The following is a 55,776-nucleotide window of genomic DNA, read 5'->3' on the forward strand; positions in this document are numbered from 1 at the left end:
TACGAGTTTCTTGCCGCGTTCGAGCATCGGTTGCTGCGAATCGTCATGACGCATGTCGAGCCAGGCTGGAGTGCCGTGGCGCCGACCGCGTGGGTCGTGCCCCATGTTCGGTGCGCCGCCGAAACCGGCGAGGCGACCTCGGGTGACGGTGGAGGAATGACCATCGCCATCGACTTGCAGGGTCGCGCCGATGAACAGGTCTACCGCGTACTGCCCGGCCAGTTGGCAGAACATCCGGTTGGAACGCAGCGAGCCGTCACGCCCAGTGAAGAACACATCAGGGCGGGCGGCGATGTAGTTTTCCATGCCCAGTTCGGTGCCGAAGCAATGCACGCTTTCGACCCAACCGCTTTCGATGGCCGGGATCAGCGTCGGGTGCGGGTTGAGCGTCCAGTTGCGGCAGATCTTGCCTTTGAGGCCGAGGGATTCGCCGTAGGTCGGCAGGATCAATTCGATGGCGGCGGTGTTGAAACCGATGCCGTGGTTCAGCGACTGCACGTTGTGTTTTTCGTAGATCCCGCGGATCGCCATCATCGCCATCAACACGTGCACAGGCTTGATGTGGCGCGGGTCGCGTGTGAACAGCGGTTCGATGTAGAACGGCTTGTCCGCCACCACCACGAAATCCACCCACGATGCCGGAATATCCACGCGAGGCAGTTCGCTGACGTCGTCCACCAGTTGATTGACCTGGACGATGACGATGCCGTCGCTGAACGCGGCTGGTTCGATCAGCGCCGGGGTGTCTTCGGTGCTCGGGCCGGTGTAGATGTTGCCGGCACGGTCGGCCATGAACCCGGCCGAGAGCACGACGTTGGGGATCAGGTCCACCACCAGCCGGGCGTAGAGTTCGATGTAGGTGTGGATCGCACCGACTTCCAGCAGACCGTCTTCGAGCAACTGGCTGATGCGCAGGCTCTGGGTGCCGGCGAAGGAGAAATCGAGCTTGCGGGCGATGCCGCGTTCGAACAGGTCCAGATGCTCGGAGCGACCGACGCTGGGCATGATCATGTGCAGGTCGTGGAGCTTTTCAGGATCGGCCTTGGCCAGAGAGCGTGAAAGGAAATCCGCCTGCTTCTGGTTGTTGCCCTCCAGCACCACACGGTCGCCCGGATGGATCAGCGCTTCGAGTGCCGCAACGATTTTGTCGGTGGGCAACACCGCACCGTCGGCCAGCCCGCGCACCTTGTCGAGGCGCCGCTGCTTCTCGTCACGCCGCCGCGTCCAGCGCGAGTCGGGGGAAATGGTTGTTGTCATGCTCACTCCACGGGGTTCGCTGTCGTGGAGCTACCTTAGGAGTGTGTTCGAGGGGCATCAATCAAGCGCGGTGGCGAACCGTTACGGTGAGCGTAATGAATGCTGGCCTCATCGCTGGCAAGCCAGCTCCCACAGTGAGTGTGGTGATCCAAGCTTTTGTGAACGACCTAGAACTTTGTGGGAGCTGGCTTGCCAGCGATGAGGCCAGTGAGATCGCCGCAGACCCTGGTTCAGTGAACCAGTCCGGCATCCACCAACAATTTCTCCAATGCCAACAGATCCGGCACCTTCGCCACCTGCTCCCCCACCTGCACTGCCGCCTGCTCCAGCGCACACAGCGGCACGTCGACATAACTCAACTGGCTGTCGAGCTTGTACGAGCGCGGAATCCCCTGCACCAGCAGCGCGATGAACTTCAACTCCGGCCGCCCGCCGAGGGCATTGAGGATGACGATCCGTGCCCGTTCGCCGATGACGATCTTGTTGCCGCACGCCGACTCGAAACTCAGCAGCGGAATCTGCCGCTCGCGCCAGGTCACCCGACCGAGATACCACGGCGGTGTGTCGAGATCGAAGGCGCTGGACTGGTAGTCGATCAGCTCGGCGACGGCGACGTTGGGCAGGATCAGGTTGCGATCCGCCAGCGGCAGCAGCAGCCCGGTGAGCTGACTGGCGCGTTGATTGTGCTGGCGCTCATGCATGTTTTTTGCTCCACAGGGCGATGCTTTCGAGCAGCACCGATTCCTGGTACGGCTTGCCGAGGTAGTCGTTGACGCCGATGGCCATCGCGCGGTCGCGGTGTTTCTGGCCGGTGCGCGAGGTGATCATGATGATCGGCAGGTGTTGCAGGCGTTCGTCGCGGCGTACCTGGGTCGCCACTTCGAAGCCGTCCATGCGCGGCATTTCGATGTCTAGCAGCATCAGGTCCGGCATGTGTTCTTCCAGCAGCAACATCGCATCGACCCCGTCCTTGGCGGTCAGCACGTTCATGCCGTGGCGTTCGAGCAGACGGCTGGTGACCTTGCGCACCGTGACCGAATCGTCGACCACCATCACCAGCAGCGGCTTCTGCGGTTCGCTCTCGATTTCGTGACTGGCCGGACGCTGCGGCAACCGCGCCTGCATCGCACGGATCGGCGCCAGCAGGTCGAGAATCAGCACCACCCGGCCATCGCCGAGAATTGTCGCCCCGGACACGCCCTGCACCGATGCGAACTGCGGGCCGAGGCTCTTGACTACGATTTCGCGGGTGCCGGCCATCGTGTCGACCTGCACCGCGATGTGCCGGTCGTTGCACTGCACCAGCAAGACCGGCACCGGCAGGCTCTGGCCGGACAGTTTTGGCCGGGGAGCGGTTTTCAGCAGCTCGCCGAGGTAGCACAGTTCATAACGCTGGCCGCCGTACTGATAACTCGGTGGGTCGAGACGGAAATGTCCGTCCAGTTCATTCGGCAGTACGCGGACGATGCCGTCGATGGTGTTCAGCGGAATCGCGTATTGATCTTCACCACACTGCACCATCAGCGCACGGTTGACCGACACGGTGAACGGCAGGCGAATGCGGAAGTGCACGCCCTGCCCCGGCACTGAGTCGATGCTCATGGTGCCACCCAGTTGCCGGACTTCTTCGTGGACCACGTCCATGCCCACGCCGCGCCCGGAAATCTGGGTGATTTTCTCGGCCGTGGAAAAGCCTGGCTGGAGGATGAACTGCAACACTTCGCGGTCGCTGATGTCGGCGTCCGGCGCCAGCAGGCCACGCTTGATCGCCTTGCGCCGCACGGCGTCCAGCGGCACACCGGCGCCATCGTCGCGGATGTCGAACACAATGTCGCCGCCCTCGCGGGACAGGTCGAGGCTGATCTGCCCCTGTGCCGGTTTGCCCGCCGCCAGCCGGACTTCGGCGGACTCCAGACCATGGTCGACGGCATTGCGCAGCATGTGTTCCAGCGGTGCGGCCATGCGTTCGAGGACGTTGCGGTCCATCTCGCCTTCGGCGTTGCCGACGCTGAACGCGACGTCCTTGCCCAACTCTTCGGCGACCTGCCGGACGATGCGTTTCAAACGCGGCAACATGCGCTCGAACGGCACCATGCGCGTGCGCATCAGGCCTTCCTGCAATTCGGTGTTGATCCGTCCCTGCTGCTGCAACAGGTTCTCGGCGTCGTGGGTGCGCCGGTCGAGGGTTTCCTTCAAATCCAGCAAGTCGGAAGCGGATTCGAACAGCGCCCGTGACAACTGCTGCAACTGCGAATGGCGGTCCATTTCCAGCGGGTCGAAATCTTCGTAGCCGAGGCGTTCGGCGTCCACTTGCTGACGGCTGAGGATCCGTCCCTGAGTTTCGGTGTCGAGCCGGCGCAACTGGTCGCGCATCCGCTCGATGGTGGTTTCCATCTCGTGCAGGGCGGTCTGCGCATCGCTGACTTGCTGTTCGATACGCCCACGGAAAATCGAGGTTTCGCCGGCGAGATTGACCAGGTCATCCAGCAACTCGGCGGAGACCTTGACCATGTCCGCCCCGGCCTCGGGCGCCGGGGCGGCAGGCTCGACCTTGACCGCCACCGGCGGCACGGGCGCCGGGGTTTGCACGACCAGCGGATGGCTGAAATTCTGGATCGCGCTGATCAACCGGTCTGCCGGTGGGCACGGCTGGCCGGCGCGCACCGCGTCGAGCATCTGCGCCAAGCGGTCCTGGCCGCGCTGCAACAGCGCGAACAGTTCGGCGCTGCCTTGCAGGGTGCCGGCGGACAAGCTTTCGTAAAGGTTTTCCAGCTCATGAGCGAGGTCGCCAATCGGCCCGATTTCCACCATCCGCGCGCCGCCCTTGAGGGTATGCAGGTCACGCAGCAGGGTTTCCACTTCCTGGCGATTGCCGGGCTCGGCCTGCCAGCGCAGCAGCGCGGCACCGGAGTTTTCGATGATGTCGAAACCTTCCTCGAGGAAGATCTCCAGCAGCTCCGGATCGTGTCCGGGGCCGTCCTGCGTGACAGTGGCTGATGGCGTTTCGGGACTGGCGCTCGGACCCTGGCGAAAGCGGCGGATCGCCTCGATCAGGTCCTGCGCCGGATCCAGCGGCTGGTGCCGGTGCAACTGTTCGAGGAACAGCGCCAGGCGCTCGTGGCTCTGGCGCAACAACCGACCCAGAGCTTCGCTGTGGCTGTAACGCCGATCCACCAGCCCTTGGTAAAGGCCTTCCAGCTCATGGGCCAGATCGCCGACCGCTGCAACCTCGGCCATCCGCGCACCGCCCTTGAGCGTGTGCAGATCCCGTTGCAGCGACGACAGCGGTGCGCCGTTTTCCGGGTCCTTCAGCCAGCGCTGCAAGGCTTGGCCGGCGCTGTCGAGAATGTCCACCGCCTCTTCGAGGAAGATCTCGACGATCTCGTCGTCCGGCCCGCTATCGACGCTGTGTTGTTGCAGTTCGGCGGTGGCGCTGCCCAGTTCGCGGATGCTCAGGGTGCGGCTGCCGTCGCTGCGGATCAGGCCCATGGCCGACGGATCGAGGCTCTCGTCGAGCAGTTCGTGCAAGGCGCGGATGCGTTGCGGTTGCGGGGTGATTTCCTGGCCGGCCGCCAGTTCGTCGAGCATGTTGATCAGCGCTTCGTGGGCCTGCTGCGCTTCATGGAAAAACCGCTCGCTGACCGCCAGGCTGCTCTCTTCGACGGCGCCGTACAGGTCGAGCAAGGCTTCACACAACACATCCACCGGCAGCAGATCTGCGAGGTGCGCGCCTTCGCCCAGGGTGGTCAGCTCATCCAGCAATGCACTGAGTTCCTGACGTTCACCGGGGTGCTGCTGCCAGCGCTGCAAGAGGTTTTCGGCGTCGAGCAGGATGTCCATGCCCTGGGCCAGGAAGTTGTTGATCAGTTGCGGATCGCGCTTGACCCGCAACGCACTGCTCGGGGCATTGAGGATCAATTCCAGACGCTCGCCGAGCAGGGTTTCGGTGCGTTTGATCAGTGACTGCGCACCGACAATCGGCGCCAGTGGATCGTGTTTGAGCTGACGCAGACCGACGCGGAACAGGCCCTCGGCTTCGAGCAGCAGTTCCACTTCGTCCAGATCCAGCGCCAGCTGATGGGCCTTGAATTCCCGGGCCAGCTTATCGAGCGGCGCCGCCAGTTCGGCAATCGGCGACACCCCCGCCATCGAGGCGCTGCCCTTGAGGGTGTGCAGCGCTCGCTGCAATTCGTCGCTGGCCTGTAACGGCACATGCTCGGCAGCCTGATCGAGAAAACGGTTGAGACTGGCGAGGTGGGTTTCGGCTTCGTTGCGGAAAATCTCCAGCAACAGCGGATCGAGGGCCGCGACGTCTTCCACGTCTTCGGCCGGCAGCGGCGTGTCGCCCTTGGCCAGCGCGTGGGCGCGGGCCGCCAGTTGATCGACATCGTGGCGCTGACGCTGGCCGTTGGTGGCGAATTCGGCGATCAGGTCCGGCAACAGCAGCAGCGTGTCGGCCAGCAACTGGCGCACCGCCGGGCCGGGTTCGACGCTGTGTTCCAGCACGCGGTTGAGCAGGTTCTCCACCGCCCACGCCAGCTCGCCGAGGACCAGCGCACGCACCATCCGGCCGCTGCCCTTCAGCGTATGGAAGCCGCGGCGCAGCTCACTGAGGGCGGCGCGGTCATCGGGCTCGGCAGACCAGCGCGGCAGGTATTCGCTCAGCACCTCGAGCACTTCCCCGGTCTCTTCGAGGAACACTTCGCGCAGCTCGTCGTCCACCGGTTCTTCATCGGCCGGTGGCGGCAGCAGGCTGCCCGGCGTGGTCAGCGCCGGCGGGTTGACCGCCGACACCGGGCTGGCCAGCACTTCGGCCAACGACTGCACGATCTGCGGGTCGTCCAGCTCCTGCAAATCCTGCATCACCAGCGCTTCGCTGGGGCTGAGCACGTCGTCGAGCACCGGCACATGCGGCTCGCCGGGCTGTTCGTCAGGAAAGAAGCCGAGACTGGCGAGGCTTTTCTGCGCGATATCCAGCAAGTGTTCGCTGGGTGCCTGCGGGTCGTCGGTCAGGCGTTCGAGGTAGTACTCAAGGCTGGTGATGGCGTCGGCGAGGCTGTCGAGTTGCTGCCAGCCCGGCTCGTGAGGGTCGAGCAACAGATGCTCGCGGATAAATCCGTTGCAGGCTTCGAGCAGACTTGCCGCGCGCGCCAGCGGAATCATCGCCAGCGCGCCCCGAACTTGGGTCAGCAGTGCCGGCAGGCTTTGCAGTTGCTGGCGATCCCAGTCGGCGTCGATGTAGTCGACGATCATGTCCTTGGCCTGTTGCAGGCAGATGCGTGCTTCCTTGATCACGATCTGATGGATCTGCGTCAGGTCGGTGGTCGGCAGGCGCGAGTCTTCCGGGCTCTCCGGCTCGACGGTGCCGACCATCCCGGCCAGGGTCGCTTCGACGTAGAGCAAGGCGCCGGCGACGTCCATCAGCGTGGCGTCGTTCGGTTCGCGCTGGCCCTGCGCGAGGCTGAGCACCACCGCCAGTTGATCGATGATCACCTTGCGCGGCTGGCCGAAACCAAGCACCGCGAGGGTGTCGGCGATCTGCCGCAGCGGCGCCAGCAGGCTGTCCAGATCCGAAGCGTGCTGGCGGTCGCTGCGCACGAACAGGTCGAGGCGTTCCTTGACCCGCACCAGTTCTTCGCACAGCGCCGCGAGCACCGAGCGCATGGCATCGCGATCGGGGCCGGCCAGGCGCGCGCGTTCTTCGTCGACCATCGCGCTGTCGGGCAGCGCGTCGTCCAGGGAGTAGCGATCTTTCATGGTCAGCATCTGCCCGGTGGGATGTTCGGCTTTGGCGATATAAAACAGCAGGCTTTTCAGCAGTTCAGGCGGTGGCGGCTGGTTGAGGCCAGGCATGCCCTGTTCGAGCAGGCGCTTGAGTTCCTTGTCGGCATCCTTGAACAGGCTGCGCAGAGCCGGGCTGTTGGCGATCCGCCCTTCGCGCATGCCCTCGACGAGTGCCGAGGCGACCTGCCACAACGGGCTCAGCGGCGAGTTACCGCTGAGTGCTTCAAGCCGGGTAAAGACTTTGGCGAGATAACCGAGGTGCGTCTGATCGTCCTGTTCGCGGAGCAATCCGACCAACGCCATTTGCAGCATCTGACGCAACTTGCGCAGCACATTCGGCAGCTCCGCCGGTTCCAGCAGCGCCAGGGTTTCCTCGCCCAACGGCGCCAGTTCAGGCAACTGCGGGCTGAACAGGCTGGTTTCCGACAACAGGCTTTCGCCCCGGGCGCTGCGTAAATCGTTGATCAGCGGCAGCACCACCAGCGGCAGGTCACGGCGGGCGCCCTGCACGCGGTCCAGGTAAATCGGCAACTGACCCAGCGCCTGCAACAGCAAGTGCAGCGCTTCGTCGCGGTGGCTGACGCGGTCGTTCTGCAACGCTTCGACCAGGTGTTCCATTTCTTCGGCGAGCAATGCCGCGCCGTAGAACTCGACCATCTGCAGGCTGCCGTGCACCTGATGGATGCAGGCCAGGCATTCGTCCAGCCCGGGCACCGACTGCGGATCGTCGAGCACGGCTTCGATGGCCTGATGCGCCTGCCTCAGCGTCTCGGCGATTTCACCCTTGACCCATTCGAGGGCCACGTAATCGTGCCGGTCACCCATAACCACTCCGCTCGACATTGCCTCGCCCGCAGGCCTCACGCCTTGTCCGCGACGGGCGCAGGCGCCGCCGGCAAGGTGAACCCGGACACCGAGCGACGCAACTGGCTGGCCATTTTCGCCAGGTTGCCGATGCTCTCGGCGGTGGCCGTGGAGCCGGACGAAGTCTGCGAGGTGATCTGCTGGATCACGTTCATCGTCAGGGAAATCTGCCCGGCCGAAGACGTCTGCTGCTGCGCCGCGTTGGAAATGCTCTGGATCAGCGCCGCGAGTGTCTTGGACACGCCTTCGATTTCTTCCAGGGCCACACCGGCATCCTGCGCCAGCCGCGCGCCGCGCACCACTTCGGTGGTGGTCTGCTCCATGGAAATCACGGCTTCGTTGGTGTCGGTCTGGATCGCCCGCACCAGCGTTTCGATCTGTCGGGTCGCGGCGGACGAGCGCTCGGCCAGCCGTTGCACTTCGTCGGCAACCACGGCAAAACCGCGCCCGGCGTCACCGGCCATCGACGCCTGAATTGCCGCGTTGAGGGCGAGGATGTTGGTCTGGTCGGCGATGTCGTCGATCAGGCTGACGATGTCGCCGATTTCCTGGGACGACTCGCCCAGACGCTTGATGCGCTTGGCGGTGTCCTGGATCTGTTCGCGAATGTTGTCCATACCGTGGATGGTGTTGTGCACCACCTCGTTGCCCTTGTTGGCGATCTCCACCGAACGCTCGGCAACCGCCGAGGATTCAGCGGCGTTGGCCGACACCTGATCGATCGACTGGGCCATGTCGCTGATCGCGGTCGAGGCTTCGGAAATCTGCTGGGCCTGATGCTCCGAGGCCTGGGCCAGGTGCATGGCGGTGGCCTGGGTTTCCTGCACCGCAGCGGCCACCTGGCCGGCAGTGAGGTTGATGGTGGCGACCAGATCGCGCAGCTGGTCGACCGAATAGTTGATCGAGTCGGCGATGGTCCCGGTGAAGTCTTCGGTCACCGAGGCGGTCACGGTCAGGTCGCCGTCGGCGAGGTCTTCGATCTCGTCGAGCAGGCGCATGATCGCGTTCTGGTTGCGTTCGTTCTTCTCGGCGGTCTCGCGCAACTGACGGTTGGTTTCCCGGACCATGACCATGCCGATCAGGATGATCGAGGCCAGCGCCAGCAGGCCCAGCACGTAGCCGCCGATGGTGTCGGTATTGCGCCCGCCGGCGAGGTTTTCGAAACCGGTGGCCAAGTGCGAGGCTTCGTCGAGCAGGGTCTGCGACAGGCTGAAGATATTGGTGGCCGATTCACGGACCTTGAACAGCTCCGGCGAGGTTTCGAGGATTTCATCCACCGAACCCGAGACGAACTGGAACAGTTCGGAAATCTCGCTCAAGCGAGCACGGGCGTCGCGGTCTTCGACCTGACTGATCTTCAGCGCCGGGTTGCCCTGCAACATGCCGTTGAGCACCTGGCCGAAGCGCGCGGCATCGCGACCGAAGGCGTCGGCGGCCTGCTGGGAGTTTTCATCGCCCGAGAGCACGGTGTTCACCGCGCCGAGAATCCGTTCGGCCAGCAGCGACTGACGCTGGGCCATCGCCACCTGCGCCGCCGGCGCGCCGCGTTGCAGGAGTATTTCCACGACCTTTTCGTATTCGATCTGCAACTGCGGCACGGTTTCGGCCAGGGTCGCGGCGACCTGATGCAGGGACAGCACGGTCTGTTCGCTGGAGAGAATCGCGTCAGTGTTTTTCAGCAGGCGTTCCCAGTCCAGCTGCACGGCGCGCATTTCCGGGCGCACGACGGACGGCGCCGGCGGCAGGCCGGTGGCCGGGTCGCCCTTCTTGAGGTAACCCCAGCGCTGGGCGAAGTCGTTGCGCGCATCGCTCAACAGCTTGAACGCGGCGGCCTTGCCGGCGGCGGCTTCGGTGGCGTTCTTGGCGATCCGCTGCGACAGCACCCGCAGCTCGCCGGCGTGGCCGATGTACTGCTTGTCGTAGTTGGCCTGGGTGTTGAGGTAAGCGAAGTTGGCGAACAGCAGCATGATGAACACGATCAGTGCGATGAACAGCACGATGATCTGTGAGCGGCTGCGCGAGCCTTCTGCGGGCTTGCCTGTTTTTGCTTTGATCATCGGTCCTCGCCTGTTAAACCGCGACGTGCATGAAACTCGGTGACTGCGCCAGCGCAAACAGGCTGAACACCCGCCAGTTCTGCTCGCGCCGGAAATAGCCCTTGATGAACTCGCCCTTGGAGCCTTGCCGTTTACTGATCGAGACGGATTCGAAGCTGTCCTGCTCGAAGTGCTGCAGGCCGAAGACTTCATCGACCAGCAACCCGGCAAACACGTCCTGATGCTCTACCACCAGTACCCGCCGCTGTTTGCGCATCGGTGACAGCTCATGGCCGAAGAAGCCGCACAGGTCCATGACCGGCAGCAGCCGTCCGCGCAGGTTGGCCACGCCCTTGACCCACGGCTTGACGCCCGGCAACTGGGTGACACGCAGTTCGGGCAGCACTTCGCTGACTTCGCCCATCGGCGTGACGTACCAGTGCTCGCCCAGACGAAAGCCGATGCCGCTCCAGCGATCCTGGCGCGCCGGTTGCGACGGCAGGTCCGCCGCCAGCAGGCGACAGCGCTGGTCGATCTGCCACAACAGCTCGAACGCGGTCAGCGACTCGCTCATGGCGGCGCGATCAACCGGCCAGCACGTTGTTCAGGGTCTTGATCAGCGTGTCTTCGTCGACCGGTTTGGTCAGGTAGTCCTTGGCGCCCTGGCGGGTGCCCCAGACCTTGTCGGTCTCCTGATCCTTGGTAGTAATGATGATCACCGGGATGTGGCTGGTTTCCGCATCCTTGGTCAACTGACGGGTGGCCTGGAAGCCGTTGAGGCCGGGCATGACGATGTCCATCAGTACCGCATCGGGTTTTTCCTGACGGGCCAGGGCCACGCCGTCGGCGCCGTTTTCGGCTTTCAGCACTTCGTGCCCGTGCTTTTCCAGCATGCCGGTGAGTTTGTACATTTCGGTCGGCGAATCATCGACGATCAGGATACGTGCCATGGTCTTCCCCATTTTTCTTGTCGACACCGGGCCCGCTGGCCGAGCGTCTCTGTGCGTGTCTTACTGCGGCAAAGCGGCAGCGAAGCCCGGAACATGGGCCGAAATCGCGTCGAGCAGTTCTTCCTTGCTGAAAGGCTTGGTCAAAAATTGATCGGAACCGACAATCCGCCCCTTGGCCTTGTCGAACAGCCCGTCCCGGGACGACAGCATGATCACCGGCGTGCCCTTGAACGCATTGTTGTTCTTGATTAAAGCGCAGGTCTGATAACCATCCAGACGCGGCATCATGATGTCGACAAAGATGATCCCGGGATGGTGGTCGGCGATCTTCGCCAGGGCGTCAAAACCGTCGATCGCGGTGATGACTTCGCACCCTGCATTTTTCAACAGGGTCTCGGCGGTGCGACGAATCGTTTTCGAGTCGTCGATCACCATGACCTTCAAGGCGCTGGACTGCTGTTCCATAAGGGGGCTCTACCGTCGCCTTTGCGAATCAATTTGTCCGTTTTGCGATGCGTAATGGCTGGAAACCCTTGATGTTCAAGGGCCAGCACGACATGGCAGCCTTTTTAGCACAGTCTCCTGATCCAATCTATCGACGGGTTTTTCCTTGACCGAAAACCCGCCCGGCGCCACTCTGGCGGCACTTTTTTCATACCGATCCGGTAGCCAATTTTCGAGGAAAACCCAATGAGCGTTCGCGTCGGGATTGTCATGGACCCTATCGCCAGCATTTCCTATAAAAAGGATAGCTCGCTGGCCATGCTGCTGGCGGCGCAGAAGCGCGGCTGGGAACTGTTCTATATGGAACAGAAAGACCTTTATCAGGGCGAAGGCCAGGCACGGGCGCGGATGAAGCCGCTGAAAGTCTTCGCCAACCCGGAAAAATGGTTCGAACTGGGCACCGAGCAGGATTCGCCGCTCAGCGACCTGAACGTGATCCTGATGCGCAAGGATCCGCCGTTCGACATGGAGTTCGTCTACTCCACCTACCTGCTCGAACAGGCCGAAGCCGCCGGGGTGCTGGTGGTCAACAAGCCGCAGAGCCTGCGCGACTGCAACGAAAAACTGTTCGCCACCCTGTTCCCGCAGTGCACGCCGCCGACCGTAGTCAGCCGCCGCGCCGACGTGCTGCGTGAATTCGCCGCCAAACATGGCGACGTGATCCTCAAGCCGCTGGACGGCATGGGTGGCACCTCGATCTTCCGTCATCGCGCCGGCGATCCGAACCTGTCGGTGATCCTGGAAACCCTGACCGCCCTCGGCGCCCAGCAGATCATGGGTCAGGCCTACCTGCCGGCGATCAAGGACGGCGACAAGCGCATCCTGATGATCGACGGCGAGCCGGTGGATTACTGCCTGGCGCGGATTCCGGCCCAGGGCGAAACCCGTGGCAACCTCGCGGCCGGTGGTCGTGGCGAAGCTCGTCCGTTGACCGACAAGGATCGCTGGATCGCCGCCCAGGTCGGCCCGACCTTGCGCGAAAAAGGCCTGCTGTTCGTCGGCCTGGACGTGATCGGCGAGCACCTTACCGAAATCAACGTCACCAGCCCGACCTGCATCCGCGAAATCGACAATGCCTTCGGCACCGACATCGGCGGCCTGCTGATGGATGCGATCGAAGGCAAGCTGCAAGCGTCGAGCCGCAAGCCGCAAGCTTAAAGCCAGTGGTGTGCAGCTTGTCGCTTGAGACTTCAAGCTTGCAGCTAAAAACCAACATTGCGTTATCATGCCGAGCCCGTAAAAACGCGATGTTGGTTTTTCTCGAATGACACTTCCGTCCGATCTGCCCGCTGAACTCGCCCATAAAGGCGTGCGCCCGGTCGATCGCCTCGGATTTACCCTGTTTCTCGCGGCGCTGATCCATCTGGCGCTGCTGCTCGGCGTGGGTTTCACCATGGTCGAGCCCAAGCAGATCAGCAAAACCCTGGAAATCACCCTCGCTACCTTCAAGAGCGAAAAGAAGCCGGCGAAGGCCGATTTCCTCGCCCAGGAAAACCAGGAAGGCAGCGGCACCCTCGACAAGAAGGCGATCCCCAAGACCACCGAGGTCGCGCCGTTTCAGGCAAACGAAGTCAAGACAGTCACCCCGCCGCCCGCCGCCAAGCCGGAAGTGCAGGAAGCCGCGCCCAAGGCGGCCGTGACCACCGTCGCGCCGAAACCGAAAAAGGCGCCGACCAAGAAAGAAGAAGCCAGGACCGAGACCAAACCGACGGTCGACGCCCCGACCTTCGACAGTTCGCAGCTCTCCAGCGACATCGCCAGCCTTGAAGCCGAACTGGCCAACGAACAACAGCTGTACGCCAAGCGCCCGCGTATCCACCGCCTCAGCGCCGCCTCGACCATGCGCGACAAGGGCGCCTGGTACAAGGACGAGTGGCGCAAGAAGGTCGAGCGCATCGGCAACCTCAATTACCCCGACGAAGCCCGGCGCAAGCAGATCTACGGCAATCTGCGCCTGATGGTGTCGATCAACCGCGACGGCTCGCTGTATGAAGTGCTGGTGCTGGAGTCTTCCGGCCAGCCACTGCTGGATCAGGCGGCGCAGCGGATCGTGCGTCTGGCGGCACCGTTTGCACCGTTTACCGGGGACCTGTCGGACATCGACCGACTGGAAATCATCCGCACCTGGAAATTCGCCCGGGGCGACCGGTTGTCCAGTAACTGAGTCGATCTTTTGCCCGCTCCAGCTTGTCAGTTCGCCCCCCGAACGCCACACTAGCGCACATGAAAAACGTCAGCCCCAGCTACCTCAAGCATCACTTCCTGATCGCCATGCCACACATGGCCGACCCGAACTTTGCCCACACCTTGACCTACATCGTCGAGCACACGGCCAATGGCGCCATGGGGCTGGTGGTCAACCGACCGCAAGAGCTGAATCTGGCCGACATCCTCGAACAACTGCGCCCGGACATCGATCCGCCGGCGCTGTGCCAGCATGTGCCGATCTTCATCGGCGGCCCGGTGCAGACCGATCGCGGTTTTGTCCTGCACCCGGCGGGCAAGACGTTCCAGGCTACCGTTGAGCTGGAGGGCGATCTGGCCCTGTCCACCTCGCAGGATGTGCTGTTCGCCATCGCCGACGGCGTGGGCCCGGCCAAAAGCGTCATCACCCTCGGTTATGCCGGTTGGGAAGCCGGTCAGCTGGAGGCCGAACTGGCCGACAACGCCTGGCTGACCTGCCCGTACGACGCCGACATCCTGTTCAACACCAGCAGTGAACTGCGCCTGGAAGCGGCGGCCAAGCATCTGGGAATCAACCTCAGCCTGCTGACCAGCCAGGCAGGACACGCCTGATGGCCCTGCGCCTGATCCTCGGCTTCGACTACGGCACCAAACAGATCGGCGTGGCGGTCGGCCAGGTGATTACCGGCCAGGCCCGCGAACTGTGCACCTTGAAGGCGCAAAACGGTGTGCCGGACTGGAATCAGGTCGAAGCCCTGATAAAGGAATGGAAGCCCGACGCCGTGGTGGTCGGCCTGCCGCTGAACATGGACGGTACGCCCAGCGAGATGTGCGCCCGCGCCGAGAAATTCGCCCGCCGCCTCAACGGCCGCTTCAACCTGCCTTTCTATACCCACGACGAACGCCTGACGACCTTCGAAGCCAAGGGCGAGCGACTGGTGCGCGGTGGGCAGAAAGGCAGCTACCGCGACAACCCGGTGGACGCCATCGCCGCCGCCCTGCTGCTGCAAGGCTGGCTCGACGAAAACACCGCACTATTTGAATCCTGACAAGCGCTACGGCGCTTTTCTTTTGGTTACAACCCGAGCCCCGGTTCGCGAGAACCGGCTCGACCCCGAGAAGGAGCAACCATGAGCCTGCCCAATCCCGCCGATCTGATCAGCCAGATGGCGACCCGCCTCAAGGCGCACCTTGCCCAGCGTGATATCAGCGAACCGCGTTACATCGGCATCCGCACCGGCGGCGTCTGGGTCGCCCAGGCCCTGCTCAAAGAGCTGGGCAGCGATGCGCCATTGGGCACGCTGGATGTTTCCTTCTACCGCGACGACTTCAGCCAGAACGGCCTGCACCCGCAGGTGCGCCCGTCCGCCCTGCCCTTCGAAATCGAAGGCCAGCATCTGGTGCTGATCGACGACGTACTGATGAGCGGCCGGACCATCCGCGCCGCCATGAACGAACTGTTCGACTACGGCCGCCCGGCCAGCGTGACGCTGGTCTGCCTGCTGGACCTGGACGCCGGCGAATTGCCGATCCGCCCGAACGTGGTCGGCGCGACCCTGTCGCTGGCCGCCCACGAGCGGGTCAAGCTGTCCGGGCCGGAGCTGGCCCTCGAACTGCAAGACCTTGCCCTTTAATCCGCCCTATTGAGAGTCCCCCTCGCGATGACGCCTCTAGATACCAAGCGCCCGCTGCAGCTCAATGATCAGGGCCAGCTGCGCCACTTCCTCTCGCTCGATGGCCTGCGCCGCGAGTTGCTGACGGAAATCCTCGACACCGCCGACTCGTTCCTCGAAGTCGGCGCCCGGGCCGTGAAGAAGGTCCCGTTGCTGCGCGGCAAGACCGTGTGCAACGTGTTCTTCGAAAACTCGACCCGCACCCGCACCACCTTCGAACTGGCGGCCCAGCGACTGTCGGCGGACGTGATCACCCTGAACGTGTCGACTTCGTCGGCCAGCAAGGGCGAAACCCTGCTCGACACCCTGCGCAACCTGGAAGCCATGGCCGCCGACATGTTCGTCGTGCGCCACGGTGACTCGGGCGCCGCGCACTTCATCGCCGAGCATGTCTGCCCGCAAGTGGCGATCATCAACGGCGGCGACGGCCGGCACGCGCACCCGACCCAAGGCATGCTCGACATGCTGACCATCCGCCGTCACAAGGGCGGTTTCGAGAACCTCTCGGTGGCCATCGTCGGCGACATCCTGCACTCGCGGGTGGCGCGCTCGAACATGCTCGCCCTGAAGACCCTCGGTTGCCCGGACATCCGCGTGATCGCACCGAAAACCCTGCTGCCGATCGGCATCGAGCAATACGGCGTGAAGGTCTACACCGACATGACCGAAGGCCTGAAAGACGTCGACGTGGTGATCATGCTGCGCCTGCAGCGTGAGCGCATGACCGGCGGCCTGCTGCCGAGCGAAGGCGAGTTCTACCGCCTGTTCGGTCTGACCACCGCGCGCCTGGCAGGCGCCAAGCCCGATTGCATCGTCATGCACCCGGGGCCGATCAACCGTGGTGTGGAAATCGAGTCGGCGGTGGCCGACGGCCCGCACTCGGTGATCCTCAATCAAGTCACTTACGGCATCGCGATCCGTATGGCCGTGCTGTCGATGGCCATGAGCGGGCAAACGGCGCAACGTCAATTCGAGCAGGAGAACGCCCAGTGAAGCTCAGCATTCTCGGCGCCCGCGTCATCGATCCGAGCAGCGGCCTGGATCAAATCACCGATATTCACGTTGAAGCCTGCAAGATCGTCGCCCTCGGCGCTGCACCGGCCGGCTTCACCGCCGTCGAAACCATCGACGCCCAAGGTCTTGTCGCCGCTCCAGGCCTCGTAGACCTGAACGTCGCCCTGCGCGAGCCGGGCTACAGCCGCAAAGGCACCATCGCCAGCGAAACCCGCGCGGCTGCAGCCGGCGGCGTGACCAGCCTGTGCTGCCCGCCGAAAACCAAACCGGTGCTCGACACCTCCGCCGTGGCCGAACTGATCCTCGACCGCGCCCGCGAGGCCGGCAACACCAAGGTGTTCCCGATCGGCGCGCTGAGCAAAGGTCTGGATGGTGAACAGCTCGCAGAACTCGTTGCCCTGCGCGACGCCGGTTGCGTGGCGTTCGGCAACGGCCTCGAGAGCTTCCGCAACACCCGTACCCTGTGCCGGGCGCTGGATTACGCGGCGACCTTCGACCTGACGGTGATCTTCAACTCGCAGGATCACGACCTGGCCGACGGCGGCCTGGCCCACGAAGGCGCCACCGCCAGCTTCCTCGGCCTGCCGGGCATCCCGGAAACCGCTGAAACCGTGGCGCTGGCCCGGGATCTGCTGCTGGTCGAGCAGACCGGCGTGCGTGCGCACTTCAGCCAGCTGACCAGCGCTCGCGGCGTGGCCCTGATCGCTCAGGCCCAGGCCCGTGGCTTGAAAGTCACGGCAGATGTCGCCCTGTATCAGCTGATCCTGACGGACGAAGGGCTGATCGACTTCAGCAGCCTGTATCACGTGCAACCGCCGCTGCGCACCCGCGCCGACCGCGATGGTCTGCGCGAGGCGGTGAAGTCCGGCGTGGTCTCGGCGATTTCCAGCCATCACCAGCCCCATGAACGCGATGCCAAACTGGCACCGTTCGGCGCGACCGAGCCCGGCATCAGCAGCGTCGAGCTGTTGCTGCCGCTGGCGATGACCTTGGTCGAGGACGGTCTGCTGGACCTGCCGACCCTGCTGGCCCGTCTGAGCGCCGGTCCGGCCGAGGCCCTGCGGCTGCCGGCAGGCAAACTGGCGGTGGGTGGCGCGGCAGATATCGTGCTGTTCGATCCGAAGGCTTCGACCGTTGCCGGCGAAACCTGGCTGTCGAAGGGCGAGAACTGCCCGTTCCTCGGCCATAGCCTGCCGGGTGTGGTGCGTTACACGCTGGTGGATGGCCGGATCAGCCACCAGGCGTAACAAAAATGGCGAGGGAGCCAGCTCCCTCGCCATCACTTACTGAAAGGCACCCCGCCCTTCGGCGTTACGCACCGACACCTGATCGTTCAGCGTCCAGAAGTCATACAGCACCCCCAGAAAGAACAACCCGCCGGTCAGCAGGTACAGCAAACCTGTGATCCACTTGCCCTGATACATCCGGTGCACGCCGAACGCGCCGAGGAAGGTCAGCAGAATCCACGCCACGTTATATTCAATAGGGCCCGCCACGAAACGCAGGTCGGCTTGTCGATCCATCGCCGGGATCAGGAACACGTCGATCAGCCAGCCGATCCCCAGCAACCCGAAGGTGAAAAACCAGATCGTGCCGGTCACCGGCTTGCCGTAATAGAAGCGGTGTGAGCCTGTGAAACCGAAAATCCACAACAGGTAGCCGATCACCTTGCTATGGGTGTCTTTTTCCTTCACACGGGGCAGCTGATAGCCGTTCATTAAGACCTCGATTCACGCGATAGATAAATATTCTTTAATTCTTTGTGACTTTTTTACAGGTAGCCGACGTATGGCAAATGCTACCGTGTCTCCCGTCAAAGCCTTATAGCACCGGACTTCTGTCCGACAATTGCGTCTTTTTGCCGCTTATTTGGTTCCGTTGGCACCCGATTGAATCGACCAACGGCCTCGGAAGTGACAAAAAAGCTGTTATAAAGTTGCGCGCTAACACACCAAGAGCCCTGCCTAATGCGTCCATTTTTCAAGACATGGCTAACCATTTGCCTATTAATGCCACTGGCCGCCCACGCCACCAATCGTGAGCAACGTCTTCCAAACGTTAACGGTTTCACCCCTAAATCCCATGCCTCTGCTCCTTCGAACAAAGGCAAACAGGTCAAACACACCACGCTGAGCAGCAACGGCCGCAGCAAGCTGGTGCCACCGATGGCGACCAAGGAAAGCAGCAACGTCCTGAGTCGCGCGGTAAACGTCCTCGGTACACCCTACCGTTGGGGCGGCAGCAGCCCGAGTAAAGGCTTCGACTGCAGCGGTCTGGTGAAGTACGCGTTCAACGACGCCACGTTCGACCTGCCACGCACCTCGAACGCCATGGCCAGCGGTCACGGCGAGAAAGTCGAACGCAAGGACCTGAAGCCGGGCGACCTGATTTTCTTCAACATCAAGAGCCGTCGGGTCAATCACGTTGCCATCTATTTGGGCAACGATCGTTTCATCCATGCGCCACGGCGCGGCAAGTCGGTGAGCATCGACACACTGAACAAGCCGTACTGGGAAAAGCATTACGTGGTGGCCAAACGCGTATTGCCGAAAGAACAGGGGCAGATGCGCGTCGTTCAGCGCTGATTGTTCAGGTACAAAAAACGCAGCCCAAGGGCTGCGTTTTTTTTGCCTAAAAGTTATCCGGCGTGCGCGCCTTCTCCCGCGCATGTTCACGGCTGATCAAGCCTTTGGTAACCAGATCCTTCAGGCACATGTCGAGTGTCTGCATCCCCAGTGAGCCGCCGGTCTGGATCGCCGAATACATCTGCGCCACCTTGTCCTCACGGATCAGGTTACGGATCGCCGAGGTACCCAGCATGATTTCGTGCGCCGCCACCCGGCCACCGCCGATCTTCTTGATCAGCGTCTGCGACACCACCGCCAGCAACGACTCCGACAGCATCGAGCGCACCATGGACTTTTCGTCCCCGGGGAACACGTCCACCACCCGGTCGATGGTCTTGGCTGCCGACGTGGTGTGCAAGGTGCCGAACACCAGGTGCCCGGTTTCGGCGGCGGTGAGTGCCAGGCGGATGGTTTCCAGATCACGCATCTCGCCCACCAGGATCACGTCCGGGTCTTCGCGTAGGGCTGAACGCAATGCGGTGGCGAAACTGCAGGTATCGCGATGGACTTCGCGCTGATTGATCAGGCATTTGCGCGATTCGTGGACGAATTCGATCGGATCTTCGATGGTCAGGATGTGGTGATGACGATGGGTGTTGAGGTAATCGATCATTGCCGCCAGGGTCGTGGACTTGCCGGAGCCGGTCGGCCCGGTAACCAGTACCAGCCCGCGCGGCGCATCGGTGATCTTGCGAAAGACGTCACCCATGGCCAGGTCTTCCATGGTCAGCACTTTTGACGGGATGGTCCGGAACACCGCCCCGGCGCCCCGGTTCTGGTTGAAGGCATTGACCCGAAAGCGCGCCACGCCGGGGACTTCGAAGGAAAAGTCGGTCTCCAGATGTTTCTCGAAGTCCACCCGCTGGGTGTCGTTCATGATGTCGTAGATCAGCTCGTGCACCTGTTTGTGATCCAGCGCCGGCAGATTGATCCGCCGCACGTCGCCATCCACGCGGATCATCGGCGGCAGACCGGCCGACAGGTGCAGGTCGGAAGCGCCCTGTTTGGCGCTGAAGGCCAGCAGTTCAGTGATATCCATAGCGTCCCTCAATTCCAGTAGAATGCCGCGAACCTTCAGACCGCTGGCGCCTCTTGATGTCCACGATAGCAGACAACATTCTCCAGGTTAGTTCGCGTATTCATGCCGCCACCGCTGCCGCCGGACGCGATGAAAACAGCGTCCAGCTGCTGGCCGTGAGCAAGACCAAACCGGCCGAAGCCCTGCGCGAAGCGTACGCCGCCGGCCTGCGCGACTTTGGCGAGAACTACCTGCAAGAGGCCTTGGGCAAACAGCTCGAACTGGCCGACCTGCCCTTGATCTGGCACTTCATCGGCCCCATTCAGTCGAACAAGACCCGCTCGATTGCCGAGCATTTCGCCTGGGTGCACTCCGTGGATCGTCTGAAAATCGCCCAACGCCTGTCCGAACAACGCCCGGCGGATCTGCCGCCACTGAACATCTGCATTCAGGTCAACGTCAGCGGTGAGGCCAGCAAGTCCGGCTGCACGCCGCAAGACCTGCCGGCGCTGGCCCAGGCCATCAGCGCCCTGCCACGCCTGAAGCTGCGCGGGTTGATGGCGATTCCCGAACCGACTGAAGATCGCGCCGAGCAGGATGCTGCATTCGCCGCCGTTCAGAAGTTGCAGGCCAGCCTCGATCTGCCGCTCGACACACTTTCCATGGGCATGAGCCACGACCTCGAGTCGGCCATTGCCCAGGGCGCGACCTGGGTCCGTATCGGTACGGCCCTGTTCGGCGCCCGCGACTATTCCCAATCTTGACCATTTCCAGATAAGGACCTGACATGAGCAACACACGTATTGCCTTTATCGGTGCCGGCAACATGGCCGCCAGCCTGATCGGCGGCCTGCGGGCCAAGGGTCTGGAAGCTGCACACATTCGCGCCAGCGATCCGGGTGAAGAAACCCGCGCCAAAGTCAGCGCCGAACACGGCATCGAAACCTTCGCCGACAACGCCCAGGCCATCGACGGCGCCGACGTTGTCGTGCTGGCAGTCAAGCCACAGGCCATGAAAGCCGTGTGCGAAGCGATTCGCCCCAGCCTGAAACCGAATCAACTGGTGGTCTCCATCGCCGCCGGCATCACCTGCGCCAGCATGACCGCATGGCTTGGCGAGCAACCGATCGTGCGCTGCATGCCGAACACCCCGGCGCTGCTGCGTCAGGGCGTTAGCGGTTTGTACGCTACCGACGAAGTGAGTGCCGAACAACGCCAGCAGGCTGAAGAACTGCTGTCCGCCGTGGGCATTGCCCTGTGGCTGAACGAAGAGCAGCAACTGGACGCCGTCACCGCCGTCTCCGGTTCCGGCCCGGCGTACTTCTTCCTGCTGATCGAAGCCATGACCGCCGCCGGCGTCAAACTCGGCCTGCCGAAGGAAACCGCCGAGCAGCTGACCTTGCAGACCGCGCTGGGAGCCGCGCACATGGCCGTGTCCAGCGACGTCGACGCCGCCGAACTGCGCCGCCGCGTGACCTCGCCAGCGGGCACCACGGAAGCTGCGATCAAATCGTTCCAGGCCGGAGGCTTCGAAGCCCTGGTGGAAAAAGCACTCGGCGCCGCCGCGCACCGCTCGGCCGAAATGGCCGAACAACTGGGCAAATAAGGAGCCTTACATGATTGGATTGAACACCGCAGCGGTCTACGTGCTGCAAACCCTTGGCAGCCTGTACCTGCTGATCGTGCTGCTGCGCTTCGTCCTGCAACTGGTGCGGGCGAACTTCTACAACCCGCTGTGCCAGTTTGTGGTCAAGGCCACGCAGCCGCTGCTCAAGCCACTGCGCCGGATCATCCCGAGCCTGTTCGGCCTCGACATGTCGTCGCTGGTATTGGCGATTCTCGTGCAACTGGCGCTGATGGCGCTGACCCTGCTGCTGACCTATGGCACTACCGGTAACCCGCTGCAACTGCTGATCTGGTCGCTGATCGGCGTGACGGCGCTGTTCCTGAAGATTTTCTTCTGGGCCATGATCATCAGCATCATCCTGTCCTGGGTCGCACCGGGCAGCCACAATCCGGGCGCCGAACTGGTGAACCAGATCTGCGAACCGGCCCTGGCGCCGTTCCGCCGCATCCTGCCGAACCTCGGTGGTCTGGACCTGTCGCCGATCTTCGCCTTCCTCGTGCTGAAGCTGATCGACATGCTGGTGATCAACAACCTCGCGGCGATGACGATGATGCCGGAAATCCTGCGCCTGCTGATGTGAGCTGGTTTCGCTGGGACGGTGACGACCTGATTCTGGAATGTCACCTGCAACCGGCCGCCCGCAGCGATGATTTCTGCGGGCTGCACGGTGATCGCCTGAAAATTCGCCTGACCGCGCCGCCGGTCGAGGGCAAGGCCAATGCGTACCTGATGGGGTTTCTGGCCAAGGCTTTTGGGGTTTCCAAAAGCCAGGTCAGTTTGCTCAGCGGCGAGTTGAACCGGCAGAAGCGGGTGAAGATCTGCTCGCCGAAGAAGTTGCCGGATCTGCCCGGACTAGTGCGCTGATCGTTCCCACGTCGAGGCGTCGAACCGTCCGCGTGGGAATGCATCCCGGGACGCTCCGCGTCCCCCGCCGAAGCGGACGCGGAGCGTCCAATGAGGCGTTCCCACGCGGAGCGTGGGAACGAGCGCAAATCAGGCCTGATCGTTGCTTGCCGCTAACCCCACCGGTCTTTAGACTTACGCCTCATTTCAACGAGAGCAGGGTCGATGCCAGCTGCCTTTCCCCCCGATTCTGTTGGTCTGGTGACGCCGCAAACGGCGCACTTCAGCGAACCGCTGGCCCTGGCCTGCGGCCGTTCGCTGGCCGATTATGACCTGATCTACGAAACCTACGGCACGCTGAACGCGCAAGCGAGCAACGCCGTGCTGATCTGCCACGCCTTGTCCGGCCACCACCACGCTGCGGGTTATCACAGCGTCGACGACCGCAAGCCCGGTTGGTGGGACAGCTGCATCGGCCCCGGCAAACCGATCGACACCAACAAGTTCTTCGTGGTCAGCCTGAACAACCTCGGCGGTTGCAACGGCTCCACCGGCCCGAGCAGCCTCAACCCGGAAACCGGCAAGCCGTTCGGCGCCGACTTCCCGGTGCTGACCGTGGAAGACTGGGTGCACAGCCAGGCACGTCTGGCCGACCTGCTCGGCATCGGCCAGTGGGCCGCGGTGATCGGCGGCAGCCTGGGCGGCATGCAGGCGCTGCAATGGACCATCACGTATCCGGATCGCGTGCGTCACTGCCTGGCCATCGCCTCGGCCCCGAAGCTGTCGGCGCAGAACATCGCCTTCAACGAAGTGGCGCGCCAGGCGATCCTCACCGACCCGGAATTCCACGGCGGCTCGTTCCAGGAACAGGGCGTGATCCCCAAACGCGGCCTGATGCTAGCGCGGATGGTCGGACACATCACGTATCTGTCCGACGACTCCATGGGCGAGAAATTCGGCCGTGGCCTGAAGAGCGAAAAGCTCAACTACGACTTCCACAGTGTCGAGTTCCAGGTCGAAAGCTACCTGCGCTATCAGGGCGAAGAGTTCTCCGGGCGCTTCGATGCCAACACTTATCTGTTGATGACCAAGGCGCTGGACTACTTCGATCCGGCAGCGAACTTCAACGATAACCTGGCGAAAACCTTCGAAGGTGCAAAAGCCAGGTTCTGCGTGATGTCGTTTACCACCGACTGGCGTTTCTCCCCGGCCCGCTCGCGGGAACTGGTGGATGCGCTGATGGCTGCGCGCAAGGACGTCAGCTACCTGGAAATCGACGCGCCGCAGGGCCACGACGCCTTCCTGATTCCGATCCCGCGCTATTTGCAGGCGTTCGGCAATTACATGAACCGCATTACGTTGTGAGAAAGCCATGAGAGCTGATCTGGAAATCATCCAGGAATGGATCCCCGCCGGCAGCCGCGTGCTCGACCTCGGCTGCGGTGACGGCGAGTTGCTGACCTGGCTGCGCGACCACAAGCAGGTCACCGGCTATGGCCTGGAAAACGACCCGGACAACATCGCCGAGTGCGTGGCCAAGGGCATCAACGTCATCGAACAGGATCTGGACAAGGGCCTGGGCAACTTCGCCAGCAACAGCTTCGACATCGTGGTGATGACCCAGGCCCTGCAAGCCGTGCATTACCCGGACAAGATCCTCGACGAAATGCTGCGGGTCGGACGCCAGTGCATCATCACCTTCCCCAACTTCGGTCACTGGCGCTGCCGCTGGTATCTGGCGAGCAAGGGCCGGATGCCGGTGTCGGAATTTCTGCCGTACACCTGGTACAACACGCCGAACATCCACTTCTGCACCTTCGAAGACTTTGAAGAACTTTGTCGCGAACGTGAGGCGAAGGTCATTGATCGGCTTGCCGTGGATCAACAGCACCGCCACGGGTGGGCCAGTAAGCTATGGCCTAATCTGTTAGGTGAGATCGGTATCTACCGCGTCAGCAGCCCGGGGCTTGCGGATCACAGAATCGCGGTCTGAACCACGACATTGCGAGGAGAACGAACATGGGACGCTTGATTACCGCGCTATTGGCCGCCTGCCTGAGCCTGTCGGCCGTGGCCGCCGATGCCATCAAGGGCGAACGCAAGGAAGTGTTCGGTGATGTCACCGTGCATTACAACACCTTCAACTCGACCTTCCTGACGCCGGACATCGCCAAGGCTGCCGAGCTGATCCGCAGCAAGAACCAGGGCGTGATCAATGTCTCGGTAATCAAGGACGGCAAACCGCTGATCGCCCAGGTCAGTGGCACCGTCAAGGACCTGACCAGCCAGAGCGTGCCGCTGACCTTCCGCCAGATCACCGAGCAAGGCGCGATCTACTACATCGCCCAGTACCCGGTGGAGCAGCAGGAAACCCGCACCTTTGAAATCAAGGTGCAGACCGGCGACAAGATCAACACCCTCAATTTCAACCAAGAGCTTTTCCCTGGCCAATGATCAATCTCAAGCAACTCGTACTGGCCAGCCATAACGCCGGCAAACTCAAGGAACTCCAGGCCATGCTCGGCGATTCGGTGCAACTGCGCTCGATCGGCGAATTCAGCAGTGTGGAGCCGGAAGAAACCGGTCTGTCGTTCGTCGAGAACGCGATCCTCAAGGCGCGCAATGCCGCTCGCATTTCCGGGCTGCCGGCGCTGGCCGACGATTCGGGCCTGGCGGTCGATTTCCTCGGCGGTGCGCCGGGCATCTACTCGGCGCGCTACGCCGACGGCAAGGGTGACGCGGCGAACAACGCCAAACTGCTCGACGCCTTGAAGGACGTGCCGGAAGCCGAGCGTGGCGCGCAGTTCGTCTGCGTGCTGGCGCTGGTGCGTCATGCCGACGATCCGCTGCCGATCCTCTGCGAAGGTCTGTGGCACGGGCGCATCCTGACCGCCGCCAGCGGTGAGCACGGTTTCGGCTACGACCCGCTGTTCTGGGTACCGGAGCGTAACGTGTCCAGCGCCGAGCTGAGCCCGAGCGACAAGAACCAGATCAGCCACCGCGCCCGTGCAATGGATCTGCTGCGCCAGCGTCTGGGCTTGAAATGACCGATAGCTCCTGCGCGTCGTCGCTGATTATCGGCGGCGCCGCCTCCTCGCCTCGGGCACCGTTACCGACGCTGCCGCCCCTGGCGCTGTACATCCACATCCCGTGGTGTGTGCGCAAATGCCCCTATTGCGACTTCAACTCCCACACCGCCAGCCCGGTGCTGCCGGAGCAGGAGTACGTCGACGCGATGCTGGCAGACCTCGATCAGGATCTGCACGCGGTGTATGGCCGTGAGTTGAGTTCGATCTTCTTTGGCGGCGGCACGCCGAGCCTGTTCAGCGCCGAAGCCCTTGGTCGACTGCTGGAAGGCGTGAAACAACGCATTCCGTTTGCCGACGATATCGAAATCACCCTGGAAGCCAACCCCGGGACCTTCGAGCAAGAAAAGTTCGTCGCCTACCGCAAACTGGGGATCAATCGCCTGTCGATCGGCATCCAGAGCTTCCAGCAGGAAAAGCTCAAGGCTCTCGGCCGTATCCACAATGGCGATGAAGCCGTGCGGGCGGCAGGCATGGCGCGCCAGGCCGGGTTCGATAACTTCAACCTCGACTTGATGCACGGCTTGCCGGACCAGTCGCTGGAAGATGCCCTGAGCGATCTGCGCCAGGCGATCGAGCTGAAGCCAACGCACATTTCCTGGTATCAGCTGACACTGGAGCCGAACACCGTGTTCTGGAACCAGCCGCCGGTGCTGCCGGAAGACGACACGCTGTGGGACATTCAAGAGGCCGGACAGGCGCTGCTGGCCGAGCACGGTTACGCGCAGTACGAAGTTTCGGCCTACGCGCAACCGGGTCGCCCGGCGCGGCACAACCTGAATTACTGGAGCTTCGGCGACTTCATCGGCATCGGCGCCGGCGCCCACGGCAAGCTCAGCCATCCGGACGGGCGCATCGTGCGCACCTGGAAGACGCGCCTGCCGAAGGACTACCTCAACCCGGCCAAAAGCTTCCAGGCCGGCGAGAAAGCCCTGACCAACGACGAGATGCCGTTCGAATTCCTGATGAACGCCCTGCGCCTGACCGCCGGCGTCGAATCGCGCCTGTACCCGGAGCGCACCGGCCTGCCGCTGGAGAGCCTCGACGAACACCGGCGCGAGGCCGAACAAAGCGGTCTGTTGCAGGTCGAACCGTCACGTCTGGCGGCCACCGAGCGCGGACAACTGTTCCTCAACGACTTGCTGCAGAAATTTCTGAGCTGACCGCTCTTAAGGAAACCGCATGGATTTGATACTCGACCTGCTCGCCACCGTGTCCCGCTGGAGTCGCAGCAACCTCTCGGAAATCGCTCTGGCCCTGGTGGGTTGCCTGCTGGTGCTGTTCGGCGCTGACTTCAAAGGCTGGGTCGAGCAACGCCTGGGCAGCATCGCCGGCGCTCTGCGCGTGCCGCTGATGGCCCTGCTGTGCCTGATCGGCAGCGGCGCAGCACTGATCTACGCGACGCCGTGGGTAGTGAAGGGGCTGAGCCAGTTCAACAACTACAGCCTGGCGCCGGTGTTGTTGGTGGTGCTGGTGTTGATTGGCGTGGTCGCGGATCGCCGCTGATTTTCAGCTACTACCCAAAACAGCTGTGGGAGCCATTGGCTCCCACAGTTTTTTATTGCGTAACGTTTAAGCGAGCTTTTCGAACTTCAGATCCCACACGCCATGCCCAAGACGTTCGCCGCGGCGTTCGAACTTGGTGATCGGGCGCTCGGCCGGGCGAGGTACGCACTTGCCGTCTTCGGCGAGGTTGCGATAGCCCGGGGCGACGTTCATCACTTCCAGCATGTATTCGGCGTACGGTTCCCAGTCGGTGGCCATGTGCAGAATGCCGCCAACCTTCAGCTTGCTGCGCACCAGTTCAGCGAAGGACGCCTGAACGATGCGGCGCTTGTGGTGACGGCTCTTGTGCCACGGATCCGGGAAGAACAGCATCAGGCGATCGAGGCTGTTGTCGGCGATGCAGCGGTTGAGCACTTCGATCGCGTCGCAGTCGTAGACCCGCAGGTTGGTCAGGCCCTGAGTCAGCACGCCGTTGAGCAGCGCGCCGACACCCGGACGGTGAACTTCGACACCGATGAAATCCTGTTCCGGCGCAGCGGCGGCCATTTCCAGCAGCGAGTGGCCCATGCCGAAACCGATCTCCAGCGAACGCGGCGCGGAGCGGCCGAACACCTGGTCGTAATCCACCGGCGCATCGGCCAGCGGCAGCACGAACTTCGGCGCGCCCTGATCCAGGCCGCGCTGCTGGCCTTCGGTCATGCGCCCGGCGCGCATCACGAAACTCTTGATGCGGCGGTGTTGGCGCTCGTCGCCTTCTTCCGTCTGGATTGGCGTGTCGTTCGATTCAGTCATCAATAGCTCTTACTTGATCAGACCATCCAGCGGCGAAGAGGCGCTGGCATAGAGTTTTTTCGGCATGCGGCCGGCGAGGTAGGCCAGGCGGCCCGCGACGATCGCGTGTTTCATGGCTTCGGCCATCATGATCGGCTGCTGGGCGTGGGCGATGGCCGAGTTCATCAGCACGGCGTCACAGCCCAGTTCCATCGAGATGGTGGCGTCGGAAGCGGTGCCGACACCGGCATCCACCAGCACCGGGATCTTGGCTTCTTCGAGGATGATCTGCAGGTTGTACGGATTGCAGATCCCCAGGCCCGAACCGATCAGACCGGCCAGCGGCATGACCGCGATGCAGCCGATTTCCGCCAGTTGCCGGGCGATGATCGGGTCATCACTGGTGTAAACCATCACGTCGAAGCCTTCCTTGACCAGCACTTCGGCGGCCTTGAGGGTTTCGATCACGTTGGGGAACAGGGTTTTCTGGTCGGCCAGCACTTCCAGCTTCACCAGATTGTGGCCGTCGAGCAGCTCACGGGCCAGGCGGCAGGTGCGCACGGCTTCGACCGCGTCGTAGCAACCGGCGGTGTTCGGCAGGAAGGTGTAGCGATCCGGCGACAGCACTTCGAGCAGGTTCGGCTCGCCTTCGATCTGGCCCAGATTGGTGCGGCGCACGGCGAAGGTGACGATCTCGGCACCCGAGGCTTCGATGGCCAGGCGGGTTTCTTCCATGTCACGGTACTTGCCGGTACCGACCAGCAAACGCGACTGGTAAGTACGACCGGCCAGAACGAAAGGCTTGTCGCTACGAACGATGCTCATGGGGAATCCTCTGTTGGGGTGAGGGTCTTGCAGAATTCTCGGCCCATGCAGGCCTGGCGATCAGCCGCCGCCGATCGCGTGCACGACTTCGACATTGTCGCCGTCGTTCAAAGTGGTGTCGGCATGCTGGCTGCGCGGGACGATATCCAGATTGAGTTCGACCGCGACGCGGCGTCCGGTCAGATCCAGACGCGTCAGCAGGGCCGCAACGGTTTCACCGTCGGGCAGTTCAAAGGATTCACCGTTCAACTGAATGCGCATGCGCAACGCCGCCATCACTTTTTAGGGGGTGGCATTCTAGCCCGATCATGACCTAAAGGTCAGCACCAAGCGTCAAGCGGTTGGGTGCAGGCGCCAGGCGGTGAGTCCGAGGCACAGCCAGCCGATCAGGAACGCCAGGCCGCCGAACGGGGTGATGATGCCGAGTTTGCCGATGCCGAGGGTGGTCAGCAGGTACAGACTGCCGGAGAACAGCAGAATACCGACGGTGAACGAGATGCCGGCCCAGGCGACCAGACGCCCCTGAAGCTGCGTCGCCAGCAGCGCCACGCCGAACAGCGCCAGCGCGTGCACCAGTTGATAGGTGACGCCGGTGTGGAAGATCGCCAGATACTCCGGGGTCAGGCGGTTTTTCAGGCCATGGGCGGCGAATGCGCCGAGGCCGACACCGGTGAAACCAAAGAAGGCGGCCAGCATCAGAAAGCTACGCAGCATGTAGAACTCCAGTCAGACTCGATCGGCAGGGTCTGTATAATGGCCCGCTCAACCGGTTCGGCCAAGCCATCTCTATGCTGCGTTTATTTCTCCGTCGTTTCACGAAGGCCCTGCTCTGGTTCGCGGGCGGCAGCGTATTGCTGGTGTTGGTGTTTCGCTTTGTGCCGCCACCGTTCACGGCGCTGATGGTCGAGCGCAAGATCGAATCCTGGGTCGACGGCGAGCCGATCGATCTGCAACGCACCTGGAAACCGTGGGACGAGATCTCCGATGACCTGAAGGTCGCGGTGATTGCCGGCGAAGACCAGAAATTCCCCGAGCACTGGGGTTTTGACCTGAGTGCGATCAAGGCCGCACTGGCCCACAACGAACTCGGCGGTTCGATTCGCGGCGCCAGCACCTTGAGCCAGCAAGTGTCGAAGAACCTGTTCTTGTGGTCCGGTCGCAGTTATCTGCGCAAGGGCCTCGAGGCGTGGTTTACTGCACTGATCGAAGTGTTCTGGCCCAAGCAGCGGATTCTTGAGGTGTACCTGAACAGCGTCGAGTGGGATGACGGCGTGTTTGGTGCCGAAGCGGCGGCAAGGCATCACTTTGGCGTAGGCGCCAGGTCGCTGTCCCGGCAACAGGCGAGCTATCTGGCGGCTGTGCTGCCGAATCCGCGGGTCTGGAGCGCCAGTCATCCGACCGCTTATGTGTCGCGTCGGGCCGGCTGGATTCGCCAGCAAATGAGCCAGCTGGGTGGCGACAGCTATTTGTTGACACTCAATGATTCGCGCCGCGCGCCCTGGGCCCAATGACTGCCTGACAGGCAAACAAAAACGCCCCGATCATCACTGATCGGGGCGTTTTTTATTGCCAGACTGCCGGTTATGCGGCAATCGACAACTTGAGCTTGTTCATCGCGCTCTTCTCGAGCTGACGGATCCGCTCGGCCGATACGTTGTACTTCTGCGCCAGGTCGTGCAGCGTCGCTTTCTCTTCTGCCAGCCAGCGCTGGTAGAGGATGTCGCGACTGCGTTCGTCCAGCACTTCCAGCGCTTCGTGCAGGTTGTGATTGGAGTTGTCACTCCAGTCGGCATCTTCCAGTTGACGAGCCGGGTCGTACCGGTGGTCTTCCAGGTAGTTGGCCGGCGACTGGAAAGCACTGTCGTCGTCCGCTTCCGCAGCCGGGTCGAAGGCCATGTCATGGCCGGTCAGGCGACTTTCCATCTCACGCACTTCACGCGGCTCGACGCCGAGGCTTTCCGCCACACGGTGGACTTCCTCGTTGTTCAGCCAGGCCAGACGTTTCTTCTGGCTGCGCAGGTTGAAGAACAGCTTGCGCTGGGCCTTGGTGGTCGCGACCTTCACGATCCGCCAGTTGCGCAGGATGAACTCGTGAATCTCGGCCTTGATCCAGTGCACCGCAAAGGACACCAGACGCACGCCCATTTCCGGGTTGAAACGCTTCACGGCCTTCATCAGGCCGACGTTACCTTCCTGGATCAGGTCAGCCTGAGCCAGACCGTAGCCGGAATAGCTACGGGCGATGTGTACGACAAACCGCAGGTGGGCGAGCACCATCTGCCGAGCCGCCCCCAGATCCTGCTCATAGTAGAGACTCTCGGCCAGTTCACGCTCCTGCTCCGGCGTCAGCAATGGAATGCTGTTGACGGTGTGCACGTAGGCTTCCAGGTTTGCGCCTGGAACCAATGCATACGCAGGTTGCAAAGAATTGGACATACGGAAAAACCTCCGACTTACATACTCATGCTTTTCAGCATTGCGAAAAATTGACCGGAAACTCAAATGAAAGTTTCCTTAACCACTGAAAGGTCAATCACGCGCAAAAAAGATTCTACTTCGGCGCCAGCTCCCTGAGATGACGTGCGACTGCAATCCATGCACCGATATAACCCAACAGCACCGCGCCAAGCAAGAGCGACAGACCATCGGCAACTGGCACGCCGGCCAGTGCGAAATCACTGCCGTACAAGCCGGCCAGCCCGACCACCGCGTCGTTCAGCCAATTCAGGCCGAACGCCAAAACACCCCAGGACAGCAGACCCGCACCGAAGCCATACAGCGCGCCCATATAAAGAAAGGGACGACGCACATAGCTGTCGGTGCCGCCGACGAGTTTAATCACTTCTATCTCGGTGCGGCGGTTTTCAATATGAAGACGAATGGTATTGCCTATCACCAAAAGTAATGCGGAAACCAGCAACACCGTCAGACCGAACACGAAACGGTCGCCGAGCTTGAGGATGGCGGCCAGACGCTCGACCCAGACTAAATCAAGTTGCGCCTGTTGTACCTTGGGCAGCTCGGAAAGTTTTTGTCTTAATGCTTCCAGGGTCGACTTGTCGACCTCGTTCGGCGTCACCAGTACCACGCCCGGCAGCGGGTTTTCCGGCAGCTCGCGCAGGGCTTCGCCCAAGCCGGACTGCTGCTGGAACTCTTCCAGCGCCTGGTCGCGGCCGACATATTCAGCATCAGCTACGCCCGGCATGCCTTTGATCTGATCACGTAACGCTTCGCCCTGAGCCGGACTGGCCTCGAGCTCCAGGTACAGCGAGATCTGCGCCGCGCGCTGCCACGAGCCGCCCAGGCGCTCGACATTGTTCAGCAACAACGAAAGGCCCATCGGCAGACTCAGCGCAACTGCCATCACCATGCAGGTGAAGAAGCTGCCGATCGGCTGCTTGCCGAGACGGCGCAGGCTGTCGATCCAGCTGGCGCGATGGCTTTCGATCCAGGCACGGAACAACGTGGCGAAATCCGGGCCGTCGTCATCGTCGTGCTTTTTCTTCTTTGGCGGTTGCGGATCGGCGGCCTTCGGGGCCACGCGCTCGGAAACCTTCGGACTGCGTGTTGCACTCATACGCCGGCCTCCCCGTCGCCGATCAATCGGCCGCGTTGCAGGGTCAGCATGCGATGGCGCATACGCGCGATCAGCGCCAGGTCGTGACTGGCGATCAGCACGCTGGTGCCCAGACGGTTGATGTCTTCGAACACGCCCATGATCTCGGCCGCCAGACGCGGGTCGAGGTTACCGGTCGGTTCGTCCGCCAGCAGCAGGGCCGGACGGTGAACGATGGCCCGGGCAATGCCGACGCGCTGTTGCTGACCGGTGGACAGGTCGCCCGGATACAGCTCGGCCTTGTCCGTCAGCGCCACGCGCTCCAGCGCCGAGTCGACGCGCTTGGCGATCTCGACCTTGGACAGCCCGAGAATCTGCAACGGCAGCGCGACGTTGTTGAACACCGTGCGATCGAACAGCAGTTGATGGTTCTGGAACACCACCCCGATCTGCCGACGCAGGAACGGAATCTGCGCATTGCTGATGGTGCTCAGGTCCTGCCCGGCCAGCAGCAGTTTGCCGCTGGTCGGACGTTCCATCGCCAGCAACAGGCGCAACAACGTGGATTTACCGGCACCGGAGTGGCCGGTGACAAACAGGAACTCGCCGCGACGGACTCGAAAGCTCAGCTCATGCAAGCCGACGTGACCGTTCGGGTAGCGCTTACCGACCTGTTCGAAACGAATCATGAACGCTCCCGCTCGGCAAACAGTGCCTGGACAAAGGGTTCGGCTTCAAAGGTACGCAGATCGTCGATGCCTTCACCGACGCCGATGTAGCGGATCGGCAGGCCAAACTGCTTGGCCAGGGCGAAAATCACCCCGCCCTTGGCGGTGCCGTCCAGCTTGGTCAGCGCCAGGCCGGTCAGTTCGACGGTCTGGTTGAATTGCTTGGCCTGGTTGATGGCGTTCTGGCCGGTGCCGGCGTCGAGCACCAGCAGCACTTCGTGCGGCGCATCGGCGTCGAGCTTGCCGATCACCCGGCGAACCTTCTTCAGCTCTTCCATCAGGTTATCTTTGGTGTGCAGACGACCGGCGGTGTCGGCGATCAGCACATCGATGCCACGGGCCTTGGCGGCCTGCACGGCGTCGAAGATCACCGAAGCCGAGTCCGCGCCCGTGTGCTGGGCAATCACCGGAATCTTGTTGCGCTCGCCCCAGACCTGCAACTGCTCGACAGCCGCGGCACGGAAGGTGTCACCGGCGGCCAGCATGACTTTCTTGCCTTCCAGTTGCAGTTTCTTCGCCAGTTTGCCGATGGTGGTGGTCTTGCCGGCACCGTTGACGCCGACCACCAGAATTACGAACGGCTTGTTCTGGGAAGCAATCTTCAGCGGCTGCTCGACCGGTTTGAGCATTGCAGCCAGCTCGGCCTGCAGGGATTTGTACAGGGCGTCGGAATCGGCCAGCTCTTTACGTGCGACCTTCTGGGTCAGACGCTGAATGATCACCGAAGTCGCCTCGACACCGACGTCGGCCGTCAGCAGGCGGGTTTCGAGGTCGTCGAGCAGATCGTCATCGATGGCTTTCTTGCCGAGGAACAGGCTGGCCATGCCCTCGCCGATGCTGGCACTGGTCTTGGACAGGCCTTGCTTGAGACGGGCGAAGAAGCCGGCCTTGGTTTCTTCGGTGCGCGGGGCCTCGACCGGGGTTTCAACCTGGATTTCCACAGGTGCGACTGGCGCTACGGCAACCGGTGCAGGTGCAGGTGCAGGTGCAGGTGCAGGTGCAGGTGCAGGCTCGGGCGCTTCGACAATCGGGGCAATCGGGGCAACCACAGGTTCTGGAATGACCGGAGCAGCTTCCACCACCGGCGCCTGAACAGGCTCGGGAGCGAACGCAACCGGCGCAGGAATCGGCGGCGTAACGTGCGGTGCAGCCTCTTCAACCAGCGCCACCGGCTCTTCCGCCACTGGCAAGCTCAGCCACGGTTCGCTGGCCGGGGTCAGCGGCAGTTCGGCGGCAGTCGGCGCTTCAGGCTCGGCCTCGACCATCGGTTGCAGCACCGGCTCGGCGATCGGCAGCACAACCGGTGCCGGCGCTTCTTCTATTGCGGGAGCGGGCGCGGGGGCTGGCTCAGGAATGGCAGTCGGCTGTTCGACGACGGGTTCCTGCGGTTTCTTGCGCAGCCATCCGAACAGGCTTTTCTTCTCGCCAGCCGCAGCTGGGGTCTTCTTGTCGTCGTTGGAACCAAACATGGAGGACGGCTATCTCACGGTAGCGACGCGCCACAGGGGCGCCCCGGCAAATAAATATTCGATGCAGAACAGACTGTGTTTCACCCAGCTTGTTCACGCGCAACATTTTGTCGAGGCGCCAAAAGCACCTCAAAGGTCATTAAATACGAAGGACTGGAACGGCATCGTCGGCGAAAACGCAGAGTTTAGCTGAGAAACTCAAAGCTTCTGCCGGTAACCCGTACAACCTATAGACCGATCAGTGGCCTGATAGGCGTGGCCGCCAGTAAAACGGATCAGTATCCTAGCACCCTCTCGCCCGCCGACGCTAAGACCAAGCGGGCAGCCCAACAGGTTTAAAAACGAATGAATGCTCTAGCCCGCCGCGCCGCAGGCCTGCTGCTCAGCACAGTCTGCCTGCCCCTTTCGGCCCTGGCGGCCGACCCGCAACCGACCCACGAATTCACCCTCGACAACGGCTTGAAGGTCGTCGTGCGCGAAGACCATCGCGCGCCGGTGGTGGTGTCGCAGGTCTGGTACAAGGTCGGTTCCAGCTACGAAACCCCGGGCCAGACCGGTCTGTCCCACGCCCTCGAGCACATGATGTTCAAGGGCAGCGAGAAAGTCGGTCCCGGCGAAGCCTCGCTGATCCTGCGCGACCTCGGCGCCGAAGAGAACGCGTTCACCAGCGACGACTTCACTGCTTATTACCAGGTGCTGGCCCGCGACCGTCTGGGCGTGGCCTTCGAACTGGAAGCCGACCGCATGGCCAACCTGCGCCTGCCGGCTGACGAGTTCGCCAAGGAAATCGAAGTCATCAAGGAAGAGCGCCGTCTGCGCACCGACGACAAGCCGATGTCCAAGGCCTACGAGCGCTACAAGGCCATGGCCTACCCGGCCAGCGGATATCACACGCCGACCATCGGCTGGATGGCAGACCTCGAGCGGATGAAGGTCGAAGAACTGCGTCACTGGTATCAGTCCTGGTACGTGCCGAACAACGCCACGCTGGTGGTGGTCGGCGACGTGACTCCGGACGAGGTGAAGACCCTCGCCCAGCGCTACTTCGGGCCGATCCCGAAACGCGACGTGCCGCCGGCGAAAACGCCGCTGGAACTGGCCGAACCCGGCGAGCGCCAGATCACCCTGCACGTGCAGACCCAACTGCCGAGCCTGATGCTCGGCTTCAACGTCCCGAGTATCGCCACCGCCGAAGACAAACGTTCGGTCAACGCCTTGCGCCTGATTTCGGCATTGCTGGACGGCGGCTACAGCGGTCGCATCCCGACCCAACTGGAGCGCGGTGAAGAGCTGGTATCCGGCGGCTCGTCGAGCTACGACGCCTACACCCGCGGCGACAGCCTGTTCACCCTGTCGGCCACACCGAACACCCAGAAGAAAAAAACCATGGCCCAGGCGGAAGCCGGCTTGTGGAAACTGCTGGAACAGCTGAAAACCACCGCACCGTCCGCCGAAGAACTGGAGCGCGTGCGTGCGCAGGTCATCGCCGGTCTGGTCTTCGAGCGCGACTCGATCACCAGCCAGGCCACTGCCATCGGCCAGCTGGAGACCGTCGGTCTGTCGTGGAAACTGATGGACACCGAACTGGCCGATCTGGAAAGCGTCACCCCGCAAGACATCCAGAACGCCGCCAAGCTGTATTTCACCCGCGAACGTCTCAGCGTCGCCCACGTCCTGCCACTGGAGACGACTCATGAGTGAGCGCAAAACCCCACGCCTGCTGCTCGGCCTGATCGCCGTGGCCATCATCGGCTCCGCCGCGTTCTATCTGGTGCCGAGCGACAACACCAAGGCCAGCGAAGCGCTGGATAACGCCAAGTCCAGCCAGAAGCTGCAATCGCTGGCCGAACTCGACGGCAAGGCCCCGGCCAGTCGCAAGCTCGACGTGCAGACCTGGAACACCGCCGAAGGCGCCAAGGTGCTGTTCGTCGAAGCCCGCGAACTGCCGATGTTCGACATGCGCCTGATCTTCTCCGCCGGCAGCAGCCAGGACGGCAACGCGCCGGGGCTGGCCCTGCTGACCAACGCCATGCTCAACGAAGGTGTGGCGGGCAAGGATGTCGGCGCCATCGCCCAAGGTTTCGAAGGCCTGGGTGCTGATTTCGGCAACGGCGCCTATAAAGACATGGCCATCGCGTCGCTGCGCAGCCTCAGTGCTGCCGACAAACGCGAGCCAGCGCTGAAGCTGTTCTCGGAAGTGGTGGGTAAACCGACCTTCCCGGCCGACTCCTTCGCGCGCATAAAGAACCAGATGCTCGCCGGTTTCGAGTACCAGAAACAGAACCCCGGCAAGCTCGCCAGCCTGGAACTGATGAAGCGCCTGTACGGCGATCACCCGTACGCCCATTCCAGCGACGGCAACGCGCAAAGCGTGCCGAAGATCACGCTGGCGCAACTGCGTGAGTTCCACGCCAAGGCCTATGCGGCCGGCAACGTGGTGATCGCGCTGGTGGGCGATCTGTCCCGCAGTGAAGCCGAGGCGATTGCCAATCAGGTGTCCGCTGCGCTGCCAAAAGGCCCGGCGCTGGCGAAGATCGCCCAGCCGCAGGAACCGAAGGCCAGCGTCGGTCACATCGAGTTCCCGTCCAAGCAGACCAACCTGATGATCGCGCAACTGGGCATCGACCGTGATGACCCGGACTACGCCGCGCTATCGATGGGCAACCAGATCCTCGGCGGTGGCGGTTTCGGCACCCGGCTGATGAGCGAAGTCCGCGAGAAGCGCGGCTTGACCTACGGCGTGTATTCGGCCTTCAGCCCGATGCAGGCTCGCGGCCCGTTCATGATCAACCTGCAGACCCGCGCGGAAATGAGCGAAGGCACCCTGAAACTGGTGCAGGACGTGCTCGCCGACTACCTCAAGACCGGCCCGACCCAGAAAGAACTCGACGACGCCAAGCGCGAACTGGCCGGCAGCTTCCCGCTGTCCACCGCGAGCAATGCCGATATCGTCGGCCAGCTCGGCGCCATGGGTTTCTACAACCTGCCGCTGAGCTATCTCGATGACTTCATGCGTCAGTCCCAGAGCCTGACAGTCGAGCAGGTTCGCGACGTCCTGAACAAACACTTGAGCACGGACAAACTGGTCATCGTCAGCGCTGGCCCGACCGTGCCGCAAAAGCCGTTACCGGCCCCATCTGATAAACCTGCCGAGCAGCCGCTCGGGGTTCCGGAGCATTAATGGCCAGTCCAAAGAAACCTGTACAAAAACTGCACAACGGTGTGAACCAGTTGCGCATCATCGGCGGCGAATGGCGCAGCCGAAAGCTGAGCTTTCCTGATGCGCCGGGTCTGCGCCCGACGCCAGACCGGGTGCGCGAAACCCTATTCAACTGGCTCGCACCCTACGTTGCCGGGGCCAAGGTGCTCGATCCGTTCGCCGGCAGCGGCGCACTGTTTCTGGAAGCGCTGTCCCGTGGCGCGGCAATGGGTCAGGCGCTGGATGCCAGCCATGTCGCGGTCTCCAGCCTGAAAGAACATCTCGGCACCCTGCGCTGCACCAACGGCCACGTGCAAACCGCCGACGCGCTGCGCTATCTGGAAACCCAGACCGCGACCGCGTTCGACCTGGTGTTCCTCGACCCGCCGTTCAACCAGAACCTGCTGCCCGCCGTGTGCACGCTGCTGGAAGAGCGCCAATGGCTGGCCGATGATTCGTGGATCTACACTGAAAGCGAAACCGCGCCATCGACCCTCGGCCTGCCAGGCAACTGGCGCCTGCACCGCGAGCAGAAATCCGGGCGGGTGTATTACGCGTTGTGGCAACGTATGGCAGTGATCGCCGGTTAACCGACGGCCTGAAAAAGCGGCGAGTCTCAGCCGAGGCTCGCTGCGCTGCATCGAGAGCAATCGTGTCCCCTTCGTCAAAACCGTTCATCCCCGCCTTCGGCCTCGGCAATCCTCACCTGCAAACCTTGTGGGGGCCGTTGTGGCGCAAAACAGTGCACCTTGATCGCCAGCGCGAACGACTGTGGCTGGACGACGGTGACTTCCTCGACCTCGACTGGCACGGCCCGCACAGCGCCGAGGCGCCATTGGTGTTGGTACTGCACGGGCTGACCGGTTCTTCCAATTCACCTTACGTGGCCGGGATCCAGGCAGCGCTCGCCGCGCAGGGCTGGGCCAGTGTTGCGCTGAACTGGCGCGGCTGCTCGGGCGAACCGAACCTGTTGCCGCGCAGCTACCATTCCGGCGCCAGCGAAGACCTCGCCGAAACCATTCGCCACCTGAAAGCCAAGCGGCCACTGGCGCCGCTGTATGCGGTTGGTTATTCCCTCGGCGGCAATGTGCTGCTCAAGCATCTGGGGGAAACCGGCAGCGCCAGCGGCGTGCTCGGTGCAGTGGCGGTGTCGGTGCCGTTTCGCCTCGATCAATGTGCCGACCGTATCGGCCAGGGTTTCTCGAAGGTCTATCAGGCGCACTTCATGCGCGAGATGGTCGCCTACATCAAGAACAAGCAGCGCCAGTTCCAGCACGATGGGCGCGAGGACGGTCTCGCCGCACTGGCTGCTCTCGGCTCGCTGGAAAACATGCGCACGTTCTGGGATTTCGATGGCCGGGTGACCGCGCCGCTGCACGGTTTCGCCGATGCCGAGGATTACTATCGCCGCGCATCGAGCCGCTATTTTCTCGGTGAGATCCGCACGCCGACCCTGATCATTCAGGCGGCGGACGACCCGTTCGTATTTCCCCACAGCCTGCCGCAGGCCAGTGAGCTGTCGGCCACGACGCAATTCGAATTGCAGAACAAGGGCGGACACGTCGGTTTCGTTGACGGCACGCTCCGCCAACCGGGTTATTACCTGGAGCGACGGATTCCGCAGTGGCTGGCCGACGCGGGGCGCGGGTGAAGTCATGAGCGATCAGGGCGAGTCGATCCGTTTCTGGCAGGCCGCGCCTCTGGCCGGGGTCGAGCTGTTGACCGCGCGCTACATCGAGCATCGTTTCGCCCCGCACGTCCACGACGGTTATGTGATCGGCATGATCATGGCCGGCGCCCAGCGCTACCGTTATCGCGGCGCCGAACACCTGGCGGGCAGCGGCACGCTGGTGCTGATCAATCCGGACGAAGTGCATAACGGCCACAAAGGCACGGAGGACGGCTGGCTGTACCGGGCGTTTTATCCCGACACAGGGCAGATCGTCGCGCTGCTGAATGAGCTGGAACTGCCGACCGCACCGATGCCGGCTTTCGGCGCGACGCTGTATCGCGATCCGGACCTGGTCAACGGTTTCTGTCAGTTGCATCGCTTGCTGGAAAGCCCCGCCACCGCGCTGCAACAGCAAACGGTGTGGCGCGAAATGATGATGTTGCTGTTACAGCGTCACGCAGCGGTGCAGATCAACGGCAATCCCGGCAAAGAGCACCGCGCGGTGGCGATGGCCAAGGAGTTGCTGCACGCGCAACTGGCGGCGGCGCCCTCGCTGGAAGAACTGGCGGCGGCCGTGAACCTCTCGCCCTTCCACTTTGCCCGGGTGTTCCGTCGCGCCACCGGCATGCCGCCGCACAGCTGGCTGATGCAGCAGCGGATCGCCTGCGCGCGTGGCTTGTTGCAGAGCGGCTGCCTGCCGGTGGAGGTCGCCACGCAGCTGGGATTTGCCGACCAGAGCCATCTGAGCCGGCAATTCAAACAGGTTTACGGCGTGGGGCCGGCGGCCTATCGCAGCGCGCGGCTGGATCGCTGAGCGATTACTCGCCCGTAGCGATACCGCGCGCAGGATCGTTGATCCACTCGCTCCACGATCCGGCATACAGCGAACCCAACGGATAACCCGCCAGGCACAGGGCGAACAGGTTGTGACACGCCGTCACCCCGGAGCCGCAGTAAGCCACCAGATCGTTCGGGGAACGCTCGCCGAGTTTCGCGGCGAAACGCTGCTTGAGCTGATCGGCCGGCAGGAAACGCCCGTCGCTGCCCAGGTTGTCGGTAAACGCCGCGCATTGCGCGCCGGGAATGTGCCCGGCGATCGGGTCGATCGGTTCCACTTCACCCTTGAAGCGCGGCAAGGCGCGGGCATCGAGCAGGGTCAGGGCCGGCTGGCCGAGGCGCTGCTGCAATTGCTCGGCGCTGAGCAGCAGGCTCATGTCCGGCTGGCCGCTGAAATTACCCCGGGCCGCTGACGGTGGATCAAGACTCAACGGCAGCCCCGCCGCATGCCAGGCCTTGAGCCCGCCATCGAGAATGAACACGCCGTCACGCTTGCCCAGCCACGCCAGCAACCACCAGGCCCGCGCCGCATAGGCGCCCGGGCCGTCGTCATACAAAACCACGTCGCTGTCGTTATTGATGCCGAACGCTTGCAGGCGTTCGATCAGCGCCGCCGGCTCCGGCAGCGGATGGCGACCGGTCACACCCTTGGTCACCGGGCCGCTGAGGTCGCGTTCAAGATCGGCGAAATGTGCCCCGGCAATGTGCCCCTCGGCGTAGCTGCGCTGGCCGTAATCCGGGTCTTCGAGGGCAAAACGGCAATCGAGAATCACCAGCCCCGGTTGCGCCTTGCGGGCATCCAGTGCGGTCGGGCTGATCAGTTGCGCAATCGGCATAGCGAACGACTCCAGTGAGGAAATGGAATTACGGTCTTTCTTCGAGGGCCTGGGCCAGCGGCACGTAGAACTCTTCGAACAAGGCGTTGACCTCATCGCGGGCCTGCTCGGTGACGAACCCTGCTTCCAGCACCAGCACCTGATACACGCCACGCTTGATGGCCTGCTCGCTGAGGTGATTGGAATTCTCCCGGGTCGTGCACAGGAAGCGCACCCAAGAGGTGAGGATGATCCACGCGTTGAGGGTGAGGGATTCGATCTGCACGCGGTCCATCTTCAGGATCCCGGCGGCAACGAAGCCTTCGTAGATCGCCGCGCCCTGGATCACGCAGCGCTGGGAGAAGCGCCGATAACGCCCGGCCAGGTCCGGATCGCTGTCGAGCAGGTGCTCGAGATCGCGGTGCAGGAAGCGGTAGCGCCACATCGCTGACAGCAATTCCTTTAGGTAGAAGCGCTTGTCTTCGACCGTCGCGGCACGGCCCTGGGGCGGACGCAGGAAGCTGTCCACCAGGCTTTCGTACTCACTGAACAATACGGCGATGATCGCCTGCTTGTTGGGGAAGTGGTAGTACAGATTGCCCGGAGAAATCTCCATATGGGCGGCGATGTGATTGGTGCTGATGCTGCGCTCGCCCTGCTGATTGAACAGCTCGAGGCTGTTCTGCACGATGCGCTCGCTGGTTTTGATCCGTGGGGCCATGGCTTGAGCTTTAATTCAGAGTGCGTTGGGGGGCATCTTACGACCTATCCGGAGCGGGATAAAACCAGGATGCGCAAGGAAGCCATTTGACTTTCTAGAGCATAGACTCTAAAAAGTTCCTCAAAACAACATCTCCGGAGCTGACAATGACTGCCGATATTGCCTACCTGCAAACGCTGCAACAGCCGCTGGAAGAGCTCAACCGGCTGTTCAACGCGCAGCGTGCCGCCTACGCCGCCAACCCGATGCCACCTGCAGCCCAGCGCCAGCAATGGCTCAAGGCCCTGCGCGATTTGCTGAGCAACGAACGGCAGGCCCTCATCGACGCGATCAGCTCCGATTTCAGCCACCGCAGCGCCGATGAAACCCTGCTCGCCGAACTGATGCCGAGCCTGCACGGCATTCACTACGCCAGCCGGCACATCAGCCAGTGGATGAAACCTTCGCGGCGCAAAGTGGGTGTGGCTTTCCAGCCGGCATCGGCGAAAGTCGTGTATCAGCCGCTGGGCGTTGTCGGCGTCATCGTGCCGTGGAACTACCCGCTGTTCCTGGCCATCGGCCCGTTGACCGGCGCGCTCGCGGCCGGCAACCGGGTGATGCTGAAACTCAGCGAATCGACCCCGGCCACCGGCCTGCTGCTCAAGGAACTGCTGGCGCGGATCTTCCCCGAAGATCTGGTGTGCGTGGTGCTCGGCGAGGCCGATGTCGGCGTGGCGTTTTCCAAGATGCGCTTCGACCACCTGCTGTTCACCGGCTCCACCAGCGTCGGCAAGCATGTGATGCGCGCAGCGGCAGAAAACCTGACACCGGTTACCCTGGAACTGGGCGGCAAATCCCCGGCCATCGTTTCCCACGACGTACCTCTCAAGGACGCCGCCGAACGCATCGCTTTCGGCAAGACCCTCAACGCCGGCCAGACCTGCGTGGCCCCGGACTACGTGCTTGTACCGGAGGAGCGCATCGGCGGTTTCGTCGAAGCCTATCGCCAGGCGGTGCGCGGGTTTTATCCGACGCTTGCCGACAACCCGGACTACACCGCAATCATCAACGAGCGCCAACTGGCGCGGCTCAACAGCTACCTCAGCGACGCCACCAGCAAGGGCGCGCTGCTGATTCCGCTGTTCGACCAGGGCCAGGGCCGGCGCATGCCGCACAGCCTGTTGCTGAATGTCAGCGACGAGATGACGGTGATGCAGGACGAAATCTTCGGCCCGCTGCTGCCGATCGTGCCGTATCAGGATCTGGATCAGGCATTTGCTTACATCAATCAGCGGCCACGTCCTCTGGCTCTTTACTACTTCGGCTACGACAAGCGCGAACAGAAGCGCGTACTCAGCGAAACCCATTCCGGTGGCGTCTGCCTCAACGACACGCTGCTGCACGTGGCGCAGGACGACATGCCGTTCGGCGGCATCGGCCCGTCGGGCATGGGCCATTACCACGGGCACGAAGGTTTCCTGACGTTCAGCAAGGCCAAGGGCGTGCTGGTCAAACAGCGCTTCAACGCGGCGAAGCTGATCTACCCGCCGTACGGCAAATCCATTCAGAAACTGATCCAGAAACTGTTCATTCGCTAACGTCACCGCCGGGTAATAACAACAATGCACCCAAGCCTGACTGAAACACCTGCCCTGTCGCGCCGTGGCCTGCTGAAATTCAGCCTGGGCGCCACGGCTTTTCTCGCCACCGCCGGCCTTGGTGCCAGCCTGAGTGGCTGTTCGTCGAGCGTATCGGCCAACGGATTCACCACGTTGCGCAGCGGTGATCTGCTGTTTCTGCGCGCGCTGATTCCAGTGATGCTGGATGGCGCCGTTGCTGTGGAAAAGCTGCCCGCCGCTGTCGATGGCACCCTGAAGTCGCTGGATTACAGCCTCGATCACCTGTCGCCGGAAATGCTCAAGCTCACCCGGCAACTGTTCGATGTGCTGGGCATGGCGGTGACGCGCGGTCCATTGACCGGAATCTGGGGCAGCTGGGAAAACGCCAGCCCCGAGGCGATCCGTCACTTTCTAGAACGCTGGGAAAACAGCGCGCTGAGCCTGCTGCGCATGGGCCACAGCTCATTGCTGCAAATGGTGATGATGGCCTGGTACACCCGCGCCGAATCCTGGGCCCATTGCGGTTACCCCGGCCCGCCCGCCGTTTGAGCCTGGCGACCCACGCATAACAATAATAAGAGAACCTGATCGATGCCCGTACCCGACCCGTTTCGCGAAGGCCTTGCCCGTGGCTGGAAAACCTACAACGGCGCGCAACTCACCGATGACCTGACTCTGGAAGCCGATGTCGTCATCATCGGCAGCGGCGCCGGTGGCGGCACTACGGCGGAAATCCTCAGCGCCGCCGGCTATAAAGTGCTGCTGATCGAAGAAGGCCCGCTCAAGACCAGCAGCGATTTCAAACTGCTGGAAGACCAGGCCTACAGCAGCCTCTACCAGGAAGGCATCGGCCGCATGAGCAAGGATGGCGCGATCACCATCCTTCAGGGCCGCGCGGTCGGCGGCACCACGCTGATCAACTGGACATCGAGTTTTCGCACGCCCGAGCCGACCCTCGAACACTGGGCCAAAGAACACAACGTCAAAGGCCACAGCCCCGCCGACATGGCGCCGTGGTTCGAAAAAATGGAGCAGCGTCTCGGCGTCGCCCCGTGGATGGTGCCGCCCAACGCCAACAACGACGTGATCCGCAAAGGCTGCGAACAACTTGGCTACAGCTGGCACGTGATCCCGCGCAACGTGCGCGGCTGCTGGAACCTCGGCTACTGCGGCATGGGCTGCCCGACCAACGCCAAGCAATCGATGATGGTCACGACCATTCCGGCAACCCTGGAAAAGGGCGGTGAACTGCTCTATCTGGCCCGGGCCGAAAAGCTGTTGATCAGCGGCGACAAGGTCACCGGCCTGCAATGCGTGGCGATGGACGAACGCTGCGTCGAGCCGACTGGACGTACGATCACCGTCAAGGCGCGGCATTACGTGCTGGCCGGCGGCGGGATCAACAGCCCGGCGCTGCTGATGCGTTCGGATGCACCGGATCCGCACAAACGGCTGGGCAAGCGCACTTTCCTGCATCTGGTGAACATGTCCGCAGGGCGTTTCGACGAGGTGATCAACCCGTTCTACGGTGCGCCGCAGTCGATCTACTCGGACCATTTCCAGTGGAAGGACGGCACTACCGGCCCGATGGCCTACAAACTCGAAGTACCGCCGCTGCACCCGGCGCTGGCCGCCACGTTGCTCGGTGGTTTCGGTCAGGAAAGCGCGCAACACATGGCGAACCTGCCGCATACCCACGCGATGCTCGCCCTGCTGCGCGACGGTTTTCACCCGGATAGCCAGGGCGGCAGCGTCGAATTGCGCGGTGACGGCTCGCCGGTGCTCGACTATCAGGTGTCGCCTTACACCTGGGAGGGTTTGCGCCGGTCTTTCCACAGCATGGCCGAGATCCAGTTCGCCGGCGGCGCCAAAGCGGTGATGCCGATGCACGCCGATGCCCGCTACGTGAACAGCCTGGCCGAGGCCCGCTCGTTGATCGACACCCTGAGTCTGGAGCTGTATCGCACCCGCCTGGGCAGCGCTCACGTCATGGGCGGTTGCGCCATGGGCGAGGACCCGAAAACAGCCGTCACCGACAGCCTCGGCCGCCATCATCAACTGAGCAATCTGTCGATTCATGACGGCTCTTTGTTCCCCACCAGCATCGGCGCCAACCCGCAGTTGTCGGTGTACGGTCTGACGGCGCAACTGGCGACATCCCTCGGCGAACGGTTGAGAAACCCGTGAAAAAGGCGAAAATTCCGATCGTCTATAGTGCTTTCTTACCCAACAGGCGACTTTCCCGACCGGGACGGCTGCGATACCATCCGACTCCCCAACGGATTCCCGCCAGGACGACGCGATGAACCGAGTGTTGTACCCAGGTACCTTCGACCCTATTACCAAGGGCCATGGCGATCTGGTCGAACGCGCCTCGCGCCTGTTCGACCACGTGATCATCGCCGTCGCCGCCAGCCCCAAGAAGAATCCGCTGTTCCCGCTGGAACAACGGGTCGAGCTGGCCCGCGAGGTCACCAAACACCTGCCGAACGTGGAAGTGGTCGGCTTCTCGACGCTGCTGGCGCATTTCGCCAAAGAGCAGAACGCCAACGTGTTCCTGCGTGGCCTGCGCGCGGTGTCGGACTTCGAATACGAATTCCAGCTGGCCAACATGAACCGCCAGTTGGCCCCGGATGTGGAGAGCCTGTTTCTCACCCCGTCCGAGCGTTATTCGTTCATTTCCTCGACCCTGGTGCGGGAAATCGCGGCCCTGGGCGGCGATATCAGCAAGTTCGTCCACCCGGCGGTGGCCGAAGCTCTGACCCTGCGCTTCAAGAAGTAACGACCGTTCAAACGGCGCCCGCGTGCACTACGGGCGCCAATGCGGCACAATTGCGCGCATTGATTCATAGCGCCCGGGCTCCCCGCCCCGGCTGGAGTTAGCATGTCCCTGATCATCACCGACGATTGCATCAACTGCGACGTCTGCGAACCCGAGTGCCCGAACGCCGCCATTTCCCAAGGCGAAGAGATCTACGTGATCGACCCGAACCTGTGCACCCAGTGCGTCGGCCACTACGACGAGCCGCAGTGCCAGCAGGTCTGCCCGGTGGATTGCATTCCACTGGACGAAGCTCATCCGGAGACTGAAGAACAGTTGATGGAGAAGTACCGCAAGATCACCGGCAAGGCTTGAGCCACTGAATACGATCGCAGCTCCCGGCTGCGATCGCGTCATTCGCGCTGCTCGAATCCCTCCCCTGTGCAGCCCAGGCATCGCACGAACGCCGCTTTCGCCGGCGCCACCACCAGCGCATCCCCCGCATCGCCAATCCCGCCACCCAGCGCGGTGAACGGCAACGACACCACGAACGCCCCGGCACCGATCACCGTTGCCACCACCAGCAATGGTCGGGCAATCAGCAGATCGCCGAGCATGGCGTAGGCCGGTGGATTCTGGATGGCGTAACGCGGATCACCGCTGCCGCCTTCCGTGGCCTGAACGGTCAGGCTGAAGCACAGCAGCAGGGCGACGATGAGGGTTTGCAAGGACTTCATGGCACGATCCTTCGAGCTGAACAGTGAGACAACTCACTATAGACCGTAGGACTTTTTCGGAGTCTTTGCTCAGCTCTGGCAGCGCGGGCACCAGACGCTCGCGCGCTGACCGAGCTTCATTTCCCGCAGGCCCGTTCCGCAGACCTTGCAGTGCTCGCCGCCACGACCGTAGACAAACAGTTCCTGCTGGAAATACCCCGGCTGCCCGTCGCCACCGATGAAATCACGCAACGTGGTGCCGCCGCGCTCGATGGCGGCAGCGAGGATGCGTTTGATCTCGATCGCCAGCTTCAGGTAACGCGCCCGGGAAATGCCCTTGGCTTCACGGCGCGGATCGATGCCGGCGGCGAACAGCGCTTCGGTCGCGTAGATATTGCCGACCCCCACCACCACCGCGTTGTCCATGATGAACGGCTTGACCGCCATCGACCGCCCGCGCGACAGCTGATACAACCGCTCGCCATCGAACAGATCGGTCAACGGCTCCGGGCCCAGGCGAATCAGCAATTCGTGATTGAGCGGGTCGGTGCTCCAGAGCATCGCCCCGAAACGCCGCGGATCGGTGTAGCGCAGGGCCAGGCCCGACTCCAGTTCGATATCGACATGCTCATGCTTGGCCGCCGGCATCCCGACCTCAACCAGCCGCAGGTTTCCCGACATGCCCAAGTGGCTGATCAGCGTGCCGACCTCGGCGTTGATCAGCAGATACTTGGCGCGCCGCTCGACCAGCACAATGCGCTGCCCGGACAGCCGCACATCAAGGTCTTCGGGAATCGGCCAGCGCAAACGCCGGTCACGCACGATCACCCGGCTGACACGCTGGCCTTCCAGGTGCGGGGCAATACCGCGGCGGGTGGTTTCGACTTCCGGCAATTCAGGCATGAGTGTCTCGAATCAAGGGTCTTTTTAAATCAGTGCGCGCCAAGTTCGCGGATAGTCTGCTTCAACGTTTCAAAGTCGTAATCCGAGAGGCCGATGTATTCCAGTACCAGCGGCCCGACGGCCTGCCATTCGAAATCTTCGGTCTGGTTGCCCAACACCCGGTAGGACGCGCAGATGTGCTCGGCCATTTTCAGGATCGCCAGCAGGTTTTTCATCTGGCTGTTGCGCGAGGTCTCGTCGTTGAAGATCGCCAAGGCATTGTGATGGTTGGCGATCGCAGCGCTGACGTGTTCCGGGAGGCGCCACGACTTGGCGGTGTAGTAACCGACCACCGAGTGATTGGTGTTGTAGACGTCGTTCTCGGTGTCCACGACCCGGCGCTCGGCACTCGCATTGGCATAGGCCGTCTCCAGCGTGGTCATGTAGTCGGGGAAACGCTGAAGCATCAGCGGCACGCCGCAATCATGGAAAAGACCCAAGGCATAAGCCTCGTCGCTCGCCTCGGTGCCGACGCGTTTGGCCAGGGTCAGGCAGGTCATGGCCACGTCCTGGGCGGTGTCCCAGAAACGGTTGAGAGTGACGATGGTGTCATCGTTCATTTCGCCCTTGATCGACATCGCGTTGATCAGATTGATGATCGAGCGACTGCCCAACAGATTCACCGCGCGCTTGATCGAGGTGATCTTGTTGCTCAGGCCGTAATAGGGCGAATTGACGATTTTCAGCAGCGAGCCGGACAGGCCAGGATCCTGGGAGATCAGCTTGGCGATCGTCTCCAGGTCGGGGTCGGGCATGTACTGCTCCATTTGCAGATCCACCATGATCTGCGGCTGCGCGGGCACGCTGATGCCTTGCAGGGACTGTTGAATCTGTTCGGTGGTCAGCTCTTGGGACATAAGTACACACTCTGGGACAGGCCGCGATTCTAACCTCTAAAAACCGACGGACGACACACCAGTGGGCAATTCGCAGGAACTTTCACTTTCCACCAGCCTTCGGAATCTGTAGTGCCCGGAGCAGTTCCCCATCTGTCGCGGGCAGTAATTCCAACAGACTCAGGAGCTTAACGATGGCGACTTCTCTCAGCGGCAAGCGCGTCGCTTTTCTGGTAACCGACGGTTTCGAGCAGGTTGAACTGACTGGCCCCAAAAAGGCACTGGAGCAGGCGGGAGCGCAGGTTGACATCCTCTCCGCCGAAGCCGGCAGCGTCAAAGGCTGGAATCACGATAAACCTGCGGACGACTTCAAGGTCGACCAGACCTTCCAGGGCGCAAGCATCGATCAATACGATGCCGTGGTGCTCCCGGGCGGTGTGCAGAACTCTGACACCATCCGCATCGACCAGGACGCCCAGCACCTGGTCAAGACCGGTGCGTCCGCCGGCAAGCCGATCGCAGTGATCTGTCATGGCAGCTGGCTGCTGATTTCGGCAGGGCTGGTCAATGGCAAGACCATGACCAGCTACAAGACCGTCAAGGACGATCTGGTGAATGCGGGGGCGAACTGGGTTGATCAGGAGGTAGTAAAAGACGGCCACCTGATCAGCAGCCGCCAACCGGACGATATTCCGGCGTTCAGCAATGCGCTGATCGACGCGCTGTCGGCATAGAGCATAAGCGTATGGATACGGGGCGGGCCTGCTCGTGATGAGGTCAGCCGCGTTTCATCGCACGCCAAACCCGGCATAAGGCGCAACACGGTATACTCCCGCTCTTTTTTCCGGAGCGACGTCATGTCCCTGCCTAGCTTGCGCCTCAAAGCCAACGCCGACCGTCGCCTGCGCGCCGGTCACCTGTGGATCTACAGCAACGAAATCGACGTGGCCGCGACCCCGTTGCACGGCTTCAAGGCCGGCGACCAGGCGATCCTCGAAGCCGCCGGCGGCAAGCCGCTGGGCATCGTCGCCATGAGCCCGAACAACCTGATCTGCGCGCGTCTGCTGTCGCGCGACATCAAGCTGCCGCTGGACAAGTCGCTGCTGGTGCATCGCCTGAACGTAGCCCTGTCGCTGCGCGAGCGCCTGTTCGACAAGCCGTTCTATCGTCTGGTCTACGGCGATTCCGACCTGCTGCCGGGTCTGGTGGTCGACCGTTTCGGCGACATCCTCGTGGTGCAGCTCGCCTCGGCGACCATGGAAGCCCATAAAGATGACGTGATCGCGGCACTGACCCAGGTGCTCAAGCCAAGCGGCATCCTGTTCAAGAACGACTCCGCCGCGCGCGATGCCGAAGGCCTCGAGCGTTACACCGAAACCGTGTTCGGCGTGGTGCCGGAGTGGGTAGCGCTGGAAGAGAACGGCGTGAAGTTCGAAGCGCCAGTGGTTCAAGGTCAGAAAACCGGCTGGTTCTACGACCACCGCATGAACCGCGCCCGCCTGGCCCCTTACGCCAAAGGCAAACGCGTACTGGACCTCTACAGCTACATCGGTGGCTGGGGTGTGCAAGCGGCCGCATTCGGCGCCAGCGAAGTGTTCTGCGTCGACGCATCGGGCTTCGCCCTCGACGGCGTTGAGCGTAACGCCGCACTGAACGGCTTCGCCGACAAGATGACCTGTATCGAAGGCGACGTGTTCGAAGCCCTGAAAGAACTCAAGGCCAGCGAAGAGCGCTTCGACGTGATCGTTGCCGACCCGCCTGCGTTCATCAAGCGCAAGAAAGACCTGAAGAACGGTGAAGGCGCCTACCGTCGCCTGAACGAGCAAGCCATGCGCCTGCTCACCAAGGACGGCATCCTGTTCAGCGCTTCGTGCTCGATGCACCTGCCGGAAGACGACCTGCAGAACATCCTGCTGACCAGCGCCCGTCACCTGGACCGCAATATCCAGCTGCTGGAGCGTGGCGGTCAGGGTCCGGATCACCCGGTACACCCGGCCATCCCGGAAACCCGCTACATCAAGAGCATCACCTGCCGCCTGCTGCCGAACAGCTAACGGTATCGATGCGTATAAAGAAGGGGAGCCTAGGGCTCCCCTTCTTTTTGCCTTTAACGTTGCTTTCCTACACTTATTGTCCTGCAGACTTGCAGGATATTTCCGCGAATACTTTATTTACTGAAATTTAACTTACACACCCATTTCCAGCCAAAGATCACTCCGACAAAATTACTGGATTATTCCTACTTAATATTTGCTTGCGATTAATCCATTACAAACTATTATTAAGTCGTCGCCACGGAGGTGACACCAACTAACCACGAAGCAGCAACGAACAAGGAGTTCAATCATGAAAGCAATTACTCTGGAATCCCGCACCCTCGCAAATCTGGCTTTTCTGGTCGCACCTAAAGCCCGTTAAGTAAGGTGGGCGCTGGGTATAGCCGGCTACCCAGCGCCTCTGACAAAGCACCTATCCAGAGCAGCGTGCCCCAACATGCATATAAATCCTTATTTATTCATACTGCCACTAACGCCCGGCCAGATAGTCTGGAACTACAAAGACCATACTCAACATGAACTTGATCTTGAATATTCCTCCCGACTGGCGCAACTTGTCCACAACCCTGACTTATACGACAACAGCAACATAATAGATACACAGCTTTTAAATGCAGGAATACTGACTTCTTATAAAATCCCGGCGCCTGCCTGGGGCTGGGATGAACTGTCCAGGATCTACCATATCGGGACTCGGGACATTCCTTGCGAACACACTCCCCGAAACATTCAGGAATGGTCCAGGCAATATCTCGAACACTGCAACAAAGTGCTTGCCACTCCCCCGCCAGCCGACATCCCTGTGGATACCCGTCCGAACGCACTCATCGCCCTGCCCAAGCCGCTGGCACTGAATGACGACAGCCTGTCGAATTCACTGACCCGGCGAAAGACCTGCCGATCCTTCACTGGCGCTGCCGTGCCGCTGGATGATGTGGGCACCTTGCTTTACCTTTCACTCGGTTACCTGGGAGAACGCGAAACCGACTGCGACGACAGCATCGCCGAAGGACTGGGCGCGCGGCGCAGCAGCCCTTCCGGCGGTGGCCTTAATGCCTGCGCCGGGTTCGTGTTTGTACAGAACGTCGACGGACTGGCACCCGGCGTGTATGCCTACCACCCCGCCGATCACGCCCTGAGCTTCATCAACCCTTTGCCCGACACCGCGCCCGGCAATCTGCTGGGGGGGCAGCATTTCATCAACAACCTGCCATTGGGGCTGTTCATCACCGCCCGCTTCGACCGGCTCTGGTGGAAATACCCGCACTCGCGCGCCTATCGAATGGCGTTCATCGAAGCCGGGCACCTTTCGCAAACGTTTCAACTGGTGGCGACAGCGCTCGGCATGAACACCTGGCTCACAGGCGCGTTTTCCGATGAGCAGGTCGAAGCGTTGCTGAAGCTCGAAAACAGTGCGGAACAACCCTTGTTCTTTGTCGGTTGCGGGGAAAGCGACGGTCAGGCGATGTGTCAGGAAATGCGTGACCTGCTGCGTGAGGCACAACCATGAGCGCCCTGGCCCCGGAACCGGTCTTTCAGTTCACCCTGAGCGACTGGAACAGCCGCGCCTCCGTTCGCGCCAGCCCCCACGATTACCGCTTGCCGGAAAACGTGCAGGAACAACTGGAGACCCGGCACTGGTTTCCGCCGGCATTCCTGCCTTATCTAACCCACCCGGCGATTGAAGCAGCGGGCCGTTCGATGCTGCACCGGCTTACGGCCCGGCATCTGGTGCACTTTCTCGACTACACCACGCTGCTCGAACACCGGATCGTCAATCGCGCCGTCGAAACCATCGTGCATGGCGAACTGCCGGTCGAGGTACCGACGTCGATGAAAACCGCCGCGCTCCAGCTCTACACCGACGAGGGCTATCACGCCCTGTTTTCCAGTCAGGTGGCAGAGCAGATCGCCAGCCTCTACGCCATCACCGGGCGACCCGTGATGCCCAGACGCATCACCCGGATGAACCTGCTGGTCGCACGCACAAGGCAGGAGCAACGGCCGCTGGCGTGCTTTCTTCTGGGCTTCGTCTCGGAAACCATCATTGCCCGTGAACTGCTGGATGTCTGCCGCGACAGCTTGGTGTCCGGCGTCAACGACATGTTGCGCGATCACCTCACCGACGAAGCGCGCCACAGCCGCTATTTCACCGAAGTGTTCCACTACCTCTGGTTGCACCTGAACCCGCGACAGCGAACGTTCACCGCGACGACCTTGCTCGACATTCTGGAAATCTTCTTCGAAGTGGATGAGCACTGGCTGCAGGAAAGCCTCTGTGGCGCGGGCATTGCAAATACGACGGTGACGGACATTCTCGGCACGATGACATCGACCCAGGCCAGTCGACGGCGGGCACGCGCCGGCAGCCTCGCTACATTGAACGCATTGAAGAAAGCCGGATTTTTCGCCGAACCTCAAAACCAGACACTATTTGCCAGGGCGGGACTGATCGATGGATGACGGACAATCTGTGGTGACCCGACGACAGCGGCGCGGGGCTGTCAGTCTTTTGCTGGCAATGGTGTTGCTCGGCGTCTTTCCACTGGATGTCCTGCTACCTTCGTTCCCGGCACTGGCCGAACACTTTCGCCGCACCCCGGCGGACATCGCCCTGTCGATCAGCCTGTTTGCGGTCGGAATTGCCTTCGCCCAGTTGCTGATCGGGCCGCTGTCGGATGTGATCGGACGCAAGGGGCTGCTGCTCGCCGGCATGAGCGTTTCCATACTCGGCGCCCTCGGTTGCGTGATGACCTCGGACTATTCGCTGTTTCTGATGTTCCGGGTGTTGCAGGCGCTGGGCTGCGGTTGCTTCGTGCTGTCACAGGCGCTGGTGCAGGACCTGTTCGAAGGCGAAGAACGTGACCGCCTACGGATTTTAATGGTCACCGCCGGCGGGATTTTCATCTCGGTATCGCCACTGGCTGGCACCTTTCTTCAGGCGACATTGGGCTGGCGCGGCAGCTTCTGGGTGTTCATCGCATTATCAGCCGCAGTGCTGCTCAAGGCCTGGCTGTTTCTGGAGAACACCCGACCGACCGCCAGTGGCACACGTACGAACTTCCTCACGGCCTATCGACGGGTTCTGGGAGATTTCGACTTCGTCGGTTACTGGCTGATTTCAGCGTTTGCATTCGCCTGCCATTTCTCATTCATCGTGATCTCGCCGCTGATCTTCATGGATCGGCTGCAACTGTCCGCTTACGAATTTTCGTTGATCCTGCTGATCTACGGTGCGGCTTACGTCACCGGGGGGATCCTCGCCAGCGTGCTGAGCAGGCGCATCAACAGCGGCCAGCAGATGGTCGTCGGCCTGAGCCTGATCCTGTTCGCCGGCGTGACCATGCTGTACCTGTCGTCGAACTTTGCACTGGCTCCGGCGACCGTGCTGATCCCGATGCTGATCTGCACCGCCGGCACCACCATTGCCCGGCCGGCCGCCACGTCCCGGGCCATGAGTCTGTTTCCGGAAAACGCCGGCACGTCGGCCTCGGCCGGCAGCACGATCATTTTCATCTGCGGCGGCTTGATCAGTGCCTTGATCAGCCTGAGCCCGACCAATCTGCAATCCACGCTGGGCTACAGCTTCGTGATACTCAGCGGGGTGGCACTGGCGTTGAACGCGCGGATCAGTCGCCGCAGCGATCTGGTGGGGCAACCGGACAGCGATTAATCCTGCCGGTCGTCATCCCGCACGCTTCGTCAGCACTGGAACAACGCTTTGCGCCATTCCCTCCTGACGCCAGCGGTGTAGAATCGCGAGATTCATCGCCATTCATCCCCGGCGGGTTTATGAGCTCAGGCTGAGACCAGCGGCGATCCCGCAACGTCATCGGCAACATCAGGACACACGGCCATTTCTGAGTGTTCCAGACGTCAATAGAAGCTCACTCCCTTTTGATACCTGATTAGCCGCCCGGAGTGCTCCATGCCAGATTACCGCTCGAAAACATCCACCCACGGCCGCAACATGGCCGGCGCCCGCGCACTGTGGCGCGCCACCGGGATGAAAGATGACGACTTCAAGAAGCCGATCATCGCCATTGCCAACTCCTTCACCCAGTTCGTACCGGGCCACGTTCACCTGAAGGACTTGGGCCAACTGGTTGCCCGTGAGATCGAACGCGCTGGCGGCGTTGCAAAAGAATTCAACACCATCGCCGTTGACGACGGCATCGCCATGGGCCACGACGGCATGCTCTATTCGCTGCCGAGCCGCGAGATCATCGCCGACTCCGTCGAGTACATGGTCAACGCCCACTGCGCCGACGCCATCGTCTGCATCTCGAACTGCGACAAGATCACCCCCGGCATGCTGATGGCCGCCCTGCGCCTGAACATCCCGGTGATCTTCGTCTCCGGCGGCCCGATGGAAGCCGGCAAGACCAAACTGGCCAGCCACGGTCTCGACCTCGTCGACGCCATGGTGATCGCCGCCGACTCCAGCGCTTCTGACGAGAAGGTTGCCGAGTACGAGCGCAGCGCCTGCCCGACCTGCGGTTCGTGCTCCGGCATGTTCACCGCCAACTCGATGAACTGCCTGACCGAAGCCCTGGGCCTCGCACTGCCGGGCAACGGTTCGACCCTGGCCACCCACAGCGATCGCGAGCAGTTGTTCCTGCAGGCCGGCCGCACCATCGTCGAACTGTGCAAACGCTACTACGGCGAGAACGACGAGTCGGTACTGCCGCGCAACATCGCCAACTTCAAGGCGTTCGAGAACGCGATGATGCTCGACATCGCCATGGGCGGTTCGACCAACACCATCCTGCACTTGCTGGCCGCGGCCCAGGAAGCCGAGATCAACTTCGACCTGCGCGACATCGATCGTCTGTCGCGCAAGGTGCCGCAGCTGTGCAAGGTCGCGCCGAACATCCAGAAGTACCACATGGAAGACGTGCACCGCGCCGGCGGCATCTTCAGCATCCTCGGTTCGCTGGCCCGTGGCGGCCTGCTGCACACCGACCTGCCGACCGTGCACAGCCGCAGCATGGAAGAAGCCATCGCCAAGTGGGACATCACCCAGACCGACGATGAAGCCGTGCACCATTTCTTCAAGGCAGGCCCGGCCGGCATTCCGACGCAAACCGCGTTCAGCCAGTCGACCCGTTGGGAAACCCTGGACGACGACCGTGAAAACGGTTGCATCCGCAGCTTTGAACACGCCTATTCGAAAGAAGGCGGCCTGGCCGTGCTGTACGGCAACATCGCCCTGGACGGCTGCGTGGTGAAAACCGCCGGCGTCGACGAGTCGATCCACGTGTTCGAAGGCAACGCCAAGATCTTCGAAAGCCAGGACA

The 55,776-nt window shown here is 62.2% G+C and carries 57 protein-coding genes (2 of these 57 only partly in view); 35 read left to right on the forward strand and 22 right to left on the reverse strand.

Features of this window, described 5'->3' with window-relative positions; genetic code table 11:
• The 7 genes from mdcA to pilG form a co-directional block, all read right to left on the reverse strand.
• Positions 1-1,257 carry the 5' portion of a malonate decarboxylase subunit alpha gene (mdcA, locus tag AC07XZ_RS01010; RefSeq protein ID WP_085746685.1) on the reverse strand. 414 nt of this gene lie to the left of the window's left edge, so 1,257 of the gene's 1,671 nt are visible here — the first part of the coding sequence; it begins with the start codon at positions 1,255-1,257; the stop codon falls past the left edge of the window.
• Positions 1,258-1,487: 230 nt separating this feature from the next.
• Positions 1,488-1,958, reverse strand: coding sequence for a chemotaxis protein CheW (locus AC07XZ_RS01015; protein ID WP_039767945.1), 471 nt, complete (start codon positions 1,956-1,958; stop codon positions 1,488-1,490).
• The gene (locus AC07XZ_RS01020; protein WP_102685770.1) at positions 1,951-7,866 is read right to left on the reverse strand and encodes an Hpt domain-containing protein; all 5,916 of its coding nucleotides are present in this window, start codon (positions 7,864-7,866) and stop codon (positions 1,951-1,953) included. Before AC07XZ_RS01020 ends, AC07XZ_RS01015 begins: the two co-directional genes overlap by 8 nt.
• Before the next feature lie 35 nt (positions 7,867-7,901).
• Positions 7,902-9,962 carry a methyl-accepting chemotaxis protein gene (locus tag AC07XZ_RS01025; RefSeq protein ID WP_102685771.1) on the reverse strand — a complete coding sequence of 687 codons (2,061 nt, stop codon included), beginning with the start codon at positions 9,960-9,962 and terminating at the stop codon, positions 7,902-7,904.
• Between the two features lie 13 nt (positions 9,963-9,975).
• A complete protein-coding gene (locus AC07XZ_RS01030; protein ID WP_007953327.1) occupies positions 9,976-10,515 on the reverse strand; it encodes a chemotaxis protein CheW in 540 nt (179 codons plus the stop codon).
• Positions 10,516-10,525: 10 nt separating this feature from the next.
• Positions 10,526-10,891, reverse strand: a complete 366-nt coding sequence (gene pilH / locus AC07XZ_RS01035; RefSeq protein ID WP_007953328.1) for a twitching motility response regulator PilH — start codon at positions 10,889-10,891, stop codon at positions 10,526-10,528.
• Between the two features lie 60 nt (positions 10,892-10,951).
• A complete protein-coding gene (pilG, locus tag AC07XZ_RS01040) occupies positions 10,952-11,356 on the reverse strand; it encodes a twitching motility response regulator PilG (protein ID WP_007953330.1) in 405 nt (134 codons plus the stop codon).
• Between the two features lie 225 nt (positions 11,357-11,581).
• Here pilG and gshB point away from each other — a divergent pair, with 225 nt between their 5' ends.
• The 7 genes from gshB to AC07XZ_RS01075 all read left to right on the forward strand — a co-directional run bounded on the left by gshB (position 11,582) and on the right by AC07XZ_RS01075 (position 17,513).
• Entirely contained in the window at positions 11,582-12,553 is a 972-nt protein-coding gene (gene gshB / locus AC07XZ_RS01045) for a glutathione synthase (RefSeq protein WP_102685772.1), read from the forward strand.
• A 106-nt stretch (positions 12,554-12,659) separates the two neighbouring features.
• Complete coding sequence (locus tag AC07XZ_RS01050) at positions 12,660-13,559, forward strand: energy transducer TonB (protein WP_102685773.1); 900 nt, start codon at positions 12,660-12,662, stop codon at positions 13,557-13,559.
• Positions 13,560-13,618: 59 nt separating this feature from the next.
• Positions 13,619-14,191, forward strand: a complete 573-nt coding sequence (locus AC07XZ_RS01055; protein WP_039767938.1) for a YqgE/AlgH family protein — start codon at positions 13,619-13,621, stop codon at positions 14,189-14,191.
• A complete protein-coding gene (gene ruvX / locus AC07XZ_RS01060; protein WP_007953334.1) occupies positions 14,191-14,628 on the forward strand; it encodes a Holliday junction resolvase RuvX in 438 nt (145 codons plus the stop codon). Before AC07XZ_RS01055 ends, ruvX begins: the two co-directional genes overlap by 1 nt.
• An 81-nt stretch (positions 14,629-14,709) precedes the next feature.
• Positions 14,710-15,213, forward strand: a complete 504-nt coding sequence (pyrR, locus tag AC07XZ_RS01065; RefSeq protein WP_039767937.1) for a bifunctional pyr operon transcriptional regulator/uracil phosphoribosyltransferase PyrR — start codon at positions 14,710-14,712, stop codon at positions 15,211-15,213.
• A gap of 27 nt (positions 15,214-15,240) precedes the next feature.
• Positions 15,241-16,245, forward strand: coding sequence for an aspartate carbamoyltransferase catalytic subunit (locus AC07XZ_RS01070; protein ID WP_007913665.1), 1,005 nt, complete (start codon positions 15,241-15,243; stop codon positions 16,243-16,245).
• Positions 16,242-17,513, forward strand: coding sequence for a dihydroorotase (locus tag AC07XZ_RS01075; protein ID WP_102685774.1), 1,272 nt, complete (start codon positions 16,242-16,244; stop codon positions 17,511-17,513). The genes AC07XZ_RS01070 and AC07XZ_RS01075 overlap by 4 nt, the downstream gene beginning before the upstream one ends.
• 36 nt (positions 17,514-17,549) lie before the next feature.
• Here AC07XZ_RS01075 and AC07XZ_RS01080 read toward each other — a convergent pair whose 3' ends face one another.
• On the reverse strand, positions 17,550-17,984 hold the full coding sequence (locus tag AC07XZ_RS01080; protein WP_102685775.1) for an NINE protein: 435 nt from the start codon (positions 17,982-17,984) through the stop codon (positions 17,550-17,552).
• Between the two features lie 249 nt (positions 17,985-18,233).
• On the opposite strand from AC07XZ_RS01080, the gene AC07XZ_RS01085 reads away from it, so the two are divergent.
• Entirely contained in the window at positions 18,234-18,851 is a 618-nt protein-coding gene (locus AC07XZ_RS01085; protein ID WP_007953345.1) for a C40 family peptidase, read from the forward strand.
• Positions 18,852-18,897: 46 nt separating this feature from the next.
• On the opposite strand, the gene AC07XZ_RS01090 is transcribed toward AC07XZ_RS01085, so the two are convergent.
• Positions 18,898-19,932, reverse strand: coding sequence for a type IV pilus twitching motility protein PilT (locus AC07XZ_RS01090; protein ID WP_102685776.1), 1,035 nt, complete (start codon positions 19,930-19,932; stop codon positions 18,898-18,900).
• Between the two features lie 56 nt (positions 19,933-19,988).
• Here AC07XZ_RS01090 and AC07XZ_RS01095 point away from each other — a divergent pair, with 56 nt between their 5' ends.
• The 10 genes from AC07XZ_RS01095 (at position 19,989) to AC07XZ_RS01140 (ending at position 26,973) form a co-directional block, all read left to right on the forward strand.
• Entirely contained in the window at positions 19,989-20,675 is a 687-nt protein-coding gene (locus tag AC07XZ_RS01095; protein WP_102685777.1) for a YggS family pyridoxal phosphate-dependent enzyme, read from the forward strand.
• 23 nt (positions 20,676-20,698) lie between these two features.
• Positions 20,699-21,517, forward strand: a complete 819-nt coding sequence (gene proC, locus AC07XZ_RS01100; RefSeq protein WP_102685778.1) for a pyrroline-5-carboxylate reductase — start codon at positions 20,699-20,701, stop codon at positions 21,515-21,517.
• A 10-nt stretch (positions 21,518-21,527) separates the two neighbouring features.
• Positions 21,528-22,118 (forward strand): YggT family protein, encoded by a 591-nt coding sequence (locus tag AC07XZ_RS01105; protein WP_011336374.1) that lies wholly within the window; start codon positions 21,528-21,530, stop codon positions 22,116-22,118.
• Positions 22,115-22,402 carry a DUF167 domain-containing protein gene (locus AC07XZ_RS01110; protein ID WP_102685779.1) on the forward strand — a complete coding sequence of 96 codons (288 nt, stop codon included), beginning with the start codon at positions 22,115-22,117 and terminating at the stop codon, positions 22,400-22,402. Before AC07XZ_RS01105 ends, AC07XZ_RS01110 begins: the two co-directional genes overlap by 4 nt.
• Positions 22,403-22,606: 204 nt before the next feature.
• Positions 22,607-23,746, forward strand: a complete 1,140-nt coding sequence (gene metX / locus AC07XZ_RS01115; RefSeq protein WP_007953360.1) for a homoserine O-succinyltransferase MetX — start codon at positions 22,607-22,609, stop codon at positions 23,744-23,746.
• A 7-nt stretch (positions 23,747-23,753) separates the two neighbouring features.
• Entirely contained in the window at positions 23,754-24,374 is a 621-nt protein-coding gene (metW, locus tag AC07XZ_RS01120; protein ID WP_011336377.1) for a methionine biosynthesis protein MetW, read from the forward strand.
• A 26-nt stretch (positions 24,375-24,400) separates the two neighbouring features.
• The gene (locus tag AC07XZ_RS01125) at positions 24,401-24,835 is read left to right on the forward strand and encodes a DUF4426 domain-containing protein (RefSeq protein WP_085646974.1); all 435 of its coding nucleotides are present in this window, start codon (positions 24,401-24,403) and stop codon (positions 24,833-24,835) included.
• Positions 24,832-25,428, forward strand: coding sequence for an RdgB/HAM1 family non-canonical purine NTP pyrophosphatase (rdgB, locus tag AC07XZ_RS01130; RefSeq protein ID WP_011336379.1), 597 nt, complete (start codon positions 24,832-24,834; stop codon positions 25,426-25,428). The genes AC07XZ_RS01125 and rdgB overlap by 4 nt, the downstream gene beginning before the upstream one ends.
• Positions 25,425-26,630, forward strand: a complete 1,206-nt coding sequence (gene hemW / locus AC07XZ_RS01135) for a radical SAM family heme chaperone HemW (RefSeq protein ID WP_102685780.1) — start codon at positions 25,425-25,427, stop codon at positions 26,628-26,630. The genes rdgB and hemW overlap by 4 nt, the downstream gene beginning before the upstream one ends.
• 19 nt (positions 26,631-26,649) lie before the next feature.
• On the forward strand, positions 26,650-26,973 hold the full coding sequence (locus AC07XZ_RS01140) for a DUF3392 domain-containing protein (protein ID WP_074690154.1): 324 nt from the start codon (positions 26,650-26,652) through the stop codon (positions 26,971-26,973).
• Positions 26,974-27,039: 66 nt separating this feature from the next.
• Here AC07XZ_RS01140 and trmB read toward each other — a convergent pair whose 3' ends face one another.
• The 4 genes from trmB to AC07XZ_RS01160 all read right to left on the reverse strand — a co-directional run bounded on the left by trmB (position 27,040) and on the right by AC07XZ_RS01160 (position 29,283).
• A complete protein-coding gene (trmB, locus tag AC07XZ_RS01145; protein WP_085646976.1) occupies positions 27,040-27,765 on the reverse strand; it encodes a tRNA (guanosine(46)-N7)-methyltransferase TrmB in 726 nt (241 codons plus the stop codon).
• A gap of 9 nt (positions 27,766-27,774) precedes the next feature.
• Positions 27,775-28,569: a thiazole synthase gene (locus tag AC07XZ_RS01150; RefSeq protein WP_007953385.1), complete on the reverse strand. Its 795-nt coding sequence runs from the start codon at positions 28,567-28,569 to the stop codon at positions 27,775-27,777.
• 60 nt (positions 28,570-28,629) lie between these two features.
• Positions 28,630-28,830, reverse strand: a complete 201-nt coding sequence (thiS, locus tag AC07XZ_RS01155; protein WP_007953386.1) for a sulfur carrier protein ThiS — start codon at positions 28,828-28,830, stop codon at positions 28,630-28,632.
• Between the two features lie 72 nt (positions 28,831-28,902).
• Positions 28,903-29,283, reverse strand: a complete 381-nt coding sequence (locus AC07XZ_RS01160) for a DUF423 domain-containing protein (RefSeq protein ID WP_102685781.1) — start codon at positions 29,281-29,283, stop codon at positions 28,903-28,905.
• Between the two features lie 74 nt (positions 29,284-29,357).
• On the opposite strand from AC07XZ_RS01160, the gene mtgA reads away from it, so the two are divergent.
• Positions 29,358-30,080, forward strand: coding sequence for a monofunctional biosynthetic peptidoglycan transglycosylase (gene mtgA, locus AC07XZ_RS01165; RefSeq protein WP_085611980.1), 723 nt, complete (start codon positions 29,358-29,360; stop codon positions 30,078-30,080).
• A gap of 70 nt (positions 30,081-30,150) precedes the next feature.
• Here the strand turns inward: mtgA and rpoH are convergent, their stop codons facing one another.
• From rpoH to ftsY, 4 genes are all read right to left on the reverse strand, one after another.
• Positions 30,151-31,005, reverse strand: coding sequence for an RNA polymerase sigma factor RpoH (gene rpoH / locus AC07XZ_RS01170; RefSeq protein ID WP_007953393.1), 855 nt, complete (start codon positions 31,003-31,005; stop codon positions 30,151-30,153).
• Positions 31,006-31,120: 115 nt separating this feature from the next.
• Entirely contained in the window at positions 31,121-32,146 is a 1,026-nt protein-coding gene (ftsX, locus tag AC07XZ_RS01175; protein ID WP_085746696.1) for a permease-like cell division protein FtsX, read from the reverse strand.
• Positions 32,143-32,814 (reverse strand): cell division ATP-binding protein FtsE, encoded by a 672-nt coding sequence (gene ftsE, locus AC07XZ_RS01180; protein WP_102685782.1) that lies wholly within the window; start codon positions 32,812-32,814, stop codon positions 32,143-32,145. The genes ftsX and ftsE overlap by 4 nt, the downstream gene beginning before the upstream one ends.
• Positions 32,811-34,322, reverse strand: a complete 1,512-nt coding sequence (gene ftsY / locus AC07XZ_RS01185) for a signal recognition particle-docking protein FtsY (RefSeq protein WP_102685783.1) — start codon at positions 34,320-34,322, stop codon at positions 32,811-32,813. The genes ftsE and ftsY overlap by 4 nt, the downstream gene beginning before the upstream one ends.
• A 345-nt stretch (positions 34,323-34,667) precedes the next feature.
• On the opposite strand from ftsY, the gene AC07XZ_RS01190 reads away from it, so the two are divergent.
• The 5 genes from AC07XZ_RS01190 (at position 34,668) to AC07XZ_RS01210 (ending at position 40,007) form a co-directional block, all read left to right on the forward strand.
• The gene (locus AC07XZ_RS01190) at positions 34,668-36,023 is read left to right on the forward strand and encodes a M16 family metallopeptidase (protein ID WP_102685784.1); all 1,356 of its coding nucleotides are present in this window, start codon (positions 34,668-34,670) and stop codon (positions 36,021-36,023) included.
• The gene (locus AC07XZ_RS01195; RefSeq protein ID WP_085746698.1) at positions 36,016-37,503 is read left to right on the forward strand and encodes a M16 family metallopeptidase; all 1,488 of its coding nucleotides are present in this window, start codon (positions 36,016-36,018) and stop codon (positions 37,501-37,503) included. Before AC07XZ_RS01190 ends, AC07XZ_RS01195 begins: the two co-directional genes overlap by 8 nt.
• Positions 37,503-38,111 (forward strand): 16S rRNA (guanine(966)-N(2))-methyltransferase RsmD, encoded by a 609-nt coding sequence (gene rsmD / locus AC07XZ_RS01200; RefSeq protein WP_007953401.1) that lies wholly within the window; start codon positions 37,503-37,505, stop codon positions 38,109-38,111. Before AC07XZ_RS01195 ends, rsmD begins: the two co-directional genes overlap by 1 nt.
• 62 nt (positions 38,112-38,173) lie before the next feature.
• On the forward strand, positions 38,174-39,172 hold the full coding sequence (locus AC07XZ_RS01205) for a hydrolase (protein WP_085746699.1): 999 nt from the start codon (positions 38,174-38,176) through the stop codon (positions 39,170-39,172).
• A 4-nt stretch (positions 39,173-39,176) separates the two neighbouring features.
• The gene (locus AC07XZ_RS01210; protein ID WP_102685785.1) at positions 39,177-40,007 is read left to right on the forward strand and encodes an AraC family transcriptional regulator; all 831 of its coding nucleotides are present in this window, start codon (positions 39,177-39,179) and stop codon (positions 40,005-40,007) included.
• Between the two features lie 4 nt (positions 40,008-40,011).
• Here AC07XZ_RS01210 and AC07XZ_RS01215 read toward each other — a convergent pair whose 3' ends face one another.
• Positions 40,012-40,866 carry a sulfurtransferase gene (locus tag AC07XZ_RS01215; protein ID WP_085746701.1) on the reverse strand — a complete coding sequence of 285 codons (855 nt, stop codon included), beginning with the start codon at positions 40,864-40,866 and terminating at the stop codon, positions 40,012-40,014.
• 28 nt (positions 40,867-40,894) lie between these two features.
• A complete protein-coding gene (locus AC07XZ_RS01220) occupies positions 40,895-41,566 on the reverse strand; it encodes a TetR/AcrR family transcriptional regulator (protein ID WP_007953407.1) in 672 nt (223 codons plus the stop codon).
• A gap of 146 nt (positions 41,567-41,712) precedes the next feature.
• Here AC07XZ_RS01220 and AC07XZ_RS01225 point away from each other — a divergent pair, with 146 nt between their 5' ends.
• From AC07XZ_RS01225 to AC07XZ_RS01245, 5 genes are all read left to right on the forward strand, one after another.
• Positions 41,713-43,143 (forward strand): coniferyl aldehyde dehydrogenase, encoded by a 1,431-nt coding sequence (locus tag AC07XZ_RS01225; protein WP_102685786.1) that lies wholly within the window; start codon positions 41,713-41,715, stop codon positions 43,141-43,143.
• A 24-nt stretch (positions 43,144-43,167) separates the two neighbouring features.
• Positions 43,168-43,713 carry a twin-arginine translocation pathway signal protein gene (locus tag AC07XZ_RS01230; protein WP_102685787.1) on the forward strand — a complete coding sequence of 182 codons (546 nt, stop codon included), beginning with the start codon at positions 43,168-43,170 and terminating at the stop codon, positions 43,711-43,713.
• Positions 43,714-43,755: 42 nt separating this feature from the next.
• Complete coding sequence (locus AC07XZ_RS01235; protein ID WP_102685788.1) at positions 43,756-45,351, forward strand: GMC family oxidoreductase; 1,596 nt, start codon at positions 43,756-43,758, stop codon at positions 45,349-45,351.
• 115 nt (positions 45,352-45,466) lie between these two features.
• Complete coding sequence (coaD, locus tag AC07XZ_RS01240; protein ID WP_007953414.1) at positions 45,467-45,946, forward strand: pantetheine-phosphate adenylyltransferase; 480 nt, start codon at positions 45,467-45,469, stop codon at positions 45,944-45,946.
• Positions 45,947-46,048: 102 nt separating this feature from the next.
• A complete protein-coding gene (locus AC07XZ_RS01245) occupies positions 46,049-46,300 on the forward strand; it encodes a YfhL family 4Fe-4S dicluster ferredoxin (protein WP_003195146.1) in 252 nt (83 codons plus the stop codon).
• 38 nt (positions 46,301-46,338) lie between these two features.
• Here AC07XZ_RS01245 and AC07XZ_RS01250 read toward each other — a convergent pair whose 3' ends face one another.
• The 3 genes from AC07XZ_RS01250 to AC07XZ_RS01260 all read right to left on the reverse strand — a co-directional run bounded on the left by AC07XZ_RS01250 (position 46,339) and on the right by AC07XZ_RS01260 (position 48,386).
• Complete coding sequence (locus tag AC07XZ_RS01250; protein WP_102685789.1) at positions 46,339-46,662, reverse strand: multidrug transporter; 324 nt, start codon at positions 46,660-46,662, stop codon at positions 46,339-46,341.
• A gap of 69 nt (positions 46,663-46,731) precedes the next feature.
• Positions 46,732-47,544: a bifunctional DNA-formamidopyrimidine glycosylase/DNA-(apurinic or apyrimidinic site) lyase gene (mutM, locus tag AC07XZ_RS01255; protein ID WP_007953423.1), complete on the reverse strand. Its 813-nt coding sequence runs from the start codon at positions 47,542-47,544 to the stop codon at positions 46,732-46,734.
• 29 nt (positions 47,545-47,573) lie between these two features.
• A complete protein-coding gene (locus AC07XZ_RS01260; RefSeq protein ID WP_165369518.1) occupies positions 47,574-48,386 on the reverse strand; it encodes an HDOD domain-containing protein in 813 nt (270 codons plus the stop codon).
• A 227-nt stretch (positions 48,387-48,613) separates the two neighbouring features.
• Here AC07XZ_RS01260 and AC07XZ_RS01265 point away from each other — a divergent pair, with 227 nt between their 5' ends.
• The 6 genes from AC07XZ_RS01265 to ilvD all read left to right on the forward strand — a co-directional run.
• On the forward strand, positions 48,614-49,153 hold the full coding sequence (locus tag AC07XZ_RS01265) for a type 1 glutamine amidotransferase domain-containing protein (RefSeq protein WP_085746705.1): 540 nt from the start codon (positions 48,614-48,616) through the stop codon (positions 49,151-49,153).
• 123 nt (positions 49,154-49,276) lie between these two features.
• Positions 49,277-50,473: a class I SAM-dependent rRNA methyltransferase gene (locus AC07XZ_RS01270; RefSeq protein WP_085746706.1), complete on the forward strand. Its 1,197-nt coding sequence runs from the start codon at positions 49,277-49,279 to the stop codon at positions 50,471-50,473.
• A 439-nt stretch (positions 50,474-50,912) separates the two neighbouring features.
• Complete coding sequence (locus tag AC07XZ_RS01275; RefSeq protein WP_102685791.1) at positions 50,913-51,986, forward strand: SagB family peptide dehydrogenase; 1,074 nt, start codon at positions 50,913-50,915, stop codon at positions 51,984-51,986.
• On the forward strand, positions 51,983-52,939 hold the full coding sequence (locus AC07XZ_RS01280) for a diiron oxygenase (protein WP_102685792.1): 957 nt from the start codon (positions 51,983-51,985) through the stop codon (positions 52,937-52,939). Before AC07XZ_RS01275 ends, AC07XZ_RS01280 begins: the two co-directional genes overlap by 4 nt.
• Entirely contained in the window at positions 52,932-54,149 is a 1,218-nt protein-coding gene (locus AC07XZ_RS01285) for a multidrug effflux MFS transporter (protein ID WP_102685793.1), read from the forward strand. The genes AC07XZ_RS01280 and AC07XZ_RS01285 overlap by 8 nt, the downstream gene beginning before the upstream one ends.
• A gap of 255 nt (positions 54,150-54,404) precedes the next feature.
• On the forward strand, positions 54,405-55,776 hold the 5' portion of the coding sequence (gene ilvD, locus AC07XZ_RS01290; RefSeq protein ID WP_102685794.1) for a dihydroxy-acid dehydratase. It continues 470 nt past the right edge of the window; 1,372 of the gene's 1,842 nt are visible here — the first part of the coding sequence; its start codon is at positions 54,405-54,407; the stop codon falls past the right edge of the window.

The sequence above is a fragment of the Pseudomonas sp. GW458-11-26-14-LB4 genome, assembly GCF_059423925.1.

Bases quoted from the DNA above. Each gene is read 5' to 3' on its own strand.
- AC07XZ_RS01015 (WP_039767945.1), bottom strand. From the start codon at position 1,958: ATGCATGAGCGCCAGCACAATCAACGCGCCAGTCAGCTCACCGGGCTG.
- AC07XZ_RS01020 (WP_102685770.1), bottom strand. From the start codon at position 7,866: ATGGGTGACCGGCACGATTACGTGGCCCTCGAATGGGTCAAGGGTGAA.
- AC07XZ_RS01025 (WP_102685771.1), bottom strand. From the start codon at position 9,962: ATGATCAAAGCAAAAACAGGCAAGCCCGCAGAAGGCTCGCGCAGCCGC.
- AC07XZ_RS01030 (WP_007953327.1), bottom strand. From the start codon at position 10,515: ATGAGCGAGTCGCTGACCGCGTTCGAGCTGTTGTGGCAGATCGACCAG.
- pilH (WP_007953328.1), bottom strand. From the start codon at position 10,891: ATGGCACGTATCCTGATCGTCGATGATTCGCCGACCGAAATGTACAAA.
- pilG (WP_007953330.1), bottom strand. From the start codon at position 11,356: ATGGAACAGCAGTCCAGCGCCTTGAAGGTCATGGTGATCGACGACTCG.
- gshB (WP_102685772.1), top strand. From the start codon at position 11,582: ATGAGCGTTCGCGTCGGGATTGTCATGGACCCTATCGCCAGCATTTCC.
- AC07XZ_RS01050 (WP_102685773.1), top strand. From the start codon at position 12,660: ATGACACTTCCGTCCGATCTGCCCGCTGAACTCGCCCATAAAGGCGTG.
- AC07XZ_RS01055 (WP_039767938.1), top strand. From the start codon at position 13,619: ATGAAAAACGTCAGCCCCAGCTACCTCAAGCATCACTTCCTGATCGCC.
- ruvX (WP_007953334.1), top strand. From the start codon at position 14,191: ATGGCCCTGCGCCTGATCCTCGGCTTCGACTACGGCACCAAACAGATC.
- pyrR (WP_039767937.1), top strand. From the start codon at position 14,710: ATGAGCCTGCCCAATCCCGCCGATCTGATCAGCCAGATGGCGACCCGC.
- AC07XZ_RS01070 (WP_007913665.1), top strand. From the start codon at position 15,241: ATGACGCCTCTAGATACCAAGCGCCCGCTGCAGCTCAATGATCAGGGC.
- AC07XZ_RS01080 (WP_102685775.1), bottom strand. From the start codon at position 17,984: ATGAACGGCTATCAGCTGCCCCGTGTGAAGGAAAAAGACACCCATAGC.
- AC07XZ_RS01085 (WP_007953345.1), top strand. From the start codon at position 18,234: ATGCGTCCATTTTTCAAGACATGGCTAACCATTTGCCTATTAATGCCA.
- AC07XZ_RS01090 (WP_102685776.1), bottom strand. From the start codon at position 19,932: ATGGATATCACTGAACTGCTGGCCTTCAGCGCCAAACAGGGCGCTTCC.
- AC07XZ_RS01095 (WP_102685777.1), top strand. From the start codon at position 19,989: ATGTCCACGATAGCAGACAACATTCTCCAGGTTAGTTCGCGTATTCAT.
- proC (WP_102685778.1), top strand. From the start codon at position 20,699: ATGAGCAACACACGTATTGCCTTTATCGGTGCCGGCAACATGGCCGCC.
- AC07XZ_RS01105 (WP_011336374.1), top strand. From the start codon at position 21,528: ATGATTGGATTGAACACCGCAGCGGTCTACGTGCTGCAAACCCTTGGC.
- metX (WP_007953360.1), top strand. From the start codon at position 22,607: ATGCCAGCTGCCTTTCCCCCCGATTCTGTTGGTCTGGTGACGCCGCAA.
- metW (WP_011336377.1), top strand. From the start codon at position 23,754: ATGAGAGCTGATCTGGAAATCATCCAGGAATGGATCCCCGCCGGCAGC.
- AC07XZ_RS01125 (WP_085646974.1), top strand. From the start codon at position 24,401: ATGGGACGCTTGATTACCGCGCTATTGGCCGCCTGCCTGAGCCTGTCG.
- rdgB (WP_011336379.1), top strand. From the start codon at position 24,832: ATGATCAATCTCAAGCAACTCGTACTGGCCAGCCATAACGCCGGCAAA.
- hemW (WP_102685780.1), top strand. From the start codon at position 25,425: ATGACCGATAGCTCCTGCGCGTCGTCGCTGATTATCGGCGGCGCCGCC.
- AC07XZ_RS01140 (WP_074690154.1), top strand. From the start codon at position 26,650: ATGGATTTGATACTCGACCTGCTCGCCACCGTGTCCCGCTGGAGTCGC.
- trmB (WP_085646976.1), bottom strand. From the start codon at position 27,765: ATGACTGAATCGAACGACACGCCAATCCAGACGGAAGAAGGCGACGAG.
- AC07XZ_RS01150 (WP_007953385.1), bottom strand. From the start codon at position 28,569: ATGAGCATCGTTCGTAGCGACAAGCCTTTCGTTCTGGCCGGTCGTACT.
- thiS (WP_007953386.1), bottom strand. From the start codon at position 28,830: ATGCGCATTCAGTTGAACGGTGAATCCTTTGAACTGCCCGACGGTGAA.
- AC07XZ_RS01160 (WP_102685781.1), bottom strand. From the start codon at position 29,283: ATGCTGCGTAGCTTTCTGATGCTGGCCGCCTTCTTTGGTTTCACCGGT.
- mtgA (WP_085611980.1), top strand. From the start codon at position 29,358: ATGCTGCGTTTATTTCTCCGTCGTTTCACGAAGGCCCTGCTCTGGTTC.
- rpoH (WP_007953393.1), bottom strand. From the start codon at position 31,005: ATGTCCAATTCTTTGCAACCTGCGTATGCATTGGTTCCAGGCGCAAAC.
- ftsX (WP_085746696.1), bottom strand. From the start codon at position 32,146: ATGAGTGCAACACGCAGTCCGAAGGTTTCCGAGCGCGTGGCCCCGAAG.
- ftsE (WP_102685782.1), bottom strand. From the start codon at position 32,814: ATGATTCGTTTCGAACAGGTCGGTAAGCGCTACCCGAACGGTCACGTC.
- ftsY (WP_102685783.1), bottom strand. From the start codon at position 34,322: ATGTTTGGTTCCAACGACGACAAGAAGACCCCAGCTGCGGCTGGCGAG.
- AC07XZ_RS01190 (WP_102685784.1), top strand. From the start codon at position 34,668: ATGAATGCTCTAGCCCGCCGCGCCGCAGGCCTGCTGCTCAGCACAGTC.
- AC07XZ_RS01195 (WP_085746698.1), top strand. From the start codon at position 36,016: ATGAGTGAGCGCAAAACCCCACGCCTGCTGCTCGGCCTGATCGCCGTG.
- rsmD (WP_007953401.1), top strand. From the start codon at position 37,503: ATGGCCAGTCCAAAGAAACCTGTACAAAAACTGCACAACGGTGTGAAC.
- AC07XZ_RS01210 (WP_102685785.1), top strand. From the start codon at position 39,177: ATGAGCGATCAGGGCGAGTCGATCCGTTTCTGGCAGGCCGCGCCTCTG.
- AC07XZ_RS01215 (WP_085746701.1), bottom strand. From the start codon at position 40,866: ATGCCGATTGCGCAACTGATCAGCCCGACCGCACTGGATGCCCGCAAG.
- AC07XZ_RS01220 (WP_007953407.1), bottom strand. From the start codon at position 41,566: ATGGCCCCACGGATCAAAACCAGCGAGCGCATCGTGCAGAACAGCCTC.
- AC07XZ_RS01225 (WP_102685786.1), top strand. From the start codon at position 41,713: ATGACTGCCGATATTGCCTACCTGCAAACGCTGCAACAGCCGCTGGAA.
- AC07XZ_RS01230 (WP_102685787.1), top strand. From the start codon at position 43,168: ATGCACCCAAGCCTGACTGAAACACCTGCCCTGTCGCGCCGTGGCCTG.
- AC07XZ_RS01235 (WP_102685788.1), top strand. From the start codon at position 43,756: ATGCCCGTACCCGACCCGTTTCGCGAAGGCCTTGCCCGTGGCTGGAAA.
- coaD (WP_007953414.1), top strand. From the start codon at position 45,467: ATGAACCGAGTGTTGTACCCAGGTACCTTCGACCCTATTACCAAGGGC.
- AC07XZ_RS01245 (WP_003195146.1), top strand. From the start codon at position 46,049: ATGTCCCTGATCATCACCGACGATTGCATCAACTGCGACGTCTGCGAA.
- AC07XZ_RS01250 (WP_102685789.1), bottom strand. From the start codon at position 46,662: ATGAAGTCCTTGCAAACCCTCATCGTCGCCCTGCTGCTGTGCTTCAGC.
- mutM (WP_007953423.1), bottom strand. From the start codon at position 47,544: ATGCCTGAATTGCCGGAAGTCGAAACCACCCGCCGCGGTATTGCCCCG.
- AC07XZ_RS01265 (WP_085746705.1), top strand. From the start codon at position 48,614: ATGGCGACTTCTCTCAGCGGCAAGCGCGTCGCTTTTCTGGTAACCGAC.
- AC07XZ_RS01270 (WP_085746706.1), top strand. From the start codon at position 49,277: ATGTCCCTGCCTAGCTTGCGCCTCAAAGCCAACGCCGACCGTCGCCTG.
- AC07XZ_RS01275 (WP_102685791.1), top strand. From the start codon at position 50,913: ATGCATATAAATCCTTATTTATTCATACTGCCACTAACGCCCGGCCAG.
- AC07XZ_RS01280 (WP_102685792.1), top strand. From the start codon at position 51,983: ATGAGCGCCCTGGCCCCGGAACCGGTCTTTCAGTTCACCCTGAGCGAC.
- AC07XZ_RS01285 (WP_102685793.1), top strand. From the start codon at position 52,932: ATGGATGACGGACAATCTGTGGTGACCCGACGACAGCGGCGCGGGGCT.